Source organism: Moheibacter sp. (genome assembly GCF_049672845.1).
Lineage (GTDB): Bacteria > Bacteroidota > Bacteroidia > Flavobacteriales > Weeksellaceae > Moheibacter.
Genome location: NZ_JBATWT010000023.1, coordinates 287,681 through 345,196 on the forward strand (window position 1 = coordinate 287,681; position 57,516 = coordinate 345,196).

Annotated in this window: 64 protein-coding genes and 1 tRNA gene (2 of these 65 only partly in view); 20 read left to right on the forward strand and 45 right to left on the reverse strand. The window is 38.3% G+C overall.

Annotated elements, in window-relative coordinates:
- From WBF63_RS08940 to mutY, 7 genes are all read right to left on the reverse strand, one after another.
- Positions 1-382: the beginning of a phage tail sheath family protein gene (locus WBF63_RS08940; protein WP_424369370.1), read on the reverse strand. Its footprint begins 830 nt before the window's first position; 382 of the gene's 1,212 nt are visible here — the first part of the coding sequence; its start codon is at positions 380-382; its stop codon lies off the left edge, out of view.
- Between the two features lie 80 nt (positions 383-462).
- The gene (locus WBF63_RS08945; RefSeq protein WP_424369371.1) at positions 463-597 is read right to left on the reverse strand and encodes a GIY-YIG nuclease family protein; all 135 of its coding nucleotides are present in this window, start codon (positions 595-597) and stop codon (positions 463-465) included.
- 37 nt (positions 598-634) lie between these two features.
- A tRNA-Asn gene (locus WBF63_RS08950) sits at positions 635-708 on the reverse strand.
- A 68-nt stretch (positions 709-776) separates the two neighbouring features.
- Complete coding sequence (gene rseP, locus WBF63_RS08955) at positions 777-2,120, reverse strand: RIP metalloprotease RseP (protein ID WP_424369372.1); 1,344 nt, start codon at positions 2,118-2,120, stop codon at positions 777-779.
- 51 nt (positions 2,121-2,171) lie between these two features.
- Complete coding sequence (gene gldD / locus WBF63_RS08960; RefSeq protein WP_424369373.1) at positions 2,172-2,732, reverse strand: gliding motility lipoprotein GldD; 561 nt, start codon at positions 2,730-2,732, stop codon at positions 2,172-2,174.
- 12 nt (positions 2,733-2,744) lie between these two features.
- Positions 2,745-3,203 (reverse strand): single-stranded DNA-binding protein, encoded by a 459-nt coding sequence (locus tag WBF63_RS08965; protein ID WP_424369374.1) that lies wholly within the window; start codon positions 3,201-3,203, stop codon positions 2,745-2,747.
- Between the two features lie 96 nt (positions 3,204-3,299).
- Positions 3,300-4,325 (reverse strand): A/G-specific adenine glycosylase, encoded by a 1,026-nt coding sequence (gene mutY / locus WBF63_RS08970; RefSeq protein WP_424369375.1) that lies wholly within the window; start codon positions 4,323-4,325, stop codon positions 3,300-3,302.
- A gap of 137 nt (positions 4,326-4,462) precedes the next feature.
- Here mutY and WBF63_RS08975 point away from each other — a divergent pair, with 137 nt between their 5' ends.
- The 5 genes from WBF63_RS08975 (at position 4,463) to lepA (ending at position 10,050) form a co-directional block, all read left to right on the forward strand.
- The gene (locus tag WBF63_RS08975) at positions 4,463-4,753 is read left to right on the forward strand and encodes an HU family DNA-binding protein (RefSeq protein ID WP_424369376.1); all 291 of its coding nucleotides are present in this window, start codon (positions 4,463-4,465) and stop codon (positions 4,751-4,753) included.
- Positions 4,754-4,947: 194 nt separating this feature from the next.
- A complete protein-coding gene (locus WBF63_RS08980) occupies positions 4,948-6,513 on the forward strand; it encodes an Rne/Rng family ribonuclease (RefSeq protein ID WP_424369377.1) in 1,566 nt (521 codons plus the stop codon).
- Between the two features lie 75 nt (positions 6,514-6,588).
- Positions 6,589-7,248: a phosphatase PAP2 family protein gene (locus WBF63_RS08985; protein WP_424369378.1), complete on the forward strand. Its 660-nt coding sequence runs from the start codon at positions 6,589-6,591 to the stop codon at positions 7,246-7,248.
- 73 nt (positions 7,249-7,321) lie between these two features.
- Positions 7,322-8,089 (forward strand): nitrilase-related carbon-nitrogen hydrolase, encoded by a 768-nt coding sequence (locus tag WBF63_RS08990; protein WP_424369379.1) that lies wholly within the window; start codon positions 7,322-7,324, stop codon positions 8,087-8,089.
- 164 nt (positions 8,090-8,253) lie between these two features.
- Complete coding sequence (gene lepA, locus WBF63_RS08995) at positions 8,254-10,050, forward strand: translation elongation factor 4 (protein WP_424369380.1); 1,797 nt, start codon at positions 8,254-8,256, stop codon at positions 10,048-10,050.
- 48 nt (positions 10,051-10,098) lie between these two features.
- On the opposite strand, the gene WBF63_RS09000 is transcribed toward lepA, so the two are convergent.
- The 9 genes from WBF63_RS09000 to WBF63_RS09040 all read right to left on the reverse strand — a co-directional run bounded on the left by WBF63_RS09000 (position 10,099) and on the right by WBF63_RS09040 (position 18,442).
- The gene (locus tag WBF63_RS09000; protein WP_424369666.1) at positions 10,099-10,704 is read right to left on the reverse strand and encodes a C-type lectin domain-containing protein; all 606 of its coding nucleotides are present in this window, start codon (positions 10,702-10,704) and stop codon (positions 10,099-10,101) included.
- A 416-nt stretch (positions 10,705-11,120) separates the two neighbouring features.
- Positions 11,121-12,164, reverse strand: coding sequence for a thiamine-phosphate kinase (gene thiL, locus WBF63_RS09005; protein WP_424369381.1), 1,044 nt, complete (start codon positions 12,162-12,164; stop codon positions 11,121-11,123).
- On the reverse strand, positions 12,157-12,663 hold the full coding sequence (locus tag WBF63_RS09010; protein WP_424369382.1) for an acyl-CoA thioesterase: 507 nt from the start codon (positions 12,661-12,663) through the stop codon (positions 12,157-12,159). Before WBF63_RS09010 ends, thiL begins: the two co-directional genes overlap by 8 nt.
- A gap of 83 nt (positions 12,664-12,746) precedes the next feature.
- On the reverse strand, positions 12,747-13,277 hold the full coding sequence (locus tag WBF63_RS09015; RefSeq protein ID WP_424369383.1) for a DUF5004 domain-containing protein: 531 nt from the start codon (positions 13,275-13,277) through the stop codon (positions 12,747-12,749).
- A gap of 72 nt (positions 13,278-13,349) precedes the next feature.
- Positions 13,350-13,832 (reverse strand): regulatory protein RecX, encoded by a 483-nt coding sequence (locus WBF63_RS09020; RefSeq protein ID WP_424369667.1) that lies wholly within the window; start codon positions 13,830-13,832, stop codon positions 13,350-13,352.
- On the reverse strand, positions 13,813-14,334 hold the full coding sequence (locus WBF63_RS09025; RefSeq protein ID WP_424369384.1) for an ORF6N domain-containing protein: 522 nt from the start codon (positions 14,332-14,334) through the stop codon (positions 13,813-13,815). The genes WBF63_RS09020 and WBF63_RS09025 overlap by 20 nt, the downstream gene beginning before the upstream one ends.
- Before the next feature lie 96 nt (positions 14,335-14,430).
- On the reverse strand, positions 14,431-16,872 hold the full coding sequence (locus tag WBF63_RS09030) for a bifunctional UDP-N-acetylmuramoyl-tripeptide:D-alanyl-D-alanine ligase/alanine racemase (RefSeq protein ID WP_424369385.1): 2,442 nt from the start codon (positions 16,870-16,872) through the stop codon (positions 14,431-14,433).
- Positions 16,873-17,005: 133 nt separating this feature from the next.
- Positions 17,006-17,596, reverse strand: coding sequence for a thymidine kinase (locus tag WBF63_RS09035; protein ID WP_424369386.1), 591 nt, complete (start codon positions 17,594-17,596; stop codon positions 17,006-17,008).
- Between the two features lie 57 nt (positions 17,597-17,653).
- The gene (locus WBF63_RS09040; RefSeq protein WP_424369387.1) at positions 17,654-18,442 is read right to left on the reverse strand and encodes a S1/P1 nuclease; all 789 of its coding nucleotides are present in this window, start codon (positions 18,440-18,442) and stop codon (positions 17,654-17,656) included.
- Positions 18,443-18,561: 119 nt separating this feature from the next.
- Between WBF63_RS09040 and WBF63_RS09045 the strand changes: the two genes are divergently transcribed.
- Positions 18,562-18,798, forward strand: coding sequence for a hypothetical protein (locus WBF63_RS09045; RefSeq protein ID WP_424369388.1), 237 nt, complete (start codon positions 18,562-18,564; stop codon positions 18,796-18,798).
- A 4-nt stretch (positions 18,799-18,802) separates the two neighbouring features.
- On the opposite strand, the gene WBF63_RS09050 is transcribed toward WBF63_RS09045, so the two are convergent.
- Positions 18,803-20,482, reverse strand: a complete 1,680-nt coding sequence (locus WBF63_RS09050) for a DUF6909 family protein (protein ID WP_424369389.1) — start codon at positions 20,480-20,482, stop codon at positions 18,803-18,805.
- A 34-nt stretch (positions 20,483-20,516) separates the two neighbouring features.
- On the reverse strand, positions 20,517-21,110 hold the full coding sequence (locus tag WBF63_RS09055) for a DUF3109 family protein (protein ID WP_424369390.1): 594 nt from the start codon (positions 21,108-21,110) through the stop codon (positions 20,517-20,519).
- A 122-nt stretch (positions 21,111-21,232) separates the two neighbouring features.
- Here WBF63_RS09055 and WBF63_RS09060 point away from each other — a divergent pair, with 122 nt between their 5' ends.
- The 6 genes from WBF63_RS09060 (at position 21,233) to WBF63_RS09085 (ending at position 27,576) form a co-directional block, all read left to right on the forward strand.
- Positions 21,233-21,994 (forward strand): HNH endonuclease, encoded by a 762-nt coding sequence (locus WBF63_RS09060; RefSeq protein WP_424369391.1) that lies wholly within the window; start codon positions 21,233-21,235, stop codon positions 21,992-21,994.
- A 36-nt stretch (positions 21,995-22,030) separates the two neighbouring features.
- Entirely contained in the window at positions 22,031-23,776 is a 1,746-nt protein-coding gene (locus WBF63_RS09065; RefSeq protein WP_424369392.1) for a 1-deoxy-D-xylulose-5-phosphate synthase, read from the forward strand.
- A gap of 71 nt (positions 23,777-23,847) precedes the next feature.
- Complete coding sequence (locus tag WBF63_RS09070; RefSeq protein ID WP_424369393.1) at positions 23,848-24,174, forward strand: DUF59 domain-containing protein; 327 nt, start codon at positions 23,848-23,850, stop codon at positions 24,172-24,174.
- Positions 24,175-24,280: 106 nt separating this feature from the next.
- Positions 24,281-25,162: an SPFH domain-containing protein gene (locus WBF63_RS09075; protein ID WP_424369668.1), complete on the forward strand. Its 882-nt coding sequence runs from the start codon at positions 24,281-24,283 to the stop codon at positions 25,160-25,162.
- A gap of 17 nt (positions 25,163-25,179) precedes the next feature.
- Entirely contained in the window at positions 25,180-25,590 is a 411-nt protein-coding gene (locus WBF63_RS09080) for a Fur family transcriptional regulator (RefSeq protein WP_424369394.1), read from the forward strand.
- A 45-nt stretch (positions 25,591-25,635) separates the two neighbouring features.
- Complete coding sequence (locus WBF63_RS09085) at positions 25,636-27,576, forward strand: heavy metal translocating P-type ATPase (protein WP_424369395.1); 1,941 nt, start codon at positions 25,636-25,638, stop codon at positions 27,574-27,576.
- A 92-nt stretch (positions 27,577-27,668) separates the two neighbouring features.
- On the opposite strand, the gene WBF63_RS09090 is transcribed toward WBF63_RS09085, so the two are convergent.
- Complete coding sequence (locus WBF63_RS09090; protein WP_424369396.1) at positions 27,669-27,920, reverse strand: GxxExxY protein; 252 nt, start codon at positions 27,918-27,920, stop codon at positions 27,669-27,671.
- Positions 27,853-28,077, reverse strand: coding sequence for a GxxExxY protein (locus WBF63_RS09095; protein WP_424369397.1), 225 nt, complete (start codon positions 28,075-28,077; stop codon positions 27,853-27,855). The genes WBF63_RS09090 and WBF63_RS09095 overlap by 68 nt, the downstream gene beginning before the upstream one ends.
- A 152-nt stretch (positions 28,078-28,229) precedes the next feature.
- Between WBF63_RS09095 and argH the strand changes: the two genes are divergently transcribed.
- Complete coding sequence (gene argH, locus WBF63_RS09100) at positions 28,230-29,513, forward strand: argininosuccinate lyase (RefSeq protein WP_424369398.1); 1,284 nt, start codon at positions 28,230-28,232, stop codon at positions 29,511-29,513.
- Between the two features lie 62 nt (positions 29,514-29,575).
- Here the strand turns inward: argH and WBF63_RS09105 are convergent, their stop codons facing one another.
- Complete coding sequence (locus WBF63_RS09105) at positions 29,576-30,493, reverse strand: hypothetical protein (RefSeq protein WP_424369399.1); 918 nt, start codon at positions 30,491-30,493, stop codon at positions 29,576-29,578.
- Entirely contained in the window at positions 30,490-31,023 is a 534-nt protein-coding gene (locus WBF63_RS09110) for an RNA polymerase sigma factor (protein WP_424369400.1), read from the reverse strand. Before WBF63_RS09110 ends, WBF63_RS09105 begins: the two co-directional genes overlap by 4 nt.
- 245 nt (positions 31,024-31,268) lie before the next feature.
- Between WBF63_RS09110 and WBF63_RS09115 the strand changes: the two genes are divergently transcribed.
- Positions 31,269-33,539 (forward strand): aconitate hydratase, encoded by a 2,271-nt coding sequence (locus WBF63_RS09115; protein ID WP_424369401.1) that lies wholly within the window; start codon positions 31,269-31,271, stop codon positions 33,537-33,539.
- A gap of 181 nt (positions 33,540-33,720) precedes the next feature.
- Positions 33,721-34,605: a DUF6515 family protein gene (locus tag WBF63_RS09120; RefSeq protein WP_424369402.1), complete on the forward strand. Its 885-nt coding sequence runs from the start codon at positions 33,721-33,723 to the stop codon at positions 34,603-34,605.
- 48 nt (positions 34,606-34,653) lie between these two features.
- On the opposite strand, the gene WBF63_RS09125 is transcribed toward WBF63_RS09120, so the two are convergent.
- From WBF63_RS09125 to WBF63_RS09180, 12 genes are all read right to left on the reverse strand, one after another.
- Positions 34,654-35,841, reverse strand: coding sequence for a DUF2062 domain-containing protein (locus WBF63_RS09125; RefSeq protein ID WP_424369403.1), 1,188 nt, complete (start codon positions 35,839-35,841; stop codon positions 34,654-34,656).
- A gap of 8 nt (positions 35,842-35,849) precedes the next feature.
- The gene (locus tag WBF63_RS09130; RefSeq protein WP_424369404.1) at positions 35,850-36,311 is read right to left on the reverse strand and encodes a hypothetical protein; all 462 of its coding nucleotides are present in this window, start codon (positions 36,309-36,311) and stop codon (positions 35,850-35,852) included.
- Between the two features lie 2 nt (positions 36,312-36,313).
- A complete protein-coding gene (locus WBF63_RS09135) occupies positions 36,314-36,685 on the reverse strand; it encodes a 3-hydroxyacyl-ACP dehydratase (protein WP_424369405.1) in 372 nt (123 codons plus the stop codon).
- Between the two features lie 16 nt (positions 36,686-36,701).
- On the reverse strand, positions 36,702-37,307 hold the full coding sequence (locus tag WBF63_RS09140; protein ID WP_424369406.1) for a porin family protein: 606 nt from the start codon (positions 37,305-37,307) through the stop codon (positions 36,702-36,704).
- 9 nt (positions 37,308-37,316) lie between these two features.
- Positions 37,317-37,946: a hypothetical protein gene (locus WBF63_RS09145; protein WP_424369407.1), complete on the reverse strand. Its 630-nt coding sequence runs from the start codon at positions 37,944-37,946 to the stop codon at positions 37,317-37,319.
- 5 nt (positions 37,947-37,951) lie between these two features.
- The gene (locus tag WBF63_RS09150; protein WP_424369408.1) at positions 37,952-38,581 is read right to left on the reverse strand and encodes a LolA family protein; all 630 of its coding nucleotides are present in this window, start codon (positions 38,579-38,581) and stop codon (positions 37,952-37,954) included.
- Positions 38,562-39,332, reverse strand: a complete 771-nt coding sequence (locus WBF63_RS09155; protein ID WP_424369409.1) for a polysaccharide deacetylase family protein — start codon at positions 39,330-39,332, stop codon at positions 38,562-38,564. Before WBF63_RS09155 ends, WBF63_RS09150 begins: the two co-directional genes overlap by 20 nt.
- 11 nt (positions 39,333-39,343) lie before the next feature.
- A complete protein-coding gene (locus WBF63_RS09160) occupies positions 39,344-40,399 on the reverse strand; it encodes a beta-ketoacyl synthase chain length factor (RefSeq protein WP_424369410.1) in 1,056 nt (351 codons plus the stop codon).
- Positions 40,399-41,589: a beta-ketoacyl-[acyl-carrier-protein] synthase family protein gene (locus tag WBF63_RS09165; RefSeq protein ID WP_424369411.1), complete on the reverse strand. Its 1,191-nt coding sequence runs from the start codon at positions 41,587-41,589 to the stop codon at positions 40,399-40,401. Before WBF63_RS09165 ends, WBF63_RS09160 begins: the two co-directional genes overlap by 1 nt.
- On the reverse strand, positions 41,589-41,846 hold the full coding sequence (locus WBF63_RS09170; RefSeq protein WP_424369412.1) for a phosphopantetheine-binding protein: 258 nt from the start codon (positions 41,844-41,846) through the stop codon (positions 41,589-41,591). The genes WBF63_RS09165 and WBF63_RS09170 overlap by 1 nt, the downstream gene beginning before the upstream one ends.
- Complete coding sequence (locus WBF63_RS09175; protein ID WP_424369413.1) at positions 41,843-42,292, reverse strand: 3-oxoacyl-ACP synthase; 450 nt, start codon at positions 42,290-42,292, stop codon at positions 41,843-41,845. The genes WBF63_RS09170 and WBF63_RS09175 overlap by 4 nt, the downstream gene beginning before the upstream one ends.
- Positions 42,293-42,569: 277 nt before the next feature.
- A complete protein-coding gene (locus tag WBF63_RS09180) occupies positions 42,570-43,436 on the reverse strand; it encodes a sigma-70 family RNA polymerase sigma factor (protein ID WP_424369414.1) in 867 nt (288 codons plus the stop codon).
- A 133-nt stretch (positions 43,437-43,569) separates the two neighbouring features.
- Between WBF63_RS09180 and WBF63_RS09185 the strand changes: the two genes are divergently transcribed.
- Positions 43,570-43,923: an MmcQ/YjbR family DNA-binding protein gene (locus tag WBF63_RS09185; RefSeq protein WP_424369415.1), complete on the forward strand. Its 354-nt coding sequence runs from the start codon at positions 43,570-43,572 to the stop codon at positions 43,921-43,923.
- Here the strand turns inward: WBF63_RS09185 and WBF63_RS09190 are convergent.
- Positions 43,920-44,336 carry a hypothetical protein gene (locus tag WBF63_RS09190; RefSeq protein ID WP_424369416.1) on the reverse strand — a complete coding sequence of 139 codons (417 nt, stop codon included), beginning with the start codon at positions 44,334-44,336 and terminating at the stop codon, positions 43,920-43,922. The two genes, WBF63_RS09185 and WBF63_RS09190, sit on opposite strands and share 4 nt — an antisense overlap.
- A 150-nt stretch (positions 44,337-44,486) precedes the next feature.
- On the opposite strand from WBF63_RS09190, the gene WBF63_RS09195 reads away from it, so the two are divergent.
- From WBF63_RS09195 to WBF63_RS09205, 3 genes are all read left to right on the forward strand, one after another.
- Entirely contained in the window at positions 44,487-47,711 is a 3,225-nt protein-coding gene (locus tag WBF63_RS09195; RefSeq protein ID WP_424369417.1) for a class I tRNA ligase family protein, read from the forward strand.
- Between the two features lie 19 nt (positions 47,712-47,730).
- On the forward strand, positions 47,731-48,147 hold the full coding sequence (locus tag WBF63_RS09200) for a hypothetical protein (RefSeq protein WP_424369418.1): 417 nt from the start codon (positions 47,731-47,733) through the stop codon (positions 48,145-48,147).
- A 111-nt stretch (positions 48,148-48,258) separates the two neighbouring features.
- Positions 48,259-48,528, forward strand: coding sequence for a hypothetical protein (locus WBF63_RS09205; protein ID WP_424369419.1), 270 nt, complete (start codon positions 48,259-48,261; stop codon positions 48,526-48,528).
- A gap of 9 nt (positions 48,529-48,537) precedes the next feature.
- Here the strand turns inward: WBF63_RS09205 and WBF63_RS09210 are convergent, their stop codons facing one another.
- Positions 48,538-48,972, reverse strand: a complete 435-nt coding sequence (locus WBF63_RS09210) for a DUF4168 domain-containing protein (protein WP_424369420.1) — start codon at positions 48,970-48,972, stop codon at positions 48,538-48,540.
- 152 nt (positions 48,973-49,124) lie between these two features.
- Between WBF63_RS09210 and WBF63_RS09215 the strand changes: the two genes are divergently transcribed.
- The gene (locus WBF63_RS09215) at positions 49,125-49,517 is read left to right on the forward strand and encodes a hypothetical protein (protein WP_424369421.1); all 393 of its coding nucleotides are present in this window, start codon (positions 49,125-49,127) and stop codon (positions 49,515-49,517) included.
- 87 nt (positions 49,518-49,604) lie between these two features.
- On the opposite strand, the gene WBF63_RS09220 is transcribed toward WBF63_RS09215, so the two are convergent.
- The 9 genes from WBF63_RS09220 to nuoL all read right to left on the reverse strand — a co-directional run.
- Positions 49,605-49,904, reverse strand: a complete 300-nt coding sequence (locus WBF63_RS09220) for a hypothetical protein (protein ID WP_424369422.1) — start codon at positions 49,902-49,904, stop codon at positions 49,605-49,607.
- A gap of 71 nt (positions 49,905-49,975) precedes the next feature.
- Complete coding sequence (locus WBF63_RS09225) at positions 49,976-50,503, reverse strand: hypothetical protein (RefSeq protein WP_424369423.1); 528 nt, start codon at positions 50,501-50,503, stop codon at positions 49,976-49,978.
- Positions 50,500-50,955 carry a hypothetical protein gene (locus WBF63_RS09230; protein ID WP_424369424.1) on the reverse strand — a complete coding sequence of 152 codons (456 nt, stop codon included), beginning with the start codon at positions 50,953-50,955 and terminating at the stop codon, positions 50,500-50,502. The genes WBF63_RS09225 and WBF63_RS09230 overlap by 4 nt, the downstream gene beginning before the upstream one ends.
- A 3-nt stretch (positions 50,956-50,958) precedes the next feature.
- Positions 50,959-51,654, reverse strand: a complete 696-nt coding sequence (locus WBF63_RS09235; protein ID WP_424369425.1) for a hypothetical protein — start codon at positions 51,652-51,654, stop codon at positions 50,959-50,961.
- Positions 51,655-51,725: 71 nt separating this feature from the next.
- A complete protein-coding gene (locus WBF63_RS09240) occupies positions 51,726-52,520 on the reverse strand; it encodes a hypothetical protein (RefSeq protein ID WP_424369426.1) in 795 nt (264 codons plus the stop codon).
- The gene (locus WBF63_RS09245) at positions 52,520-53,038 is read right to left on the reverse strand and encodes a hypothetical protein (RefSeq protein ID WP_424369427.1); all 519 of its coding nucleotides are present in this window, start codon (positions 53,036-53,038) and stop codon (positions 52,520-52,522) included. The genes WBF63_RS09240 and WBF63_RS09245 overlap by 1 nt, the downstream gene beginning before the upstream one ends.
- A gap of 16 nt (positions 53,039-53,054) precedes the next feature.
- Positions 53,055-54,446 carry an NADH-quinone oxidoreductase subunit N gene (locus WBF63_RS09250; RefSeq protein WP_424369428.1) on the reverse strand — a complete coding sequence of 464 codons (1,392 nt, stop codon included), beginning with the start codon at positions 54,444-54,446 and terminating at the stop codon, positions 53,055-53,057.
- 9 nt (positions 54,447-54,455) lie between these two features.
- Entirely contained in the window at positions 54,456-55,868 is a 1,413-nt protein-coding gene (locus WBF63_RS09255; RefSeq protein WP_424369429.1) for a complex I subunit 4 family protein, read from the reverse strand.
- 12 nt (positions 55,869-55,880) lie between these two features.
- Positions 55,881-57,516, reverse strand: the 3' portion of a protein-coding gene (gene nuoL / locus WBF63_RS09260; RefSeq protein WP_424369430.1) for an NADH-quinone oxidoreductase subunit L. It continues 263 nt past the right edge of the window; only the last 1,636 of its 1,899 coding nucleotides appear in the window; its start codon lies beyond the right edge, outside the window; it ends in the stop codon at positions 55,881-55,883.

Genomic DNA, 57,516 nt, shown 5'->3' on the forward strand with positions numbered 1-57,516 from the left:
AGAGAACCAGACTGATTTCGTTGATTTTATCGAGTTCATCCAAAGCGGACTGAAATGCTGATTTATCGGGTTGGGAATTGAAGTCGCCAAGCGAAATTATATAGCAGGGATTTCCGCCGTTTTTAAAATAAAGTTTGAGCGAATGGTAGAGATAGAATACTGGATTTGATTTGATTCTTTTTTTGGAAATTCCGCCGAAAATTGATTCAAATTCGGCGATAGAATTTATTTTCAGAGGGTTGTTTATCAGTGTGTTACTTGATTTTTCAGTGATTTCTGTATAGCCTATAAATGCAGGTACGGCTGAGGCCTCTTCTGTCACAGGGGATGAGAATCGAGGTATTTCTTCCGTGTATATACCTGGAGAATTGAGTTTTGCCATTAGAGAGAGTTTTAGAGAGGTGTAAGTTACTTATAAATAATGGATTGAATGTTATTTGCTTATGATTTCAGGGTAATTTATTATGATTTTAAAGAAATTTTGTAAGAAGCAATTTCCATTTGATTATGCCACTCTATTCGCCTATCTAAATCAGAAGTTTCACCTATGTAATAAGTGTCCAATTCTGTTGAATATATGATATAAACCCAGTGCATATAAATAAAAAAAGACAGCTGATTTAGCTGTCTTTTGCTCCCCCTCTTGGGCTCGAACCAAGGACCCTCTGATTAACAGTCAGATGCTCTAACCAACTGAGCTAAGGAGGAGTGTTCCTTTAACGGACGGCAAATATAGAACGGAAATTTTATACTTGCAAGAAAAATTTTAATATTTTTTATGTGCCTTTTATCAGGTGAATTATATCGTTTCCAAATACCAATGCCATTAACGACATAAGGATTACAAAACCAGTGATTTGGGCTATTTCCATGGTCTTTTCGCTCATCTTTCTTCCGGTGATCATTTCGATAATCGTAAACATGGCATGTCCTCCGTCAAGTGCCGGAATCGGTAATAAGTTCAAAAACGCCAGCCAAATCGAAAACATAGCCGTGAAATTCCAGAAACGTGTCCAATCCCATTCAGGGTCAAAAACTTTGAATAGTCTTAGCGGTCCGCTGATTTGTTTGTAAGCCTCCGTTTTTGGACGGATTAATAATTTGAATTGTTTAATCTGATAAGCAAGATTGGTGAAAGTCTTATTCAGTCCGGCTGGAATCGCTTCCAAAACTCCATATTCGCGGGTAACCTGCAAACCTTTCAGAAAAGATTCATCGACTCCTTGTCTGCCAAATCCAAGTGAAGCAGAATCTGAAACCAAAACCGCAACTTCAATTTTTTCTCCGTTTCGGACGATGTCAAGACGGATTGAATCGTTTTTATGCGTATCCAATGTCTTTTTCAATTCTCCGAAATTATTAATTGCCATATTATTGATTCCGATGATTCGGTCATTTTTCTGAACACCGGCTTTTAATGCATTTCCGTTTGGAATCAAGGAATCCACAATAATTTCTTTGGGTGAAGGCATATAAAGCCCTTGTCCTTTGGCGCCGTTCAGAATGGCTTTGATACCACCGTCATTAATATTAATCGGAACTTCCTGGCCATTTCTTTCTACCATCACTTGTTCGGCCAGAAGAATATCCACGACCATCCAGTCTGCGCGTGGCTGATGTTTTCCGTCAACCGTCAGGATTTTATCTCCGTCCTGAAATCCGGCGTGTTTCATAGCTTCGCTGAATTCGAGTCCGTTTTCCTGCATTTTGTCGATGGAAATATAATTATCACCATTCACAGCCAACATCACTGTATAAATCAACCAGGCAAGGATGAAATTTACAAAGATTCCCGCCAGCATGATGATGAGTCGTTGCCAGGCCGGTTTGCTACGAAATTCCCAGGGCTGAGGTGGTTTTTTGAGTTGCTCTTTGTCCATGCTCTCGTCAATCATTCCGGCAATTTTCACATAACCACCCAATGGTAGCCACCCGATTCCATAAACCGTTTCACCGATTTTTTTCTTGAAGATTGCAAATCCGGGATCAAAAAACAGCATGAATTTTTCTACCCTTGTTTTAAAATATTTAGCTGCCCAGTAGTGGCCTAACTCATGAAGTGTCACCAAAATGGACAAACACAAAATCAGCTGGACAACTTGTATAAAAATCTCTTTCATTGTTTAGTCAAAATAAGTTGCGAAATTACGCTTTTTAAAGTTTACGCGAAATTATTTCCATTCCAATGTTTCAATCAGGTGGATGACATCCCTTTTTAGATATTGAATTGCCGGCTGGAGTGAGTCGTATTGTGGTGGTGTTGAGAAATAAATGGATCCGCTCAATAAATTCTGAAGACTATCAGTGGCATGAAACTGCAGATTAATGGCTGACTCTCCTCCCAATTCAAACAAAGTTCCATAAACTTTCTTCTCGTCAAAAATAAATTCCCGAGGCGCAATATAACTTGCCTTAGCGGTTTGTTCCTGAACAAATTTTTCGCTGTCCTTAATTTTTATTGCGAGGTCTTCCTGATCTTTGACCGGAAAATAAGTCAGGTAAATATTGGCTTTCATATCTGGATAATGAAGCACAAACCAGCAAGGATTATTTTCTTTGTCTCTTTTTTCAGCCTGTTGTGAGTAGTCAAAACTAAATCCGCAATGGGTATCAAGATTTTTGTAAACCGGCTCCGGATATTCAAGCCTTACATGACCTATGGGTTTTAGGTTATAATCCTCCTTGCATCCGACCAGCATCGTCAAAACCAACATTCCCAGTATAATTCTCATAGAAAACATGGATTAGAAAGGCAAATCATCTGTCTCATCCATATCGGCCGATGGCGAAGAAGATTCCTGCTTTGGAGGTTGATAAGCTGAATTTGTTTCGTTTTGGGGAGAGTTGTATTCACCTGATCCTGAGCTTTTTGGAGTGAGGAAGGTGAACTCACTCACGATTATTTCGGTTGTGTAACGATCCTGACCGTTTTGATCCTGCCATTTTCGGGATTTCAGTTTGCCTTCTATATAAAGTTTGTCGCCTTTTTTTACAAATTTTTCGAAGATTTCGGCTACTTTATTTCGGACTATTATATTGTGCCATTCGGTTTGTGAAACCTTTTCACCTGTTTCGCGTGAAGTATAACTTTCGCTCGTGGCGAGCGGAAATCTTCCTATTTTATTATTGTCATCAAACTGATGGATTTTCACATCATCACCTACATTCCCGATGAGAATTACTTTGTTTAACGTTCCGTTCATATTTCTTCTATTATCAAAAACGAATTAATTTTTCAATTGTAAATATACAAAACGCAAAGATAAATCATTGCGCCGCATTTTATCTTAACGAAATATTCAGATTTTTTTGTCCAGATATTTTTCCATCGGCCTTGGTAGCGGAAGTTGGTCAAGTTCAGCGAGCGAATAAATCTCTGCTTTCAGCTTTTCAGCGTGATTTTGGAGTTCTTCTTCTTTGGTTTTGGTTTTCCAAAAGGTGATATTGAGTTTCTGGTGCGTGAGAATGTGGATTTCTTCGTGTGTTTTTTCAAAATTAATTCCGGATGAAATCATTTTTGGAATCGACTCGTTTTCAGATAATTCTATAAGCGGGAAAGTGAAAAGATTTTTCCATACATCTTTTTCTTCCCGTTTCGTCATCAGGAAATTTTTTCCGTCAGAAATTTCCATAAAATGGAAATAGCGCTGGCTGACTTTGGTTTTCTTTGTTTTAACGGGCAATTGAGTAATGGTTTTTTGCGTCAGGGCTTCACAGGATTCATTTACCGGACATATTTCACACTTTGGGTTTACGGGAAGACAAACCGTTGCGCCCAGTTCCATCACGGCCTGATTGAAGTCACCGGGTTTTTTCGGGTCGATGATTTCGTTACCTAATTGGAAAAAATAATTTCGGGTTTTGGGTTGGGAAATATCGAGATGAATGTTGAAATACCTCGAAAAAACCCTGAAAACATTCCCGTCCACTGCCGAAACTGCTTCGTCGAATGCGATGGAAGCAATAGCTGCTGCGGTGTAAGGGCCGATTCCTTTCAATTTTAAAAGTTCTTTATAATTGTTGGGGAATTTTCCCCGATGATTTTCCACAATAAATTTTGCCGTTGCATGCAGATTTCGGGCACGGGAATAATAGCCAAGTCCTTGCCAAATACGTAAAACGTCCTGCTCTGAGGCAGCTGCCAAATCCTGTATGGTGGGATAAGTTTCTGTGAATTTCAGATAGTAATCAATTCCCTGAGCCACACGAGTTTGTTGGAGAATAATTTCTGAAAGCCAGATTTTATATGGGTCAGAATGAGTTCTCCAGGGAAGATTTCGTTTGTTTTTGTCAAACCAAATCAATATCAGGGAGTTAAAAGTCATAAATATGATTAGAATTCTTTTTTTGTTTTACTACAAATGTTATATTTGCACCCGTTTCAAACAAACTGTTTAAACTTAGTTGTTGATTTTTAAGCAGTTTAAGGGTTAGCAAATTTAGCAACAAAATATATTTAATCATGACGAAAGCAGAAATTGTGAGTAACATTTCTACTAAATTAGGTTTAGAGAAAAACGAAACTCAGAAAGTAGTTGAACATTTTATGGAGGAAGTGAAAAATTCTTTGGAGTCCGGGGAAAATGTTTATTTAAGAGGGTTTGGTTCATTTACCATCAAAAAAAGAGCTTCCAAAACTGGACGCAATATTTCAAAAGGAACTTCAATTGTAATTCCTGCACACAATGTACCGGCATTTAAACCGGCCAAAACGTTTGTAGAAAGCGTTAAATCAAAAGTTAAAGTAAAATAATTAGAATATGCCAAGCGGAAAAAAAAGAAAAAGACATAAGGTAGCAACGCACAAACGCAAGAAAAGACGTAGATTGAACAGACATAAAAAGAAAAAATAATCTGTTTGATTACCTTAAGAACAGCATTTTCCAAATCCGAAAGAATTTGGAAAGTGCTTTTGTCGTTTGTTTCATATTCATTTAAAATTAAATAATGAATAAAGAATTAGTTGTTTCCTCTGGACAAGATTTCGTGCAGATTGCCATGTTGGAAGACGGTCGGCTGATGGAACTCCATCATGAAAATGTCGATCTGAATTTTGCTGTAGGGGATATGTATCTTGGCAAAGTCAAGAAGCTTGCACCCAGCCTGAATGCCGCCTTTGTGGATATTGGATATTCCAAAGACGCATTTTTGCATTACCATGATTTAGGTCCAAATGTGCGATCACTCATTACCTATACCAATCTGGTAAGTAGCGGAAAATTTAAATCAGCCAACCTGAAATCCTTCCGAAAGGAAGAAATGATTAAAAAAGATGGAACGATTGACAAAGTGGTTTCTGCCGGCGACAGCATTGTGATTCAGATTACCAAGGAACCCATTCATACAAAAGGTCCACGGATTACTTCTGAAATCTCTATTGCGGGACGTTATCTCATTTTGAGTCCGTTTTCCGATAAAGTTTCGGTTTCTCAAAAGATTAAGTCCAAAACAGAAAGAGATCGTTTGGTCGCTTTGGTGGAGAGCATAAAGCCTGAAGGTTTTGGGATTATCATCCGTACGGTTGCCGAAGGTAAAAAAGTGGCCGAACTCCATGCCGACTTGAATTACCTGATCAATAAATGGCAGGTGGTTTTCAAAAATATTCAGAAAAAAGTGGTTCCTACCAAACTTCTGAATGAAATGGACAGAGCTTCAGCGATTTTGCGTGATACTTTCAACGAAGATTTCGTGAAAATTACAGTGGATGATGAAAGCCTGGCAGAAGATATGAAAGAATATCTCAATGTCATTGCGCCGGGTAAGTCGGATATTGTGAAAATAACTCCTCCGGGTGATATTCCATTGTTTGAAAAACTGGGAATTGAAAGACAAATTAAGTTTTCATTTGGGAAAAATGTAACCATTCCGCAGTCCAAAGGTGCTTATCTGGTAATTGAACACACAGAAGCACTTCATGTGATTGATGTGAATTCGGGAAATATTTCCAGAAGTTCAAGTAATCAGGAGGAAACGGCGCTTGCGGTCAATAAAATTGCGGCTACTGAAATCGCACGTCAGCTCAGGTTGCGTGATATGGGCGGAATCATTGTGGTTGACTTTATTGATATGACCAACAATGAAAACAAACGTGATCTTTATGAGCATCTCAAAGCCGAAATGCAGAAAGACAAGGCGAAACACAAAATCTTACCACCGAGTAAATTTGGTTTGATCCAAATTACGCGACAACGTGTGCGACCGGAACTGAATATAATTACCACAGAAGAAAATCCGAATGCTGACGAAAAAGTAGAAGCACCGATTATTCTGATTGGTAGAATTGAGCAGGTTTTGCGCAATATAATGGAAACGAAGGGCAAAAAGCTGAACGAAATTTCCCTGCATGTCCATCCGTTTGTGGCGGCTTACCTGACCAAGGGGATTCCGAGCATCAGACAGAAATGGTATGTGAAATATAAAAAATGGATTAAGATTGTCCCGAGAGATTCTTATAAATATTTGCAATTCAATTTCTTAAATAAGAATAACACTTTGCACAACGAGTCAAATTAAAGTCAAGAAAGGATAAATTTTCAGATTTAATTTCAAGATGAGTTATTTTTTCAGTTAATTTGCCACAAATTTAAAATGGAGCCGAAAAAAGATTTATTGAAGTGGCAGTGGCCGTTCTTTTTTATATTTTTTGTGATCAATTTCACAGGGCTGTTGGCTGTTTCCTATTATGGGAAAGATGAGCTTCATTTATTTTTCAATCAACATTACCACAATAGATTTTTTGACGTTTTTTTCAAATACTATACGGACGTAGCTACAACTTATGTTTTGATTGCAACCTTGATTTACATTATTTGGAAAAAGAACTGGCGTCATTTTGTGTTTTTGGGAAGTACAGCGCTTCTTTCGAGCATTGGAAGTTCGATTATCAAACGATCTGTTTTCGTCCATGGACATCGTCCCACGTACTATTTCGAATTAAAAAACATAAAACTTCGTCTCATTGAAGGCGTGGAATCCCAGATTCCTTATACTTTTCCTTCGGGGCATACCGTTCTTGCGGTTATTTTGTGTTTCTATCTTTGTACCCAAACGAGGAATCGTACCCTACAAGTAATTATCTGTATGATGATGGGACTTGTAGCCATCGGAAGAGTATATCTTTCAAAACATTTTGTCATTGACACGGTGGGTGGCAGTTTCCTTGGATTGTTTTTTGTTATTTTGGGCTATTACCTTATCTGGGATTGTCCCAACACAAAACTTGACCGGAAAATCATTCCTTCAAAATAATTTCTTCGAATTTTCCGCTGATTCATTCAGAAAAGAATTTCTTTTCCATTAATTCAATTCCTAAATTTGAAGCATGAAAGAAACGCTTAAAATCAGCCTGGCTGAATACGATATCGAATGGGAGAACCCCCAAATCAATCTTGAATTTCTAAACGAATTACTTGAAAACCATCATTCGGATTTAATCATTCTGCCCGAAATGTTTACAACCGGATTTTCCATGAACTCCAAAAATATTTCAGAACCGGCCTTTGGGAAAACTTATGAATGGATGAAATCTATCGCCGAAAGGGATAATTGTGCGATTTGCGGGAGTGTGGCAACCGAAGACAAAGGTAAATTTCTAAACAGATTTTATTTTGTAACGCCCGAAGGAACGACTTTTTACGATAAGAAACATCTGTTCGGATACGGAAAAGAGACCGAAGCATACACGCCCGGAAATGAAATTGTGAATGTAGAATTCCGCGGATGGAAATTCAGACTGATTGTTTGTTATGATCTGCGTTTTCCGGTTTGGTGTCGGAATACAGATGACTATGATGCGCTGATTTGCGTTGCGAGCTGGCCGATTGTGAGAATTGAACCATGGAAAGCCTTGCTGAGAGCCAGAGCGATTGAAAATATGGCTTATACGATCGGGGTAAACCGACTTGGAACCGATGATTATGATTTGGAATATGACGGAAATTCCAAAGTTTTTGATCCGATTGGAACCGAGAACAAACTGACTTCTAAAAAGAAATTCCTTTTAGAAACAGAAATTTCACTCGAAACGGTAAAAAAATACCGTCAACATTTCCGTTTTCTGAATGACAAAGATGAATTCAAATTAATTTAAAGACAACTTTAGTTCCGGCCAAATTGAAAGGCAAGGCCATAGAATTTACAATTTCCCTGCCCGTCTTCATTAACTACGATTGATGAATTAATTCTTTCTTTCTCACCCTGAAAATTATTGTAGTCTAAACGGATTAGCGTATTTTTGCCTTCTTAATTAAATCGATGAAAAACATTCGTAATTTTTGTATCATTGCGCATATTGACCACGGTAAAAGTACCCTGGCAGACAGATTGTTGCAGATAACCAACACCGTTACGGAACGGGAACTGCAAAATCAGGTTTTGGACGATATGGATTTGGAACGCGAAAAAGGGATTACCATTAAATCCCACGCCATCCAGATGGAATATGAAAAAGATGGCGAAACCTATATTTTAAACTTGATCGATACACCGGGCCACGTTGATTTTTCATACGAAGTTTCCCGATCCATCGCAGCTTGTGAAGGTGCTTTGCTGATTGTAGATGCCGCGCAAAGCATTCAGGCACAGACCATTTCAAATTTATATCTTGCATTGGAGAATGATTTGGAAATCATTCCGGTTTTGAATAAAATTGACCTTCCAAGTGCCAATCCCGAAGAAGTTACCGACGATATTGTGGATTTATTGGGTTGCGCTCCCGAAGAAGTTTTACGCGTGAGTGGTAAAACCGGGGAAGGTGTTGAGCATCTTTTGCATACAATTATAGAGAAAGTTCCACCACCAAAAGGAGATCCCGAAGCACCGCTGCAAGCGCTGATTTTTGACTCTGTTTATAATCCGTTTCGTGGAATTGAAGCTTTTTTTAAAGTTGTAAACGGCGAAATCAGAAAAGGTCAGGAAGTAAAATTCATGGCGACCGGTAAGAAATACGGTGCCGATGAAGTGGGAACTTTAAAATTAAAACAAGTAGAAAAGAAAGTCATCAAAACAGGTGATGTAGGCTATATTATTTCCGGAATTAAAGAAGCCGTTGAAGTAAAAGTCGGGGATACGATCACTTCAGTAGAAAATCCTGCTGCAGAAGCTATCGCCGGATTTGAAGAGGTGAAGCCAATGGTTTTCGCAGGGATTTATCCGGTTGATACAGAGGATTATGAAGAACTTCGTTTTTCGATTGAAAAATTAAGATTAAACGATGCTTCGCTTACGTTTGAGCCCGAATCTTCCGCTGCGCTTGGTTTTGGTTTCCGTTGTGGATTCCTTGGAATGCTACATTTGGAAATCATCCAGGAACGTTTGGAGCGTGAATTTAATATGAATGTGATTACGACGGTTCCCAATGTGTCTTACCATGCTTATACAGAAAAGCATCCCGATAAAATGATGTTGGTAAATAATCCTTCGGAATTGCCCGATCCATCCGGTTTGAACCGGGTGGAAGAGCCATATATCCGTGCTTCTATCATTACCAAATCAGATTTCGTGGGACAGGTGATGACCTTGTGTATTGAAAAGCGCGGAATTCTGAAAAACCAGACTTATCTGACTCAGCACAGAGTTGAATTAATTTTTGAACTGCCTTTGGCAGAAGTTGTTTTTGATTTTTATGACCGTTTGAAATCGATTTCCAAAGGATATGCGTCTTTTGATTATGCTCCTTTGGATATGCGTGCTTCGAAATTGGTTAAAGTTGATATTTTGATCAATGCTGAGCCGGTAGATGCGCTTTCGGCACTGATTCACGTTGATAATGCCTATGGAATCGGGAAGAAGATGTGTGAAAAGTTAAAAGAACTGATTCCAAGACAACAATTTGACATTCCGATTCAGGCGGCTATCGGTGCAAAAATCATTGCGCGTGAAACCATCAAAGCTTTGCGTAAAGACGTTACCGCAAAATGTTATGGAGGAGATATTTCGCGTAAGCGTAAACTTCTTGAAAAACAAAAAGCAGGTAAGAAGAAAATGCGACAGATCGGAAGAGTAGAGGTGCCGCAATCGGCTTTCCTCGCTGTATTGAAACTAAACGATTAGAAAATAAGAAACCCGCTCTTGAGCGGGTTTTGTTTTTATCAATTGGAATTATTGATGAAATTCGATAATTAAATGTCGCCAGGGCGCACTCCATCCAGTACCACCTGCGCTCTCACATGTGATGTCGTTCCATCTGCGATCTGAGCCGAGATTACTATGCTTTACATGAACACAGCCTTCGTTTCCACCTTGATTGTTAGGCTCCCCACCATCAAAATACTCTTCAGTTTGATTATCAATCCCCCAGTTTACTTTGGATTTTTCACCGGTAATCCAGGTAAATTCAGTAAGATTACCGGAAAAGTTAACTTTGTTATAGCCAATCCAGATTGAAGTATTCATATTATAGCTTGTTCCACTATTGTCAATGAGATTGGTTTTGATTGCTTCCCACTCTTCGGTAGAAGTAATCGTGGCAAGATATCCTTTCAATAGTTTGGCGAAATTAAATGCCTGTTCCCAACTAACGGAAGTATCCAGGGAATATCCGCAGTAAGTCTTTGCAATGGCTCCCGTATAGGAATCTGTAAAATCAATACAAGTACGTCCGGTTGAGGAAATCCCATCAAAACTAAAGATTTCAGGTGCTTCAGCAGGAGTTCCTGAAGGAACATATCCCAGGCTGGACGCAAAAATAGTTTGAGAAATGTTCAGAACTACTTCATTGGTAGTATTGTAAAATGGTTCCCATTTCGAATTATTCCAATAATAATTCCGGGCTGAAGCGTGGAATTGGAAGTTGTGTTGAAAACCAGTAAGCCTCTTCTAGGCTCGGCAATTGTGGTAACATCTCTGTCATCCAGTAATGCAATTCTTGGTGCGAGAAATCCCTTGGTACTCTCAGACATATCCAAAGCCGCAGAACTGTGTGGAGGCTACGTATTGATACCTACTTGTGAATACAAAGAATTGAAACTTCCAAGAAGCAATAAAAAAGTAATGATTCTTTTCATTTTTTCTAAGAATTGGTTTAATTAGTATTTAAGCAGGTTTAGGTGGTTATTTCGGCGACAAAAATAGATATAAAAATTAGAAGCATTGTTAACAATAAGTTTCGAGTTTGTAATATTCTAAAAATTTTTCCATCCCTGTGCGTCGAGAGGCATAGCCGATTCACTTCCTTTTAACATCAGATAATTCTCAGCATTCTGCTCGGTTGTATGCCCAATGACCGTGAAGTTTGGATTGCCCTTTATTTTATCATAATCACCTTGAGAAATCGTAAACAATAATTCATAATCTTCGCCGCCATTTAAAGCGCATGTAATTGGATTAATGCCAAATTCTTCTGCCGTTTTAATGACCATAGGGTCCAAGGGGATTTTTTCTTCATAAACTTTAAAACCATATCCGCTTTGTTTGGACAAATGGAGGATTTCCGACGAAAGTCCGTCCGAAACATCAATCATAGAAGTCGGTTTGATTTCCAATTCTTTCAATAATTCCACAATATTTTTACCGGCTTCCGGTTTCAATTGTCGTCCTACCAGATATTCATATTCGGCCAGATCGGGCTGAACATTCGGATTGACTTTAAAAACTTCATTTTCTCTTTCCAAAACCTGTAAACCCAAATAAGCTGCACCTAAATCTCCGCTTACCACTAACAAATCATTTTCATGGGCACCGTCGCGATAGGTTATATCTTCTTTTTTTGCAGAGCCAATGGCCGTCACGCTGATGATCAGTCCGCTTGTTGAAGAAGTTGTGTCACCACCTATTAAATCTACTTTATAATTTTTGCAGGCAATTTGAATTCCCGCATACAATTCCTCCAGAGCTTCCACAGGAAATCGACTTGAAACCGCAATCGAAACGAGCACCTGAGTCGGAGTGGCATTCATCGCATAAATATCACTTAGATTCACAATTACCGATTTATAGCCCAAATGTTTCAAAGGCACATAAGCCAGATTGAAATGAACACCTTCGATAAGCATATCAGTCGAAACCACTGTTTCCCTCTCACCAAAATTCAAAACGGCTGAATCATCACCGACGGCTTTTTGAGTGCTTTCATTCTGAATTTCAAAAGATTTTGTCAGGTGTTTAATCAGTCCGAATTCACCGATTTCTTCAAGTGGCGTTAGTTGTGGTTGTTTATCGTCAAGCATTTTTTAAAGTATTTGGGTCAATATTCTGCGGATGAACGGGCAGATTTTTCATATCTGAATAACTCAGAATTCTGCATTTTTCCTGATTTACATTTGTCATAATTTTTTCGTGCATTTCAGCCGGAGGCGGCATTTTTTTTCGTTCGGTCATTGAAAACCAAACCCCAAAAACGCGGGAATAAGCCAAATGTGTTCCTGTTTTTTTGTCGTATAAATTATGTTCGAATTCAAAGATTTCTCCGTTTTCCGAATTTCCGCTTACCGTAACGGAAATCATCACTTCCTGGCCTTCATGCGCTTCACGGAAAAATGAAAATTCTTCCCGCAAAACAGCCGGACCGATTTTATATTTCGCCAGATCTGAAAGTTTAATTCCGCATTCGCGTAAAAATGCGATTCGGGCAAAACTTGTGAAATTCATATAAGACGAATTAGCCAAATGCATATTGGCATCCAAATCTGACCATCGAACAATGGTTTCGGCAAAAAACGTTTTCATTCAAATTTGTTTTGGCAAAGATAAGAACAGAAAATAGAAAAGCCGCTCATCTGGAGGCGGCTTTGTATCGTTATTTTTGAAATTTAAGGTAATTTTTGGTAGGTCATGATGATGTCTTGTGTGATGGTATATCCGCCGGGTTGACCGTCAGAGGCCGTAAATCCTTCCGGAATGGTAAAGGCCAAAACGTCCCCATTTAAGGTGGCATTGATGTTTTGGGTATCAATCGTCAATACAACCGTATTTTGGGTCTGCGCCCATACAAAGGTGGTTTCTTCCATTTCAGGTATACATTCGGTGATATAAGTGTCGCCATTTACGATAACGTTCGCATAGGAATTCGAAGTGGAAATACCTGTAAAATCTGCATTAAATGCCATTAATTCATTTTGGTAACAATTGGTTTCAGCCATCAAGTCCGTACTCGCTGTTCCATCTCCATTAAAATCAAATGCTTCCTGCAGTGTAATAGAAGTCAATTTCCAATTTCCCGGTATTTCAACTTCTTCGCCCGGCGTTGTTCCATCATGGTAGCTGTCGTCTTCCCAAGGATCACAGGAATAAATCCCAAATGATACCGTAAAAACCAACAAACTCAATGCTATTTTTTTCATGTGTATTAATTATTTCGGATAAAATTAAGGCTTTTTAAAAAATATCAAAATTTTAATCGGATGATTAACAGTTTAACGGAAGAGGTCTGCAATTATTTCACTTTCAAAGCCTTTTTGCAAAAGATAATTCCTGATTTTGGCTTTTTTCTTAAAACTTTCCCGTTCAGATTTTAAATTGTTTTTTTTCTTTTCAAATAAATTCTGAAGGGTTTTCAGATAATCATCCTCATCGATTTCAAGAAGCGCAGATTCAATCAGTCTGGAAGAGATTTTCCGTTTTTTTAATTCTATCCTGATTTTAATTCTACCCCAGTTTTTCTGATTGAACTTCCCACGAACAAAACTTCGGACAAAACGTTCTTCGTTCAAAAAATTATGTTGAATCAGATAAATCAAAATTTCCTCATGTGCTTCGGGGATGAGTTCAAATTCCCGCATTTTGTTTTCTACTTCCCAATGACAACGATCCTGGTAAGCACAATATTTGGCCAGTTTATCACGGATTTCATTAACAGTGAAACTTTGGCTGCCGGTATTATTTTCCTTCTTTTTTATACCCAATTTTGGTTCTATCTTTTTGTTGACTTGATTGTTTTTCTTTTTCAATCAGAAAATTTATCGCCTGGTAAATATCCTTAAAATTTTTATCGTATCGGGATTCCAGTTCTTTTAATTTATCCGATAATTCTTTGTAATTCAATACAAATTCTTTCAATGAAATGAATGCTTCTACAATGGCGATATTTGTTTGAATAGCTTTTTTACTTCGTAAAACGCTGGCAAGCATCGTCACGCCATGTTCGGTGAAAGCAAAAGGTGTAGTGGAAATATTTCTTTTGCTTTGATCTGATGCGGTCGCAATTTGCGACCGCATAACTTCCCATTCTGTTTTTGTTAGACGAAACATGAACCTTTCAGGAAACCTTTCAATATTACGCTTCACGGCTTCATTTAACCTTTTTGTTTCTACTTCGTATAGCTCAGCTAAATCGAAATCCAGCATGACACTTAGCCCGCGAACTTCATAGATTTTGTTTTGAATTGTGGTGAGTTGCATAGATTTAAGTTTAGGAAAGTAAATTTAAAGAATTTGGTCAAAACCTTTACATAGTTTTCGGCGGTGTGGATATAACTTTAGCAAGGTTAAGAATTTTTACTCCCTATAATAAACCCTTTTAACCCTGGAAGATATCGAAGTCAAAACTTCGTAAGGAATCGTGCCCATTTGTTCGGCAACCTCTGAGATGCTCGGATTTTCCCCAAAAATAATGACTTCATCACCTTCTTTGCAAGGGCAATCCGTGACATCTAACATCAGCATATCCATACAAACCGTCCCGACGATGGGGACCAGTTTTCCGTGAATGGAAACTTTCCCTACGCCATTGCCCAAAGACCGACGAATGCCATCGGCATATCCGACCGGAAGCGTCGCAATCCGGGTTTTTCTTTCCGCTTTGAACCTTCGGCCGTAACTTACCGTTTCGCCTGTTTGAATTTCCGAAATCCGTGAAATCACAGTTTTGAAAGTCACCACATTTTTCAGCTGTTTCCGGGAATCTTCATCGTCTGAAATTCCGTACATCCCGATTCCAAGCCGAACAGCATCATATTGATTTTCAGGAAAATGAATAATCCCCGGCGAATTCAAAGCATGTTTGACCGGCTTTATGTTCAATTCTACTGAGATTTTGTCATAGATTTCGTCAAAGATTCTTAATTGTTCTTTGGCGAAGGTTTTTTCTTCCGGCACATCTGCCGTGGCCAAGTGCGTAAAAATAGATTTTACAACCACCGATTTTTCGGAACTTAATTTTTGAATCAATTCATCAATTTGTTCGGCACGAAAACCCAATCGGTTCATTCCGGAATCAATTTTCAGATGAATTGGATAAGCTTCTGTAATCGATTTTTCCTTTAAAGTTTGAAGAAATAAATCCAAAACCCGAAGACTGTAAATTTCAGGTTCAAGTTTGAAATCAATAATGGACGAATAACTGCTTTGCTCGGGGTTCATCACCATAATCGGCAAGGTAATTCCGGCTTTGCGAAGCTCAACTCCTTCATCGGCATAGGCAGCACCTAAATAATCAATTTTTTGATACTCAAGCGTTTGGGCGATTTCAAAACTTCCGGTTCCGTAGGAATTCGCTTTGATCATCGCCATGATTTTGGTTTCCGGACGAAGTTTACTTTTGAAAAAATTCACATTGTCAATCAAGGCTTTCAGATTGATTTCCAATACTGTATCATGTGATTTTTTCTCCAGAAATGCAGAGATTTTCTCTAGTTGGAAAGGTCTTGCGCCTTTGAGCAAAATAGCTTCGTTGTGCACATTTTGAACGCTCAGTTCTTTCAGAAATTCGTCGGTGTTTTCAAAAGTTCGGGCAGGCGTTTGGAAGAGGTTTTTGTATTTCGGAATGAATTCTCCAATCAAAACCAAATCATCGATCTGATGAGAATTCACCAAATCTGCTACTTTTTGATACAATTCACCTTTGTCCAGACTGCTTTGAAGCACATCGGTCAGCACCAGACTTTTGCGTGGAAAGGCTTGTTGTGCCAATACGTCCAAGGCTACTTTTACCGAATGTAAATCCGAATTGAAACTATCATTGATCACAACACTCTCACGAATCGCTTCCTTGATTTCCAAACGCATTTCTATGGGTAAAAGTTGGGAAGTCAAAGCTAAATAGTCCGATAAATCCAGTTCCAGCGCAAGAATTACTGTCAAAACCGTCAAAATGTTTTCGATCGAAGCTTCGTCTTGAAATGGAATTTGAAATGAATGATTTTGGGAATTGAATTGTACCTGAATTTTTGTTCCTTTTGAAACTTCTTGAGTGGAAATGATTTGAATCGTACTGCCGGATTTTTTACCGAAACTAAAGAATTTCTTATCGGGATAAACTTCTTTTAGAGTTTTTTCAACCAATTCATTATCAGAATTATAAATGATTATTTCTGCATTTTGAAATAATTTGATTTTCTCTCTTATGATTTTTTCTTTCGAACTGAAATTCTCCAAATGCGCCGAGCTTATATGGGTGAGCACACCGATTTTCGGTTGGATAATTTCTTCCAAAACCTCCATTTCGCCGGGTTTGGAAATTCCGGCTTCAAAAATTCCGAGTGAATTTTCAGACTTCATCTGCAAAACCGAAAGCGGAACACCAATCTGGGAATTATAGCTTTTCGGACTTCGCACGATTGAGAAGTCTTTCCACAAAAGTTGATTCAACCATTCTTTGACAATGGTTTTTCCGTTGCTTCCGGTAATTCCGATGACGGGTAAATTGAAGTTTTTACGATGAGATTTCGCCCATTCCTGTAATGCTTTCAGAGGCGAAGGAACCTTTAGATAAACCGCATCTTCAAAGATTTCTTCGGTTTGGGCAACCACAAAAATCCGAATGCCTTTTTTATAAGCTTCCGATGTATATTTATTGTCGCCAAATGCAAAAAACACAGCATGATTGGGCTGGTAAATCGTCCGGGAGTCGAAATAGATTTCTTCAATCTTTCCGGTGGGATTTCCGGTTATTTCAGCCGAAATAATTTCTGCTAATTCTTTTGTTTCGTAGGCTTTCAAATTATTAAATCGATTTAATTTCCTTTGTGAACTTTTGTGTCAAACTTTGCGAACTTTGTGGTAAATAGATTTTTTGAATTTAACCACTAGGTACACAAAGAAATTCACAATGGCACACAAAGACTGAATATGTTTAACTATTATTCTCCTTTTTCCGTTCTTCCCAAAAAGCCGTCCGACTCAGTGGTTCATATTCCTCTTTTTCACCCAGCTCCACTAATTTATCACTTTGGATTTTCCGATGGGAATAATGCGCCAAATTCCCTGTTTTCACACAAATTGCATGGACTTTTGTGACGTATTCGGCGGTAGCCATCAGATAAGGCATCGAACCAAAGGGCCGTCCTTTGAAATCCATATCGAGCCCGGCAATGATGACACGTTTTCCTGCATTTGCCAGCTGATTGGCGACTTCCACAATTCCTTCATCAAAAAATTGGGCTTCATCAATCCCTACGACTTCGCATTCATTGGCCAAAATCAGAATATTATAAGCCGATTCCACGGGTGTTGCAATCAATGAATTTTGATTGTGTGAAACCACTTCTTCTTCATCGTATCGCGTATCCACAGCGGGTTTGAAGATTTCAACTTTTTGTTTGGCAAATTTCGCACGGTTGATCCGACGAATCAGTTCTTCGGTTTTGCCGGAAAACATCGATCCGCAGATGACTTCAATCCATCCGCTTTGTCGGGTATGGTTTATGGTGTTTTCTAAAAACATGGGAAAACAAAGTTAATTGTTTTATTCAGAAGTTTTGTGAAGGATTTTAACCGAAAATTATTTAAAAACCTCATTCAAAACCTTTGCAAGACGCAATCCGCCTTTGAGCAATTGCTCTTCCAAAGTGGAAACGTACTGATAATTATATGGAAACCAAAGTTTGTCACCCGCTTTGGTGTTGGCATAAATATCTTCTGCTTTTTGATAAGAGTCATACAACCAATCGTTTAGGTTTCCTGCGGTTAAAGTTTTATTGAATTTCTTATTGTGAAAGTCCAGCACTTCGGCATATTCCGTATAGCTGTATTGTTGAAAATCAACGAGTTTACTATCCCAAAGCGAATGGATATTGGTTTTGCTTCGGAACCATTCGACCTCAATTTTATTTCCACCTAAATCTTCTTCACGTCCGATGTGCAACGGCTGATGTGCATCGCCAATCAGGTGAATCAGGAAGTAAAGATTTTCCTGTTTTTTCTCAAGCGATAAATTTTTATGATTTTTTAATTCTTCTATAATAATCAAAATGCGTTTGTAGAGATTTTCCTCGGACGAATTTTCCAAAGTTTGGTCAAATTCAGTTCGATTTAAACCACCGGGAAAGTTGAGATAATGCCAAGAATCGGCCATTTTCCAGTCGGGATTTGATTTGATGAAATCCGGCCAGTTCGCCCAATAAGCCAAAGGTTGTTTCCCGATGATTTTTTTGATTTCCCGTTTGGCTTTGCAGTTTAAATGAGCTTCGGCAATTTCAGCCACGACCCTATGTCCGGTTGTGCCCCACGCAAATGAATAAACAGAAGTGAGCAAAAGCCCCAAAACCAATAGGTTATTTAAAATTCTCATATTTCTAAAATCTGTTGCAATCTATGAATTGTGTTGAAAATATGGAATTAAAACAGCTTAAAATTAATTCGAAAGAACATTTGGCACAGAATTAGAAAATTAAACCCTAAAATGGAATTATGAAAAAATTAATCAGAATTTTCTATGTGTTTTTGGGTCTTTTGTTTATTACAGCTTGTGCACCCAAACGTCCTCCGCACCCCAAACCTCCGCACAAGGTTTTAAAGGCAGAAAAAAAGAAAAAACTGCCACCCGGACAAGTGAAAAAAATCCGCGGTTCAAAATCGGCGAAGCCTTATGCACCGGGACAGATGAAAAAGCAGAAGCACAAAAAGCCGCCAAGATCAGGCAGGTAATAGCTTAAGCGCCCAAAATCTTCTTCAAAATCATTTTGGTAATTAAGTAAGTCGGTTTGACCCCTGTTAACCCCAATCCTCCAGAAGCGAGTGTACTGCCGGTTTCCAACGGATTATCCGAAGCATAATAAGCGTACATAACTTTCACGTCTGGTGTAATGTGGTTCCGGATTTTGGAAGCAATCTGAATCGCTTTCTGATAATGTCCGCCTTCCATTTCCAATCCGATTGCCTTCCAGGAAGAATCTTTGAAATATTCCAAAACGTCTTTGTTTTGAAGGGAAGTACCCAATACCGTGATCATAGGCCCAGCAAAAACCCCCAATCGGTGACCTTTGAAATCTTCCGGCGTCAGTTCGTTTTCAAATACGTAATTGTCGGTCGGCCCTTCAATAATATGAGAATTCGGCACCATGATGTCGCCTTTTTTACCGCATAGAATTCCGGCTTTCCCCATGATGGAAACCGATTTGAAGTTCATCATGGTAGAAGAAGTTTTGGTTTTATAAGGTTTTAAAAGTTCGTCCATTACCTCAAAAGCTTGTTCTCCAAAGGCATAATCCATCACGATCAACACATCTTCCGGTGATTTCTCCAAAGAAGAAAAGGCAGTATTTTTTAAATTAACTTTCTTTAAATCAATGATTTGAACGTCAATATTTGTTCCTGAAGAATCCGGAATGAAAATCAATCCGTTTTTATGGGAATAATTTTGAGCTAATTCTCTGAGTGCTTTGTTTTTTGCTGAAGACAGATCTTTATAAACATCAAATTCATTATTGGATTTGAAATCTTTTTCCAAAGCATCAAAAGCGTAAAGCATATTGGAAACACTGTGCATATTGGCACTTATGATGTGCAAAGGACGATTCATCAAATCGTTGTCACTCAATACTTTTTTGATGGTATTGGCCCATTTTTCTCCTACGATGTGATGTCCGATTCTTTCCCTCAAAATAGGTGAAAACGTAATTTCACGTCGTTTAAATCCGGTAAAATCCTGTTGAGAAGTTTGACCCATCCAGTAAATAATCCGGAAAAATCGTTCTTTGTCAGATTCAGTACTGAAAAATTTATAAGCGATCACCGTTTCGTTATAGGTTCGTCCCAAAATCGTGGAAAGATGCATCAAAGCGACATCGCGGTCTTTGGTTGAAAGTTTTATGGAAGGATCGCTAAGCGCAATTTCTTCAATTTTTTGCCATACACGACTTATTTTCTGCGTTTGCTTGTTATAAGCTTTCGCACGGATTTTGTCAGACTCGTTGTATAAAAAAGTCAGATGGGTCAGCGTATCATAAATTTCGGAACGGCCTCGGGTTACTTCAATGTTCATCTGGTCATCGTCGACACGGTAACAAATTCTTCTTCTTTTCGGCGGAATAATTGGTTTGAATTTGGTGAAATCCACACCTTCATTGGAAGTAAAATGAATATAAGGTGTTTCGGTAATTCCGTCGGGAAGGCGATCCAGTACATAGAAAAGCCCGTTTAATTCGACTTTTTCAGGATCGGCCATGGAACCGTAAATTTCAGGATTTAATTGTAATAATAATTCCTGAATCATTTGCCCGGACTGCCCGGTCGGGCGATAAGTTCCGCGGTGGAACATATGTCGCATGGTAATGTAAAGTCGGTCAATCGCTGTAGTAGAGAGTCTTGCTCGTGTAATATTTTGAATCATATATTTAAAGTTAAGTTAATGAATTACAGAAAGTTTAAAACCATCTGCGTTTCTTTTTGCGCTCTTTGTATTCCTGATCGATTTTCAAAAGTTCATCGTACCATTCCTGTCCAAATTTCCGAATGAGCGCCTCTTTAAGGAAATGGACAACGTTGACTTTCAGCTCTTTGCCGAGCGCGCAGGCATCGGAACAGATATCCCAGGCATGGTAGTTAACGGCTGTGAATTTTTTGTATTCTTTCAGCCGAATGGGATACAAATGACAGGAAATCGGTTTTTTGTAGTCCACAACACCGTCTTCCCATGCTTTTTCAATACCACATTTGGTAATACCTTTTTCGTCAAAAATAACGTAGGCACATTCGTTCCCATCCACGAGTGGTGTAACCCATTCTCCATCGGAATCACGTACATATTTGCCAGATTTTTCAATTGCAGCGATTCCTTCAGGGCGTAAATAAGGTTTGATGTCTTCGTAAATATCATCGAGAACACTAAGTTCGTCATCGTTGAGTGGAGCACCCGCATCGCCTTCCACACAACAAATTCCCTTACATTTACTCAGGTTGCATACAAATTCTTCGGAAAGGATATCTTCAGAAATCAGAGTGTCGCCAATCTGAAACATAAAATTTCTTTTTTATTGACGCACAAATATAAGCCGTTTATTTTTGTTTTGTAAATTTGTAATTCCTTTTCAACTGAAACTAATCCAAAAACCTAAGGATTTAACAAGATTGAGTTGAAAATATGCAGAAAGAATTTCAAAGTTTTATTGGAGAAGAATGGAAAGATGTGGACTTAAAGTGTCCGTATGTAAAAGATTATCGGTTGGAAATATCCAACCTGGGACGTGTGAGGTCAGTTACACCAAAGGGTTTGAATCTTTTAAAAGGTAGCGACACAAATGGTTATCGTACAATCAGGCTGAAAATGTTCAAACCACGTCCTGATGAAGATCAAATAATTCTTGATGATTATTTAAAACAAATCAGGGCATTTAAAAAAGAAGTTAAAAGGCTCGAAAAAGAAGGCCCGGTTTCTGAATTTAATTCTTCGCAAAGGGAATTGGAAAAATTAATCAAGGAAAAAGATAAATTCCTCAAGAAAGAAACCAAAGCCAGAACCATTTATTATCAGGCGCTTATACATCGATTAGTAGCGGAATATTTCTTGCCGGAAACGGATACGGAAGGCAAACTTGTAGCACATCTGGACTTTAATAAATACAATAATAAGCCTTCCAATCTGAAATGGATGACGATGGAAGAAAATATCGCGCATCAACAAAACAGTCCCTATGTGATTTCGGATTATAAAAAACGAAAAGACCGTTTTTTCCCTTCGGAAAACAATTCAAAACTTACCGAAACCAAGGTGATGTACCTGAAGAAACTTTTGAACGAAGGCAAGCCGATGAAACAACTCGTGCGAATGTTCAAAGTCACCGAAACCCAAATCCTGCGAATCAAACGCGGCGAAAACTGGGGAAGGGTAAAAGCAGCAAAATAATGTTTCATCACTGCGGTTTTCTTACTTTTGCAGTAAATGAAATCTTTGCTCGACCATATCCATTCCCCAAAAGAACTTCGCCAACTGAAAAGAAGTGATTTGACTCAAGTTTCCGCTGAGTTGAGGGAATTTATTCTCGAAACTCTTTCTGTCAAGCCCGGGCATTTGGGCGCGGGACTCGGGGTGGTAGAGCTGACCGTTGCGTTACATTATTTTTATGATACGCCCCAAGATTTGCTCATCTGGGATGTGGGACATCAATGCTATCCACACAAAATTCTAACCGGACGAAAGGATGATTTCGATTCACTTCGTCAACTCAACGGTATCGCTGGATTTCCGGCAAGGGACGAAAGCGAATTTGACACATTCGGAACGGGACATTCCTCGACTTCCGTTTCGGCCATAACCGGAATGGCAATTGCCGATCAGTTGTTGGGAAAATCCAATAAACACATCGCTATAATCGGGGATGCGTCGATTGTTTCCGGAATGGCACTCGAGGGTCTGAACCATTTGGGAAGTACGGATTTGGATGTTTTGATTATTCTGAATGATAATTCCATCGGGATTGACCCATCGGTTGGTGCTTTGAAAGAACATTTCTTCCATTTGGAAAATGGTGGCCAACATTCGGTTTTTGAAGATTTTGGATTTCATTACAAAGGCGTAATTGACGGACATAATTTTGAAGAATTATTTTCGGCTTTTGAAGAATTGGGGACCATTAAAAAACCAAAAATTCTTCACATCAAAACCGTGAAAGGAAAAGGATACGCCAATGCGGAAGCCGATCAGGTTAAATGGCATTCGCCCGGATTGTTTAACAAGGAAACCGGCGAAATTTCTAAAACTTCCCAAAATAAAATTTCATACCAACAGGTTTTTGGCGAAACAATTTCCGAATTGATGCGTCAGAATGAAAAGATTATCGCGATCACACCGGCCATGCTGACCGGAAGTAATTTGGTGAAAGCCCGACTTGAATTCCCAAACCGTGTTTTGGATGTAGGAATTGCGGAACAACATTCGGTTACGCTCGCAGCTGGAATGGCCGCCCAAGGAGTCAAACCTTATCTGGCGATTTATTCGACGTTTTTACAACGCGCTTACGATCAGGTTATTCACGATGTTGCTTTGCAGAATTTACCCGTTGTTTTTTGTATTGATCGGGCAGGAATTGTTGGAACGGACGGTGCAACGCATCACGGATATTTCGATATTTCCTTTTTGCGAAGCATTCCCAATATGATCGTTTCCGCTCCGATGGATGAAACCGATTTCCAAAACCTGCTTTATACGGCTCAGTTTTCCGAAAGCCCTATGAGCATTCGTTTTCCGAAAGGAAATACGGAGGTAGAATCTTTGAATTCCAATTTCCAAAGAATCGAAATTGGAAAAGCAGAAGAAATAAAATCGGGAACGGATGTAGCGATTTTGACTTTTGGAACGATTGGAACCCGAATTCAAAAGATTTTAAATGAATTGAATTCTGATAAAATTGGTCATTATAAATTTATTTTCTGCAAACCGTTGGATGAGGGTTTATTGGATGAAATATTTACGAAATATAAAACCATAATCACTTTTGAAGACGGAATTTTAAACGGCGGATTTGGCGATGCGGTTTTGGAATATGCATCAGAAAAGGCATTCAAAGGAAAAATCATCCGAAAAGGCTATCCGGATGAATTCATTCCGCACGGTTCGGTAGAAGAACTGGAAAAACAAATTGGTTTGGATGAGGAGTCGATTTTGGAGGTATTGCTTAAATTGATTTGATCATTTGTAAATCGAATTTCAATTTTTTCCATTCACAAATTATTGAAGTAACTTTGTAAAAACACAAAAAAATGGCACTTACAGAACAACAATTGAATGAAATCGGTGAAAGACTGGTTGAAAAATTCAAATCCATATACGACCCGGAAATCCCGGTAGATATTTACGAATTAGGACTGATTTACGATGCTTTTGCTAATGCAAATGGAAAGGTAAAAGTACTGATGACCCTTACTTCTCCCAACTGTCCGGTGGCGGAAAGTTTACCCAATGAAGTAAAAGAAAAGGTGGAACAGATAGAGGGAGTGGAAGAAGCAGAAATTGAACTGACTTTTGATCCGCCTTGGGATCGTGATATGATGAGCGAAGAAGCGAAATTCGAATTGGGTATGTTGTAAAAAAAAAAACGTATTTTCCCGAAAATTAAAAACTATGAATCCATTTGAAATTTTATCAGCATTTTCGACTATTATATACATCATTGTCGGGATTTTCATCCTAAGTATGTTGGGGTTATTTTTCATTGTAAAACAACAGACTGCGGTTGTCGTAGAGCGTTTTGGGAAATTCCAAAGTGTGAGAGGAGCCGGATTTCAGCTAAAAATCCCGATTGTGGACAGAATTGCAGGAAGACTTTCCCTGAAAGTTCAACAATTAGATGTGGTAGTGGAAACCAAAACGAAAGATGACGTATTTGTCAAAATAAAAGTTTCTGTTCAGTACGTAGTGATTGCAAACAAGGTGTACGATGCCTTTTATAAACTTGACAATCCGTATGCACAAATTACTTCTTACGTCTTTGACGTAGTTCGTGCCGAAGTGCCCAAACTTCGTCTAGATGATGTCTTTGAGAAAAAAGACGACATTGCCATCGCCGTAAAAGCTGAACTACAAGACGCGATGAATGATTACGGATATGACATCATCAAAACTTTGGTTACCGACATCGATCCGGACGAACAAGTTAAACACGCAATGAACCGAATCAATGCTTCGGAACGCGAAAAAGTGGCTGCCCAATATGAAGGAGATGCCCAAAGAATCTTAATTGTTGAAAAAGCAAAAGCCGAAGCCGAAAGTAAAAGACTTCAGGGACAAGGTATTGCCGACCAGAGAAGAGAAATCGCACGCGGATTAGAAGAATCAGTAAATGTTCTGAATAAAGTCGGCATCAATTCCCAAGAAGCCTCTGCGCTGATCGTGGTTACCCAGCATTATGATACATTACAAGCCGTTGGAACACTCAATAAATCCAATTTGATTTTATTGCCCAATTCACCTCATGCTGCCGGAGACATGCTCAACAATATGATTGCGTCTTTTGCGGCAGCCAATCAAATCGGTGAAGAAATGAAAAAAGGCAACACGCCGCCACGTAAAGAATAACCGAAAACTAAAGTGAGATGATACCCGAATTGGAGCAAAGGCTCAAAAAAAGAGAGATTCATCCGACTGCTATGCGTTTGCTTGTATTGAAGAAACTTCAAAATTCCGAACACGCCATCAGCCTTAACGAATTGGAAGCTTTGTTTGATCAGGCCGATAAAACCACTTTGTACCGAACGCTTAAAACATTTGAAAAAAACAAACTCGTTCACAGCATTGATGATGGAACCGGTTCCATGAAATATGCGCTCTGCGACGAAAGTTGCGACTGCCTTCCCGAACAGGCGCATATGCATTTTCATTGCAACAAATGCGAACTGACTTTCTGCATGAAAGAATATAATTTACCCAAAATTCAACTTCCCAAAAAATTCAAAGCTGAAGAAACAAGTCTGGTCGTCAAAGGCTTATGCGAGAAATGCAGTTGAGCCAGATTCTTTGCAACCGGGTTGCAGTAAATCCAGACTAAATTTGTGGGAAAAGAACGAATTATGTCGCAGGATTGTTGTTCCACTACTACAAATTCGGAACATGAACATGACCACAATCACGGAGAAGTTTCTTTGCTGAAAACTTATTTCCCGGCTATTCTCAGCGGATCTATGCTCGCATTGGGTATTGCAATGGATTATTTTAACTGGGAAGTTTATCAAAACGAAATGCTCCGAATTCTCTGGTACATCGTAGCCTATATTCCCGTGGGCTTTCCGGTTTTATTGCAAGGATTTCGATTGATTCTAAAAGGCGAATTCTTTACTGAATTTTCTTTGATGTCCGTGGCAACTATCGGTGCTTTTATTTTAGGAGAATATCCCGAAGGCGTTGCGGTAATGCTTTTTTATGCCGTTGGCGAACTTTTCCAAAGCGCCGCGGTCAATAAAGCTCGGAACAACATCAAAGCCCTGCTCGATGTACGGCCGAATTCAGCCAATGTCTTCCGGGAAAACAAATGGCAAAGCATTGCTCCTGAACGTGTTGAAATCGGCGAAAGAATTCAGGTGAAATTGGGCGAAAAAGTTCCTTTGGACGGAATTCTAACTTCGGATTTTTCAAGTTTCAATACTTCGGCACTGACCGGAGAAAGCAAACCCGAAACCTTTCGAAAAGGCGAAACCGTTTTAGCCGGAATGCTCAACGAAGGAAAATTAATCGAAATTCAAACCACTAAAAAATTTAACGACAGTTCGCTGGCAAAAATCCTTGAAATGGTGCAGGAAGCGAGTTCAAGAAAAGCCAAAACCGAATTGTTCATCCGAAAATTCGCCAAAGTTTATACACCTGCCGTTTTCTTTCTTGCCGTTGCGGTAATGCTTTTGCCTTTCTTTTTTGTGGAAAATTATATGTTCAGGGAATGGTTTTATCGGGCTTTGATTTTTCTGGTTATTTCTTGTCCTTGTGCGCTGGTGATTTCGATTCCGCTCGGATATTTCGGTGGAATTGGTGCGGCTTCACGAAACGGAATTCTTTTCAAAGGTTCTAACTTTCTCGATTTGATGGCCAAAGTAAATACGGTGGTGCTCGACAAAACCGGAACTTTAACACGAGGCGTTTTCAAAGTTCAGAAAGTAAAAACCGAAGGTTTATCGGAAAATGAATTTTTGGAGTATGCCTCGGCATTGGAAAGAAATTCTACACATCCGGTTGCTAAAGCGGTGGCTGAATTTTATCCTTCGAATTGGGAAGCGACTGAAGTGGAAGAATTTTCGGGAATGGGTTTGAAAGGAATTCTAAACGGAAAGGAAGTGCTGGCAGGAAATCGAAAGCTGATGGCTAAATTCGGAATTGAATTTCCCAAAGAAATTGAAAGCATCATCGAAACAATCGTGCTGGTTTCCATCGATAAAATATACGCCGGATATATTCTGATTTCGGATGAAATGAAAGCCGATGCTGCACAAGCAATTTCGGAAATCAAAAAAGCAGGCGTTTCTCAAATAATGATGCTGAGCGGTGACCGTAATTCGATTGTCCAAAAAACCGCTTCAGAAGTTGGAATTGGCCAAGCTTTCGGAGAGCTTTTGCCGGAAGGCAAAGTTGAGAAAATCAAAGAATTAAAAGAAAACCCTCAAAACATCGTCGCTTTTGTAGGTGATGGAATTAATGATGCACCTGTTTTGGCTTTGAGTGATGTGGGAATTGCTATGGGCGGAATGGGCAGTGATTTGGCGATTGAAACGGCCGATGTGGTCATTCAAACCGATCAACCGTCCAAAATTGCTACGGCCATCAAAATCGGACGAAAAACCAAGCAGATTGTCATTCAGAATATTACGCTGGCTTTTGGTGTGAAACTGATTGTGATGATTTTGGGAGCAGGCGGGTTAGCAACGATGTGGGAAGCTGTTTTTGCGGACGTTGGCGTGGCCTTATTGGCGATTTTAAATGCTGTAAGGATTCAGAATAGGAAGTTTTAATAGACAAAATGAACCATTAAGAAATTAAGGGAATTAAGAAATACTTTTTGTGTAAGAACGCTTCATCTCCTTAATGCCTTAATGGTTTTGGATTATTCATCGGGAAGGATGCTAAAATATTCATTTACCATTGGTTTCATCGCTTTGGTGATGTTATCAGTAAAAAAATTGATAAGTAATCCTTGTGGTTTCTGTAGTAATTTCATATAAGTTAATAACTGTGCTTCGTGTACAGGGTGGAGCGTTTCAGTTGCTTTTAATTCAACAACTATGGCGTCATTTACTAACAAATCCAAACGTAAATCCACGTCCATTAAAAAGATGATCATAAGTAATCGGAACAATCAATTGTTGTTTAATATCAAAACCATTTTTTCTCAGCTCATAACAAAGACATTTTTCATAAATACTTTCCAACAAACCCGGTCCAAGTTCTTTGTGGACTTTAATTGCATAACCGATTATTTCATAAGATAAGTTTGTGATATATTTTTTGGTCATTTGTAATTATTTGTCAGATAAATTTATAAAACAAATCTTTAATTTGCAGGGAGTTATAGTGATTGTTATGATTTTATTTGAAAAACTAATGTTCTGAATTTCCAAATGGGTTTAAATCTCTTAATTTTGTGAAACTTTAAAAACAAAATCAAATGAAAATCTGGGACAAAGGATTCTCTGTCAACGACAAAATCGAAAAATTCACTGTGGGGAAAGACCGAATTTTAGACGGTTATCTCGCCAAATACGATGCGATTGCGTCCAAAGCACAGGCCAATATGCTGAGCAAAGTCGGAATTATTTCGGCCGATGACAATCTAAAACTACAAATCGCGCTGGACGATATTCTGAAAGAAATTGAAAATGGAAATTTCCTCATCGATGAGAATTTTGAAGATGTTCATTCCAAAATCGAAGCGGAATTAATTATAAAAACCGGAGATGCCGGAAAGATGATTCATACGGCACGCTCCCGAAATGACCAGGTTTTGGTGGCCATTCAATTGTTTTTGAAAGAATATTTGACCGAAACCAAAACAAAAGTGCTGGAGTTGATTGATATTTTGGTCAATAAAGCAGACGAACATAAAAACGACCTGATGCCCGGATATACGCATTTCCAAGCGGCTATGCCGAGCAGTTTCGGGATGTGGTTTTCGGCGTATGCAGAAAATTTATTGTCGGATTTGTTCTTCTTGGATGCGGCTTTCAAAGTTGCCGACCAAAATCCATTGGGTTCCGGTGCAGGATTTGGAACAAGTTTTCCAATCGACCGAAAAGCAACTACCAAAGAATTAGGTTTTTCCGAAATGGCGGTAAGTTCTGTCGGAGCGCAAATGTTGCGTGGGAAATCTGAGAAATCCACTGCCGTAGCGATTTCCATGATTTGCGGAACTCTTTCCAAAATGTCGTATGATTTGGTAATGTACAATAGTCAGGATATGGGATTTGTGAAATTGCCCAAGGAAATGACAACCGGTTCTTCCATTATGCCGCACAAAAAAAATCCCGATGTTTTTGAATTGACGCGTGCGCATTGCAATCGTTTGCAAGGATTGCCAAATGATATCATTTTGACTATCAATAATTTACCGAGCGGTTACCACCGTGATTTTCAGATTTTAAAGGAAATTTTATTTGAACCGATGGTTCAGTTCAACGATATTCTCGATATTTTGATTTTTGCTTTGCCGCAAATTCAGATTACTGAAGGATTTATGAATCAGGAAAAATACGATTCAATTTATACGGTGGAAAACATCAACCATTTGTTGCAAACCGGGACTTCTTTCCGGGATGCTTATAAAATTGTGGGAATTTCTGTGGACGAAGGAAATTATATTCCGCACAAGGAATTCCAGACTTCGCATTTGGGAAGTATTCATAATTTAGGATTGGAAGAAATTCGGGAGAAAATTAATAGATATAAAAAGTAAAATTTTGTTTATTCAGACCTCCAAGGTTTTGAAAACCTTGAAGGTCTTTTTTGTTTCAAATCCTATTTCAACCCAAAATCAGAAACAATTTGAGATTTATTTTCTTTGATATAATTTTGGATATTTTGGCTTTCTTTCGAGTTCTTTTTATTTTCTTTTCCTGAATAAATGACACTTACAGAGTCATTTGCATGTGTTAAAATAATTTGATTCGGGTAAGCGATTTTTTCATTTTGAAATAGAACAGAAGAATCGGTGCGTGAAATCAAATCATATTGAATCAAAGAATTTTTCAAAGGAATTGAAATTTTATTTTGTTGATTTTTATATTCATACACCCCTGAAGTCTCCGCCATATTCCCTAACCTTCTTGTATCTTCCTTTTCATATTTTTGGGATTTGGATTTGCTTTGCAAGGTATAATTGTCTTCCTTTTTCTTCTGCGATTCTCCTTGAAAAACCACCACTTCTCCTTCTTCTAATTTTTTGGAACTTTCCATAGCCGGAGCAGCAGACATTTCCGCCATGGGCGCAACATCATGAACCGCTTCTGACTTCATGGGTTCCGGAATTTTTAAAGAGATGGGTTCCGGGATATTTTCCATTTCGTTTTCTATTACATCGGGTGCCGATTTTTTTTCCTCACGAATTACAACCGATTGTTTGTTTTCTTCCAATTTATCCAAAATTTCAGAAGCATTTTCTTCATTGACTTCCATCGGTTCTTCAAATACGATTTGCGGAGCAGAAATTTCAGAATTAAAATTGTTTGGGTTGTTTAAAATCGCCCAAACGCTTATGGTCAATCCGACCAAAATCGAAGCCACAGTACCATATTTCCACCAATTGTTTTTCTTTTTTGCCAATTGTTTTTCGTCCAGTCGTTCCTCGATTCTATCCCAAATCAAATCCCGAGGACTTTCCTCCAAACCATGTTGGTTCTCACGAAATAATTCTTCTATGGGATCTTTTTCATTCATGACGATTTATTTTGGGTAATTCCATATTCGTTCAACAATACTTTCAATTTTTCCTTTGCCAGATTCAACTGTGATTTGGAAGTTCCTTCCGAAATGTTCAATTGTTTGGCAATTTCGCTGTGTTTATATCCTTCGATTACATAAAGATTAAACACTGTCCGGCAGCCGGTTGGCAGAAAATTCAATAATTTCAGCACATCTTGTTCATATAAATTTTCCAGCGCCGAAGCATCTCTTTGTGGTTGAATGTTGCTCGACTCCAGATAAATCGTGAAATCCTGTTTTTTACGAAGTTCCATCAAACATTCATTGATAAAAATTCTTTGCATCCAACCTTCAAAATTTCCTTTTCCTTCAAAAGAATTTATGTTCTCAAAAACTTTCAAAAATCCTTTGACCAACACATCTTCTGCCGATTCTATATTTTTCATATAACGTTTGCAAACCCCAAAGAAACGTGCGCTGTATTGCTCATACAGCAGTTTCTGCACCTTACGGTCACGGCGTTTACAGCCCTCTATGAATTCCACTTCTTTCACGGTTTTTCTTCTGATTATAAAGATGCGAATAAATTTAAAAAGGTTGGTTTGTGGAAAATTTAATTTAATTGACGATTCTTTATCAAATCCTTTGATTTCTTACATTATTCTTTATAATCATTCTAAATTATCAATTGATAATTAATTTGAATTGAGAATGTTCTGAAAAATCTTTAATTAAAGGGTAAATTTGTAATCCTTTTCAGAAGGGGATTTTTAACTAAAATTAAACGTTTATGGCATTTGATATTGACATGATCAAAGGAGTTTATTCTCAGATGAGAGAACGCGTAGATGCTGCAAGAAATGTAGTAGGACGCCCTTTGACTTATTCAGAAAAAATACTTTATGCACACTTGTTTGATGGTGTGGCAACTGAAGCCTATACACGAGGCGAATCTTACGTTGATTTCGCTCCCGATCGCGTAGCCATGCAGGATGCAACTGCACAAATGGCACTTCTGCAGTTCATGCAGGCCGGAAAAGTAAAAACAGCTGTTCCTTCGACGGTTCACTGTGACCACTTGATTCAGGCAAAAGTAGGCGCGAAAATCGACTTACAAGACGCAATCAATAAATCTTCGGAAGTATTTAATTTCCTTGAATCGGTTTCCAACAAATACGGAATCGGCTTTTGGAGGCCGGGAGCAGGGATCATTCACCAGGTAGTTTTGGAAAACTATGCATTTCCGGGTGGAATGATGATCGGAACGGACTCGCATACGCCTAATGCCGGTGGATTGGGAATGGTTGCGATTGGAGTAGGTGGAGCCGATGCGGTTGATGTGATGGCCGGAATGGCCTGGGAATTGAAAATGCCAAAATTAATTGGGGTTAAATTAACCGGAAAACTAAACGGATGGTCTTCTCCAAAAGACGTGATTCTGGAAGTAGCCGGATTATTGACCGTAAAAGGAGGAACCGGAGCCATTGTAGAATATTTCGGTGAAGGAGCCGAAAGCCTTTCTGCAACCGGAAAAGGAACAATCTGTAATATGGGTGCTGAAATCGGGGCAACGACTTCGATTTTCGCTTATGACGATGCTTCGGAACGTTACCTGAGAGCAACTGACCGAAGTGATGTTGCCGAGTTGGCTAACGGATTCAGAGATTATCTTCGTTCAGACAAAGAAGTTTATGAAAACCCTGAAAAATATTATGACGAACTAATTGTCATCGACCTTGATAAATTGGAACCAAGACTGAACGGACCTTTTACGCCGGATTTGATGACACCGGTATCCAAAATGAAAGAAGTTGCCGGAAACAATGACTGGCCTTTGACGGTAGAATGGGGTTTAATCGGTTCTTGTACCAACTCTTCTTACGAAGACCTTTCAAGAGCAGCTTCCATTGCCAAACAAGCAGTGGACAAAGGATTGGTGACCAAAGCAAGCTTTGGAATCAATCCGGGTTCAGAACAAGTTCGTTATACAGCGGAAAGAGATGGGATTTTGCAGCCTTTCAATGATTTGGATGCGGTAATTTTCACCAATGCTTGCGGACCTTGTATTGGTCAATGGGACAGAGAAGGAGCCGATAAAGAAGAGAAAAATACCATCGTTCACTCGTTTAACCGAAACTTCAAAAAACGTGCGGACGGGAACCCAAATACTTATGCATTTGTAACTTCACCGGAAATGGTGGCAGCGATTGCGATTGCAGGTCGTTTGGATTTCAATCCGATTACCGATACTTTGACCAATAAAAACGGAGAAGAGGTAAAACTGGATCCGCCAGTGGGAGATGAATTGCCTTCAAAAGGATTTGATGCGGAAGATCCGGGATATCAGGCGCCGGTAGAAGATGGTTCTACGGTGGAAGTAGTCGTGAAACCGGATTCAGAGCGCCTTCAATTATTGGAAAGTTTTCCGGCTTGGAACGGACAAAACATCATGGGTGCGAAATTATTGATAAAAGCTTACGGTAAATGTACCACCGACCATATTTCAATGGCAGGTCCTTGGTTGCGTTTCCGTGGTCATTTGGATAATATTTCAAACAATACGTTGACAGGTGCTGTCAATGAATTCAATCAGGAAACCAATAAGGTTAAAAATACTTTGACAGGCGAATACGGTGCGGTGCCAGATGTAGCCAGAGCTTATAAAGCAGCGGGTGTTCCGACCATCGTGGTGGGAGACGAAAACTACGGTGAAGGTTCTTCCCGTGAGCACGCAGCGATGCAGCCAAGACATTTGGGTGTGGCAGCGGTTTTGGTACGTTCTTTTGCACGTATTCATGAAACCAACCTGAAAAAACAGGGAATGCTTGCACTTACATTTGCTAATAAGGAAGATTACGATAAAATTCAGGAAGACGATACTATTAACTTTATCGATTTAACTGAGTTTGCGCCGAACAAACCTTTGACTTTGGAATTCGTTCATGCGGATGGAACCAAGGATTTGGTCAAAGCCAATCATACTTATAATGCAGCTCAGATTGAATGGTTCAAAGCAGGTTCTGCACTGAATTTAATCAAAAAGCAACAAGCTCAGAACTAAAATTCGTAAACCAGAATAATAAAATCCCGTTAAGACCACTTAACGGGATTTTTTTGAATTACTAGAAAGAACTTATCAATAGAGCGATTGAAACCATTTGAAAGGCTCTGACTTTGTTAATGATTTGTAAACGCAAAGATTTAGCACGGATTTTGGCATATACTAATCAAATCTTTAAATTATGAACTCAGTTAGATTCTTTTTAGGAGCATTGATGATTATGGCGGGAACTGCTGTAATGGATGCACAAGTTAGATCAACATCCGGAAATACCGTGAGAAGCGGGTCTGAAAAAGCGACCACAACCAATCCGTCTGTTCGTTCAGGCAATTCAACACAGGTTCGCCAGTCAACCGGAACAAATCAAACGGTACGTTCCAATCAGAATTCATCTGTGCGAAACAATCAGTCGGCAACAGAAAAGCAGCCGGTGAGAGCGACGCAGAATAATTCAGTTCGAAACACTTCAACTTCAAATACTGTTCGGAATAATTCAACGGTGAGAAATGAATCGGTTCGTTCCAATTCAACTCCGACTCGTGCAAATAATGGCAGCCAATCGGTTAGAAACACTGAGAATAGAACCATCCGAGTGGAAAATCAGCCGCAAGCAAGAACTTATAACCGAAATTCAGTGAAATTTGAAAGTGGAGCTGCGCGAAGAGTGATTTATCACAATAATAAGAATGCGAATTTTCACAAAGTGAATTACAATAACCATTATTATTACATCGACAACGGATATTATTATCAGTGGCACAACAACCACTATATGAGAGTGATGGCTCCGGTTGGGTTTTACGTTCACACATTGCCGATGGGTTATACCAATATTTACATTGGCGGAAACCATTACTACCACTATAACGGAACTTTTTATAACTGGTACAATAACAACTATTATGTAGTTCAACCTCCGATTGGAGCGATCGTTTACGCATTGCCTGCGGATTATGAAAAAGTGTACATCAACGGCGAAAGATATTACGAATACTTTGGCGTATTGTACCAAAAAATCCGCTACTACGGTGACAGAGCTTATCAAGTAGTAGGATACATCAACTAATCAAATCATTTTCCTCATAAATGAGCCCGGCCAAATGGTCGGGTTTTTTTATGAGGAACCGGTTTTCCTGGATCTCCTCATCCGGATTCCCAAAAGCAAATAACTCATTAAACCAAACAGAAAGGAACAAATCAAAGCCAAGGAAAAACTTCCTACGATGTATTCGGCAAGGTGTTGACTGACAAATTCTTTATAAGAATCAAAAGCATCCCATTTGAAAGGCGGAAGAGGTGGTTTTCCCAAAATATAACTACCCATTTTAAGCGAAGCATAAATGATAAACGGAATGAGCGGTGGAATGCTGACGTTTGAAAAAGCAAAAGATATTAGTTTATTCAACCGAAATACAAACGCCAAAAACAAAACAATCAGTGTCTGAAAACCCCAAAATGGCGAGAGTCCTATAAAAACGCCCAAAGCAACCGAAAGCGCCTTTTTGGTTTTCGAATCCTCACTATGTAAAAGGTCTTCCAGAAAAAATCGCCTGAATCCTTTTTCTTTAAAAGAACGAAAATAATCCCGTGGTTTGATGTAAAGCAAAGTCAACAAAACCAACCAGGTATTCAAAAGACTGATTCTTGTGAAGTCTTTAAAAGGCCGGAAATGCGAAACCCGTTCTGATTCATCATACAAAACCTGAATCGGAACATTTTTAACCGGAATTCCAGCCCAGGCTACTTTTACAATGACTTCAATTTCAAATTCAAACTTTTGTGTAAAAAACTTCAAATCTTTCATTCGCCGGATCGGATACAACCGAAACCCGGATTGGGTATCGTTGAGTTGGATTCCCGTTTCGAACTGGTACCAGAAATTAGAAAAACGATTTCCAAAACTACTTTTGCCGGGAATTCCTTCCTGCTCCATATTTCGGTCGCCAATGAGCAAAGCTTCACCGTTTTTTTGTATTTCTTCCAGAAATACCGGAATATCTTCCGGGAAATGTTGGCCGTCGGAATCAATCGTTACCGCATAATCAAATCCTAATTTCAGTGCTTCTTTAAATCCGGTTCGCAAAGCCATTCCTTTACCTTGATTTTTGGGCTGATGAATGATTTTTATTTGCGGATATTCCTTTAAAATTTCAACGGTCGAATCGGTGGAACCATCGTTTACCACAATGATCTCATTTGTAAATACCAGTGTTTTGTCCAGTACGCGTCGCAGAGTTTTTTCATTATTATAAGTCGGAATGATGATACATCCGTTTAGGTCTGAAAGCGCGTTGGAATACATTTACCCATTTAATTTTTTGAGAATTCGGCGAAATAACCTTTTATCATTTCAACCAGACTTTTGTCTTTAATTTCTGGAAGTGCCGATTGGATGAATTTCTTATCGGATTCAATTTCCGTATTGTATTTAAACATTTTTGGAAGGTTTTCCTGAATGCTCAAACGAATCAAACGAATTTCCACATTGTCCGGGTCTTGTTGAATTGCCTTTTCAACCAGATCAATTCCGGCTTTTACTTTGTCTTTTCTTTGCAATAAAGGTTCGTACCGCGCAAGTAAAGTTTGTCCGGCGCCTTTGTAGGCAAGCATTACCGCTTTGTCCGAATTCGAAACATTTTTTACGTGTTCATAAAAAGAACTTGCTTTTGCTTCTGATTGGGTAGCTTCGCGATAAGATTTCCGCAATTCACTTGACTGGGCAAAAATTGTCAGGGAAAAACTAAGGGTGAAAAAAATAAATAATAATTTCATAACTAAATTTCTTTAAAATTCCCTCCGAATTTCAAAGCAGGGTTTTCATCCAAGAAAACCGTGGCTTTGATAGAAATCTCTCCTTCCCCGAGTGGTTCAAAAGACAAATCAAACTTAACTTCATCATTTTCTTCGGGATTGATGATGGCCATAAACTTCACATTTCGTGCCGTTTTCAATAACAAATTCTTCTCTAAATGATTTTCGCTCAGTTCTTTAATGATTTGCATGGTGCAAACACCCGGCGTAACCGGATGATTGGGGAAATGACCATCAAAAATAGAATGTTCCTTATCGATTTTTACCAAAACCGAAATTCCGGTTTCTGTAGAATTTGAATCAAGAATGGTGTAAAAGTCGTTCAGGAGTTTCATATATTTCAGATAATAATTATTTATTCAAATGGAATTTGTAGGCAATCCCAAATTGGAAAACCTGATTCAATCTGGAATCAGTGTCGGAATCCCAATTGATGAAATTCATCACATCTTGTAATCCTTGTTTGTATCGGGCTTCCAGCGTAAGTCCAAAAGGTAAATCATAGCCAAGACCACCGACGATCGCCATGTCAAAAGGTTGGGCATCTGTATCACCTATGTAATTTCCGTCCTCGTCATAGATTTCGCTGTCCACCCAATCCGAAAAAGTGTCGTTTATTTTAAAATTGAATTCAGGTCCCACCAATAAGTGAAATCCTTCTACCAGATATAATTTGTTGATGACACCCAGAGTAAAGTACGTCAAGTTTAAATCTTCTTTTGACGTATAAATATTTTTTGAACCCTGCATTGAAAATCCCAATTCCGGCTGCAATGCATATCGTTCGGAAAACTTGATGGCAAAAGCAACTCCGCCATAGGCACCCATGTAGGCATCACCATCCAGATTACTTACGTTTGCCATATTTAATCCCGCTTTCGGACCAAGCCAAAGTTCAACTTGAGCCTGAGAAATTCCACAAAACATTAATAAACTGAGAATAAAAAGTCTTTTCATTTAATTCGTCTATTGGTTATTCAGCAAATGTAAGTAAATTTTTATTGGTAAATCACCGTGTGAAATCTCAATATCAGACAAGTGTTTGTCGTTGTTTATCAGTGTGATAGATGCTTTTTCTTTATTTTTTGCGAGTGTTATTTTCTGCAAGTTACCAGCCTGATTTAATTCGTAAAAAAGGCTTTTATTTCCGGAGAATTTTTCAACTTCCAACATCCTCAATTCATTTTGTGCGAATTCATTTTTGATCAAAACTTCTTCTGAAAACAACATCGAAAAGTCCTTTTCCAGCATATTCAGAATGATTTTCCGATTCAATTGTTCTACCGCATAATTCAATTTCAATTCGCGATTCAGAATCTCAAAATCCATCATTTTTCCACCGAATTCGTTGAGAAACGCAAACCGATAATGATTCCTTTTCAACTTTTTAGCCACCATGATTCCACCAAAATGATTCTCAAATGCTTCAATCGAAATTTTAAAAGAAGCTTCCTGAAAATCTTTCAGATAAGCTGGCGTAAAAGTCTCAACCGTTTTTTCTTTTGGTTCAAATGATTTTGTAAAAGACGCACAGGAAACCTGGATCAGCATAAAACCAATCAGAATAAATTTCAGAAAAGATGATAAGCGATTCATGGAGATTATTTAAATGCAAACTTATCCTCGCTCACTGCTGCATTTTTTTTCTGATTGCTGAACTCGATCAAAGTATAATCCAGCGAAGGTTCGGTGGTTTTGATTTTCTTCAACAGATAGGTTTTTCCGTCAAAAGTCAGATCGATTTGTTGGATGTATTTTTTGTAGGTTTTATCGGTCGGAATCATTTTGGCCAGAAAATCGGTACCCGATTTCGAATAGTTGATTTTGAATTTTGTTTCATCCAAAACAGCTGAACCATTCACGGTTCCCAGCATGATTTTACTTAAATCTTTCAATAATTTGCTCGAAGAAACTTCGGTTTCCTTTTTCTTTCCGTTGTCGTTCACAAACATTTTATCGTTATTGAAAATGACATAATAATGGAAAGGAGAAGTGTATTCCCAGCGGATTTTCGATTTGGATTTATAGTATAATTTCCCCGAAGATTTCACGTCATTTTCCATAAAATCCAAATGTTTGATTTGGATAAATGTGCTTTCCAAAGAAGTCAGATTAGCGGTTGCGGAATTGATATTGGCCTTTAAGGTTTTGATTTCGGCAGGACTTAATTGCGCTTGAGCCATTCCGCCCAAAACCCAAAAACAAACAAAACTAAAAATAAGGTTCTTCATTGATCAATTCGTTTACAGTTGCAAAACTAAGGTTTTTGCGCTCAATTTCAGGCAATAACTGTTCCAACATCGGGACGATGTTTTCATGCGAATCGTGCAACAAAATGATATCGCCGGATTTGAGGTTTTTCAGTATTTTTTCCTTGATTTTCAACGGATTAATTGACATCGTGTCAAAAGTTCTTTGACTCCATCCAATGGTCGTTTTCCCGGATTTCTTCAATGCTCCTGCCAGATGCGGCGTCGTAACACCGTAAGGCGGCCGGAAGAATTTGGGCTTTTTGCCAATGATTTTTACGATTTCCAAATCGGTTTCGTTTAATTCTTTCAACCAAGCATTTTTTGAGTTAAAATCGATGGTTTGGGAATGGGTGAAGCTATGATTTCCGATTGTATGTCCTTCATCTACAATTCTTTCCGCGAGATGTGGATATTGTTTGATGTTTTTTCCGATGAGAAAAAAACTCGCTTTTACATTGTGTTTTTTCAGGATGTCCAAAACTTTTGGTGTAAAATTGGGATGAGGTCCATCGTCAAAAGTCAAGGCGATTTTTTGCGTTGAATGATTGCCGGAATGAATGGCTTTCACGAAAAAATTCCATTGAATTTTAGAACAAGCCAATACGATAAATCCCAAAAGAGCGAAAACGGGAAGAATTGCCCAATACCATTCCATCCCAAAATACAACAGCAATCCTGAAAAAAAAACTGCGTCGAAAATCAGCATATAGAAAATCAGACTTTTCGCCATTTTTTGGAATTTTAGTTTTCCAATAAAATACAACTATGATTTTTTCCTCTTCGTTGGTTGTAAATCAAAATTTTCCGATAAGAATTTCGGTCTAAATTATTCATTTTTAGTGACAAAGGAATTTTTTGGTATTCGAAAACTTTCAAAGCAATTTCAACTGCAATGGCATTGACCGTGTCAAATTCGCCCAAAACATTTTTGAAACTGATTTGTGGATTCTCTTTGAACAATGAACCAGAAAGATTTTCATAAATACCGTCATAATGTGAATCGCCATTGTTTCCCAGAATTATAGCATCTATTTCGGAAATCGAAACGCTGTTTTCAGCTAAAAATTCACGAATAAATTCTTCCGGATTTTCAACTTCAAATTTTGTGTGAACCGCCAAAATGCTTCCCAAAGAATTCTCCATTTTTTCTGTCGAAGCCACAAAAAAACCGGCTCCTTCCGTATTGGTTTCTCCAATCGAATTCGATTTAAAATCGCCAGGGATTTTAGGATTTTCCATATTGACATTTCCGGCCAAATCCCAAAATTTTAAGGTTTGTTCACTGATTTCCTCTAGCCCACCAATTAAAATCCGATGATTGGGATTTTCATTCAAATATAACATCCCATCCAAAAGCGCTGATTCAAAGGAATTTGAATTATTGGTATAGGTCATATTATAACCTTTACAACCCAATGCCAATGCTATTGTCGCAGCTGCCATATTGTGTGTCGATTGGATAAAAGGCGTCGGATTGAGCATCCCACCATCGTTGTTCCACATGGCTTCCACAAATTTTTCAGAATCGCGCAGACAACCTTCTCCGGTTCCGGTTATCACCGCATCGATTTTTGGATTGCCGGCTTTCTGAATCGCTTTTTGAGCTGCATAAACCGCCATTCGCATGCTTTTTCCCATTCGCCGCAACTGCATTGGTGGAATGAATTCCTTGTAATCCGGATCGATGACATGGATGCCATTTTCGGAATATTCGGTGATTTCATCAAAGAAATAATCATCCCGAAAACTTGGTTGAATGGAAATGGAACAGCTGCTATGGATGTAGATTTTTTTCATCAAACTTTTTGAAAGATTAAACTACTACAATTCCCGCCAAATCCCAATGAATTTGATAATACGGTATGGATTTCTTTGGATTTGATTTCGGTTTGAGGTTTCAAATCAAATTCTTTCATCGGAGTTTTCCAATTCAAATTGGCAAAAACCTTTTGGTTTTTCAGTGCTAAAAGAGAGAAAACGGCTTCCACAGCTCCTGCTGCTGCCAAAGTATGTCCGGTAAAAGCTTTGGTCGAACTGAAATCGGGAATTCTTTCAAAAATCCGGCTCAGGGATTTTCCTTCCGAGAAATCATTGTTTGGCGTCGCTGTCCCATGTGCATTTACATAATCGATTGCTTCCGGTTTCAAATCCGCAATTTCCAAGGCGGTTTTCATCGCTAAATAAGCGCCTTCGCCATCGTCCGAAGAAGCGGTTTGGTGGAAGGCATCGTTAGCGTTTCCATATCCCGCGAGAAATCCTAAAACTTTTTTATTACCGACCGACTTTTCCGACTCCAAAACGATGTAAGCGGCAGCTTCTCCCAGATTCAAACCTTTTCTATTATCGTCAAAAGGCTGGCAATGTTCATCCGAATAAATCATCAAGGAAGAAAATCCGTTGATGGTAAAAGCCGAAAGTGAATCTGTTCCACCTACCACGGCTCTGTCCAAAATTCCGGCATTGATCATCCTCGCTCCGAGCATAATCGCATTGGCCGCAGACGAACAAGCCGTGCTGATGGTCGTTACATAATCTTTGATTCCTAATTCTTGGGCAATTTGTTCAGCATGAACTCCGCAATTTTGAGTTGGGATGAATTTCCGATGGGCTTCCGATTCCATAAAATCGAAATAGTATTTTTCGGTTGCATCCATTCCACCCACAGTCGTGGCCGAAATGAAACCTGTTCTCAATCCGTCGTCTACGTTTAATCCGGCCGAAAGAACTGCTTCTTTTGCCGCTACCAATCCCAACAAAGTGCTTCGGGTAAAGGCTTCTTCCGGATTTAAATTCAATTCGGAATAGAATTCATCATTGGATTTAAGGATTTCACCTACCCATTTTTCCTGATGAATCAGCGGATCAGAAACCGAATATTTCCGGATTCCATGTTGATTTTGTAGCAGAGCATTTTCATTTTCAGCCAGATTATTTCCGATGGCCGAAATTATACCCATTCCGGTAATGGCAATCGGTGGTTTGTTCATTATTTCGGGCGGTTTGCTTCGATGTAATCTGCCATGGTTTGAATCGTTTCAAACACTTTTCTTCCTTCTTTCGGGTCGGCTAGTTTGATGCCGTATTGTTTGTCCAGTAGAACAATCAACTCCAAAGCATCGATGGAGTCCAATCCCAATCCGTCGCCAAAAAGCGGCGTATCGTCTTGTAAATCTTCAATGGTGATATCTTCCAGGTTTAGCTGGGCAATGATTTTTTCTTTTAGTTCTTGTTTTAAATCGCTCATTTCTTCAAATATAAATTTTGTACGTTTTCTATGGTATGTTTGGTATCTCCTTCATTTTTAATTAGATAGATGAAAACGTCCAGTTGGTTTTCATCTGCTTCCACCCATCCCGCCAGTACTTTTTCTGCTTTATTTTCCTCCAACGTTTGTTCGGCATAAGGAACTAGGGTTTCGGGTGAAAATTTGTCAAATATAAGGAAAAGATTCTCACTAAATAATTGGTGGCGGATGCTGATTTCGCCCAAAGCGATATTGGGCAAAGTATAGACAAAAACCGCAGGACTGGCAGCAGCTTCTGCGCCGTAAATCGCTTGTGCGTGTTTTTCGTCAGACGCCATACTGGAACTACGATTGGAAAGAAGCAAGGCTGTGTTGGTTTCCCATAAATTTTCCTTTTTTGAGATAAATTCTGTAGCCAGAAATGCCGATTTGCTTAGCAAATCCATTTTGAAAAATTTCGGGTAATTGGCTTCGGATTTTCGGTAGATAGTTTTCAAAAAATCCGATAGGGATTCATCGGGATTTCGCTCCAATAGTATTTCACCGTCAGAAATGATTTTCTGATTTGTTATTCGACAGTAAGAATTTATATTATATTGATTGTTCATATAGGACTTCAAATATAGAAAATTGGCACTTAAAATTCACTTTGATTTTAACTGAAAAAAATAAAAAAACCCGTTCAGAGAACGGGCAGAGTTATACGCTAGTTAGATTGATCAATTATCTTCCGATGTAAGATTTCAAAATCTTGCTTCTTGAAGTATGTTTCAATCTTCTTATTGCTTTTTCTTTAATCTGACGAACTCTCTCTCTTGTCAAATCGAATGTTTCACCAATTTCTTCCAATGTCATTGGGTGAGCGCCATTTAATCCGAAATACAAACGAATCAAATCCGCTTCTCTCGGGGTTAGTGTTTGCAGTGCACGTTCGATTTCAATGCGCAATGACTCGGTCATCAGCTCACCGTCGGGACTTGGAGATTCACCTGTATTCAGAACGTCATAAAGGTTTGAATCCTCACCTTCCACCAATGGCGCATCCATGGAAACGTGACGACCGGAGTTTTTCATTGACTCTTTTACGTCGCTTTCCGACATATCAAGCAATTCCGAGATCTCTTCTGCAGATGGTGCGCGTTCATGTTCCTGCTCCAAAGTCGCATAAGCTTTGTTGATTTTATTGATGGAACCGATTTTGTTTAAAGGCAGACGTACGATACGTGACTGTTCGGCCAATGCTTGTAAGATGGATTGTCTGATCCACCAAACTGCATAAGAAATAAATTTAAATCCACGTGTTTCGTCAAAACGCTGTGCGGCTTTGATTAAGCCTAAATTTCCTTCGTTAATCAAATCCGGCAAACTCAATCCTTGGTTCTGATATTGTTTTGCAACCGAAACTACGAAACGTAAATTCGCTTTGGTTAGTTTTTCCAAAGCCAAACGGTCACCCGCTTTGATTTTTTGCGCTAACTCAACTTCTTCGTCAGCAGTAATTAAATCTACCTTACCAATTTCCTGTAAATATTTATCCAGGGAAGCAGTTTCCCTATTGGTTACCTGCTTTGTAATCTTTAGCTGTCGCATTATATTCCTGTTCTTTTTGTTTGTAATTGTGATGTGCTTTACTGTATACGTAAAATCTATGTGAAATGTTACAGTAAAACAGATAATTATTTCTAAATTGAAATCTTATTTAGTTTTAAACGTTTTTAGGCCGATGAATATTGAAGATTTTAGAAATTTCTGCATGAAAAAACCGGGTGTTAAAGAAGAATTTCCCTTTGGACCGGAAACACTTGTTTTTAAAGTGGGTGGGAAAATTTTTGCGCTCACCGGATTGGATAATTCAGATTTTTCAGTTAACCTGAAATGTGATCCTGACTATGCAGAGGAACTTCGTGAAAAACATACAGAAGTCCAGCCGGGGTACCACATGAATAAAAAACATTGGAATACGGTTAATTTTGAAGGAAGTTTGTCGGAAGAATTTTTAAGTGAATTAATTAATCATTCTTACGAATTAGTATTAAAGTCACTTCCAAAATTGAAACGAGCTCAAATTGAGTCTTAATCGGAATTCATTTTAAATTTTAAAACGATATTGTTTTTGACCACATGTACAGTGTCGCTGTTGGCATTCTTCCAAATCAAATAAGGTTTTTTTACATCTTTGAGCGTGCTCCCAGAGGTAGATTCCTTTACCAAAGGAACATAGATTGAAGAATCAACTTTTAATTTGTCCAAATCTGTTTGTATGAATTCAATGTCCGTAGCTAAAAAATAAGGTTCATTAATTCGAAGTGAACCGTCTCTTTCCAAATCCCATTCTATATAGTGGGGATTGATCGGAGTGCTTTTATCCACCAATACTTTTGAACTATTCAGTACAAAACGAACCATAAAAACAAGCGCCACAAATATGATGATGACCATTATCCAATAATAATATCTCCAACGCGACTTATGCTTTTTCTTTTTGCTCAAAATGAATTCTTTTAGGTCGGGCAATTTCAACAAAAATAAGAAAAACAAATCTTATGAACGAAGTACATCTAGCAAAATGAATTTCCAGTTTCAATTCCATCTGAACTTCCTTTAAAAATGGTTAAATTTGCAGCTTAAAATTTGAATCTGATGCAGTATCATCACAGAGAAATCGAAAAAAGATGGCAAGAATATTGGGCCAAGAATAAAACTTTCCGCGCAGAAAATAATTCATCCAAACCTAAATATTATGTGTTGGATATGTTTCCCTATCCTTCCGGAGCCGGATTACATGTCGGTCACCCGCTGGGTTATATCGCTTCCGATATTTTTTCGCGCTACAAACGTTTGAAAGGTTTCAATGTGCTGCACCCAATGGGCTATGATTCTTTCGGATTACCAGCAGAACAATACGCGATTCAAACCGGGCAACATCCATCAAAAACAACTTTTATTAATATAAATGGTTGTTTAGATGAAAATTATGAAATTTATGATGATTTTATCAATTCAGATGGGACAATTCATGAATCTGCATTAATTGACAAAAGTTCACCTACTTCGATTCATGACAAGGATTATCAAGAAAATATTATAAAGGGATACAGAAGGCAATTGGACCGAATCGGATTTTCATTTGATTGGGATCGAGAAGTCCGAACTTCCGACCCGGAATATTACAAATGGACCCAATGGATTTTCATTCAATTGTTTAATTCCTATTATGACAACGACCAAAACAAAGCTGTTCCGGTTGAAGAATTAATTCAGAAATTCGAAAAAGAAGGAAATCAGAAAGTCAATGTGGTTTCCGATGAAGATACACCGAAATTCACAGCGGAACAATGGAATAGTTTCTCCGAAAAACAACAAGAAGAAATTCTTTTAAAATACAGATTGACCTATTTGGCCGAAGCCGAAGTAAACTGGTGTGCTGCGCTGGGAACGGTCTTGGCAAATGATGAAGTCGTAAATGGCGTTTCTGAACGCGGCGGATATCCCGTTGTCCGGAAAAAAATGACGCAATGGATGATGCGCATCACAGCGTATGCTGAAAGATTGCTAAATGATTTGGAGAAAATTGATTGGCCGCAGCCGATTAAAGATGCACAAACCTATTGGATTGGGAAAAGCAAAGGTGCTTCAGTAAAATTCCAAGTGAAAGACCATGATTTAAAAATCGAAGTTTTCACCACAAGACCCGATACGATTTTCGGGGTTTCTTATGTGACCCTTGCGCCGGAACATCCCTTTGTTTCAAAAATCATGACGCGGGATCGCAAAGACGCGGTTCAGAATTATGTGGAACAAACTTCCAAACGTTCGGAGCGTGAACGAATGGCCGATGTCAATAAAATTACCGGGGAATTTACCGGTGCCTATGCCATTCATCCGCTGACCGGAAAGGAAATCCCGATTTGGATTGGAGATTATGTCCTTTCCGGATATGGAACGGGAGCTGTGATGGCGGTTCCGGCGGGTGATGAGCGCGATTATAAATTTGCCAAACATTTCGGATTGCCCATTCCGGAAATCTTTAAAGACAAGGACATTTCGGAAGGTGCTTTTGTGGAAAAAGAAGGATTTGAACTTCAGAATTCAGAGGTTCTGAATGGTCTGAATTATCAGGAAGCGACCGACAAAATCATTGCTTTATTGGAAGAGAAAGGAATTGGGAAAGGAAAAGTAAATTATCGTTTGCGGGATGCGGTTTTTTCCCGTCAGCGTTATTGGGGTGAACCGGTTCCGGCTTATTACAAAGACGGTGTGCCTTATATGATTGAAGCTGAACATCTGCCTTTGGTTTTGCCGGAGGTGGACGAATATTTGCCAACCGAAACCGGCGAACCGCCTTTGGGACGAGCTAAAAACTGGGCTTGGGATACTTCTAAAAATGAAATTACAAGCATTGATAAAATTGACGGACAAACTGTTTTTCCGCTTGAATTGAACACTATGCCGGGTTGGGCGGGAAGTTCCTGGTATTTCCTTCGTTATATGGATGCGAAAAATGAAGAAGAATTTGCCTCAAAAGAAGCGATGGATTATTGGCAAAACGTGGATTTGTATTTGGGTGGAAGCGAACATGCGACCGGACATTTGTTGTATGCACGTTTCTGGCAGAAATTTTTGTTTGACAGAGGTTTCGTTCCAACCGATGAATTCGCTAAAAAACTCATCAACCAAGGAATGATTTTGGGGATGAGTGCTAAAATCATAAAAGCTAGTATTTCATTAGGCACAAAAAATAAACTCACATTTAATAGGGTTTTGAATCAAAAATTATTTAATTGTGATGGAAAATTTAATTTATCATTAAATTATTTCAATAAGAACTTTGAAGAAGTTTCAGAAAACATTTACGTTGAAAAGGAATATGATAAAGAAGTTATTATTAATAAGTTAATTGAAATAAACAAAATTGATCCACATATTGTTGGCGATTTGATTGAAAGAATTAATGAAGAAGAATTTGGTATTTATTATTCAATTTTTAAACCTTATGTTGATATTAATCTCATTAAATCAGGAACTGATGCAGAATTAAATCTTAAGGATTATTTCGATTATTATTCAAAGTATGATAAGGGTTTTATTTACGAAATTTATATAGATGAAACTGGTAAAGTTTTTCATACAGGTGAATTAACAAATGATATAAAATTCATTGTTTCAAGAGAAGTAGATAAAATGTCCAAATCTAAATACAACGTCGTGAATCCCGACGATATCTGTGAACAATACGGCGCGGATACGCTTCGTCTCTACGAAATGTTTTTAGGTCCGATTGAGCAGGCAAAGCCCTGGAATACCCAAGGTTTGAGCGGAGTTTATTCTTTCCTGAAAAAGTTCTGGAAGCTTTATCACAACGGAGAAGGGGGAGCCTTCTTTGTTTCGGAGGAAGAGCCGACCAAAGCCGAAATGAAAGCTTTGCATCAAACCATCAAGAAAGTAGATGAAGACGTGAACAATTTTTCGTTCAATACTTCGGTTTCCAATTTTATGATTGCGGTGAATGAATTGTCCAAATTGAACTCCAACAAACTTGCGGTTTTGGAGCCTTTGGCGATTTTGATTTCGCCTTATGCGCCGCACATTGCCGAAGAATTATGGCAAAAATTGGGTCATAAGGAAAGTATTTCTTATGCGGAATTTCCTGAATTCGATGCGAAATGGTTAGAGGAAGACGCCAAGGAATATCCGGTTTCATTCAACGGAAAAATGCGTTTCAAACTGGAATTGCCAATGGATTTGAGCAAAGAAGAAATTCAGGAAGCGGTGATGGCAGATGAGCGCACAATCAAACAACTGGACGGAAGAACGCCTAAGAATGTGATCATCGTTCCGGGGAAAATCATCAATATTGTAGGATAATTAAATAAAATATAGAAAAATGAGCAATACTAATATTTCAACCAAATCACTGGGAATGGGATTTCTGTGGTTTTCACTTTTGGCGGTAGTCGTTATTCTTGCCTTGATGTTCGGATTGCCGAAATACAACGTTTGGCAACAGGAAATGGCCGGAAAAGCGGAAATGGCCAAAGCGGAACAAAACCGTAAAATTTTAGTGGAAGAAGCCAAAGCCCGTTTGGAAGCGGAAAAGTTAAATGCACAAGCCGAAATTGAACGCGCACGCGGTATGGCTGAAGCAATGCGAGTAGAAAACGGAACTTTGAATGAAACCTATAACCAATATTTGTTCATCCGAACTTTGGAGAAAATCGCTGACAAAGGAAGTTTGCCTCAAATCATTTATGTGCCTTCAGAAGGGATGGTTCCGGTGATGGATTTGAACAAAGAGAAATAATAAACTCTCTGAAAATCAGTGTAGAAAGGAGTTTTAGTTAAAATATTTTCAAAATAATTTGATAAGGTGGACTGAATTTTGTTAAATTTAGTTTAGCAAAAACTAGATTTAATGGAAACAGTTGAATTAATCGAAAAAGAAGAGGTGATCAATTATCATTTCGTTTCAGTTGAAAAGGACAAAAGTCTGATTACAAAAGAAAAACTGGAAAGAGCGGTTAGGTTGGGCAATGAGTTCAAAGGCAAGACTTATATTACCTTTATGACGGATTCCGGGCCTAAAAAAATAGAAACTACGGTTTGGACACTTACCGATCATTATATTCAAATAAAAGGAAGCGTAGCCATTCCGCAGAAATCTTTGATTGATGTTTCTTGGTAAATTTATCGTTTACCTTAGATGTGTAAGGATTTGTTCTAATTTGATTTGGAGCAATTGATCTTGCTTTACTCTTTCGGCAATTGCCTGGTATTCGCGTTTGCTTAGATCGTATTTATTGAAAGCTTTTTCCACGTCTGCTTCGAGTTGTTTTTGGATTTTTTGAAGTTTGGGTTGAAGGTTTTCAAAGTCCTTGAACTTTTTTTCTGGAATATCGGGGATGAATTCGGTGTCTTTGCTGTCATTGATAGCATGATAAGTCTCCAAATCCAGACCTTCTTTTTCGATTGCGTCTGTCATTTCCTTTTGAGCTTTTTTGTTGATTGCCATCATTTCATTATAAGCTCGTGCGAAATTTTGTAAATCATAATCCGTTACTTCCTGCGCATTTAGTCCCATAAAGGCAAAGATTCCTAAAAGAATTCCTATTTTTCTTAGTGTGTTCATTTTCGATTAATTTAATTCAAACCTACGATTTTCAAATATATTGCCAAATTAATTTCCATCAAAATCAATTAAACCTCACTGTATCAAATAATTATATAATTGGCATAATTCTTTCATAATTATATCCCGTTAAATCAAAAAAAATCAATTGTATGAAACGTAGAGGAAAAATCTTAGGATGGTTATTGACCTTGGTGTTTGTGACTTCATTTATGGCGATATCTTGTAGTGATGACGATAGTCCGGCTGACAGTGATATTTTTATCGGAAGATACAATGGTACGGTTTCCTATTCAAATGGAGAAAGTACAACACAAGATGAGAATGGCTGGGTGGAAGTAGTGAAAGTTGGGAATAATTATAATTTTCTTTTTTCGAATGGAATTCCAGAAATAACGGGTGTTGAATTTGAGTCGGATGGTGAAACATTGATTAACATCGGCGCGACCGAATTTCAATACATTCGAGTGACGGCCGGCACTTTGCAGATTCTATACACAGAAAATGTGAATGATGTCTGGACGGCGAATTGTACGAGGAATTAATTCCTTGTTAGATAATGCAAAATCACCCTTTGAATTTTCAAAGGGTGATTTTTTATGTTTTTGGTTAAGCGATTATAGTTTATCTCCTCATTTTGACAAATTTGAAATTTTATTGTGTTTTTTCACCACTTCTGAGGAAATTAGTAAAAACTGATTGGATATCCATTCATCTACTTTACTTAAAAATGAGTTATATTTTATCCTTTGTATAGTAGAGTGCGCCACGTGGTTCAACCCAGAAGTTATGAGCCCCTGCCTTGCTCCAGCCCAGAAGCTGCCGCCTGCTATGGTAGAGGATATACCTCCTGATAGTCCACCCGAAGCAATTGTGATAGCTTTAAATATATCTCTGCTACCTAATGAATTCATATTCAGTGCTCTCATCATCGAATCTCCTATCTTATAATATTCTTCATTCAAATAGTAAATCAACATGTTTGATATAGCGCCAAACTACCTTAAAAAAATAATATATTTTTTATTCCAATCTTCTTTAAATATTTTTTAAATTTTTTATCGCTCAACGGATAATCACCTAATGTAGAAATATTGTTATCTAATGAATTATACAAAATTGAATTTCTGTAATATTCTATTTTATTATTTTTCCCATCAACTTTTATATAATTCGGAAATTCATTATACTCAATTTTTTTCTGAGGATAATACTCATGTTGTGGGTAAACGTATGCCATATATATAATTTGTTTAGACAAAGTATCAATGACCCCAGAGTATAGTTTCGTTGTCAGATCTCCTGAAATCAAATTAAAAGTATCATATTTTATTAGTAAGGCATATTCACTATTTCTGATTTGTTCGTAATCAATAATTTCTCCCTTAAAATAATACTCAGATTTTTGAATGTATGCTTCTCTATTATTGTCCCTTTTTATTGCATGTGAAAATACAATAGGAATCGCTATAAGAAATATCATTAGCCCAATTCCAAAACCGAAAATTAATTTCATATATATATTTTTCATTTTAACCAACTTTCTATGATTTCAACTGAACTTTTAGGACCTACGGGTTGTAAAAAATTTATTCTTCCTATACCTTTTCCAAATTGTAACGCTACAGGAGTACTGATTCCACCTGCCAAAGATCCGGCACCACCTAATGAAATTACTACCCAACTTTTTGAGGTAGCCACTCCAAATGCTAAACCAATAGAAGCACTTAAACCTGGGGTTAGTACTCCTGTGGAGTCTAAACTTGCAGAACCACTTAAATATTCATAATCACCTGAAAAAGTACCGCTTCCTCCACTGCCATTAGGCCTATAACCATTATCCGGTTTAGAAAAAACACTATGCGCCACATGATTTAATCCACTGGTTATAAGACCTTGCCTAAATCCGGCAGAAAATTTACCACCGGCAATGGCAGAGGATAATCCCCCTGACAACCCGCCCACGGCTATGGCTATAGCCATCCATTACTCATTAACATTTTTTCTCTCACTATTTTCTTCATTCTGTTCATGAGGCGAACCGCCTTTTAACAAAACAGGTATTTTATTTGATGAAATTGTACCAGTAAACATCTTGATGTTATTCTTCTGAAATTCTGCTGTTTTTTCTTCAGGAACCTTTTTTATCCAAGAACTATCTAATATCATAAACAAATCAGCAGTATATCCATCCAACTCAAACATATCATAAGTAAAAACATAATCTTTAAAAACTTTACCCTCACTCTCAAAATTTTCCACGAACATTGTCGGCAGGGAAATCTTCATTTCCATCAGCTTTTCCTCATGAGGATTAAGAACAATCATGTTTTCTACAAATTTATTACTACTCCCTACCAATGTATCCACCTTAAGAATCTCACTTAAGTCCAAAAGTACACCCAAGTCAAAATTCACAATTGTATTATTTTTTTCAAAAATTCTAAGCAAGGGGCTGTTTGAATGGTCTTCAAAATAATAGTCTCTGTTTTTGTAATACATTTCGTAATTACTATAAGGAAAAGGTAAGTCATCATTAATTGAAAGAGCGTAAGCCTGATTGCTCTTATTGATTAACTTGAATTTCAGTATTTGGGGTTGAAACTCAAGATCTGCGTTCCAACTATAAAACAATGATGTATTCAGAATCTCAAAAACTACTGTGTTTTTTAATTCCGGCATGCTCAAATTCTCACTTGGAAAATTTTTATTCTGACAACAGTGCATTACTATACACACCATTGAATAAATTATTAATTTGAAACTCTTTTGTGCCATTCTGCTGCCTTTATTTCTGCGGTATAGATTAAATCACTCATTTTATATTCTATTCTTTCAGTATGTAAATAATACATAGTAATATGTATATAGTTAATATATTTCAGTCCAGCCCCAATGCCCAAAGCGAGATTGCGGTAAGATGAATATGCCTCATCATAAATTGAAATAGTACTATGCGTAAAGGTAACCCCATTAACATTCTTAAGCTTAAACGTATCAGGAAGTTTTCCCATTTTCATTATCTTAGCTTTTGATTGAGCAGGGCTAAACTCTCCCCCACTATATCGCTCTTTACTATTCCAAGGGTCAAAAAACGTAACTTCAGTACCCCATATAGCATGAATTCCATCCCCTATAATACCTTTAATTACATCTAATGAAAAAATAAATTCGGATGTAGCTTTCAAACTAGTATCTGCTACCGGATCATCTGGATTGTGGCCTGATTTAATGATAGATTCATCTACTTCACTTAAAAAAGAGTTATATTTTATCCTTTGAATAGTAGAGTGCGCCACGTGGTTTAAACCTGAGGTTATAAGACCTTGTCTTGCACCAGCTGCAAAATTACCGCCGGCAATCCATGAAGATAACCCACCGGAAAGCCCGCCGGCTGCTATGGTTGCCGCATTGTACCAGTCACTTTGTCCAAATTTATTGGTTTGTCCTCCGGATATGCCTAAGTTTTGAACCCCACTACTCACCAAAGAACTTACAGCACCGGCATAAAACCCACTTCCAAAATCTCCACCATCTAAGCTACTCATCAGTATTTTTTTCTGTCAACATCTGTTTCATTCTGTTCATGAGATAGAGCAACAATAAGATCGGATTTAAAGGAAATAGTATCATTTCTAATTACTAAAACTGTATTTTTATCAATTATTGGATAAAAAATACAAGCGGTTGAATTTCTTTCCGGCACGAATATATTGCCAGAATATTTTTCACCCTTTTTTATAATTATAATTTGATAATTCGATAAGGTAGGAGGTGTTGATTCAAATAATAATTCCTCAGAAAGTATAGTAGATTTATAAGTTTGCTCCATTGTAAAATAATCCATAAAACCTAAAATAAAATAGCCTTTGTAAATAGTTGGAGAACCTTCATAGCATAAATAATTGCTTTTAGGTTTTAGAAGTTTAATAGAATCTTCTAAATTATTTAGGATTGAGAAGTGAATTTGATTATTCTCTATTTGATCGACACTAATTTTAATTTTTCCATTTTGCGTACAACTTTGAATAATTAAAAAGAAAAAAATAAAATGATATTCTCTCATTGGTAAAGTTTAAACTCTAGCCCAATAAACAGTTGAGCGCCATCTTCAACAAATCGGGGTAAACTCCGAGTGCTACGGTCAGTAAAGCGCCTAAAACCAATAAAAATTGGCTTGTGAAAGATAATTTGATTTTTTTCTTGGATGATTTTCTGAAATACATCGCAATAATGACTTTGATGTAGTAGTAAACACTTACCACTGCCAAAACCAAGGCAATGAGAACAAGAACCAAATTGGATGGATCTTTCATGGCAGAACTCAGAATGAAAAATTTGGCCAAGAAACCCGATGTGAAAGGAATTCCTGCCAGAGAAAACAAAGCAACGGCGCTTGTGGCAGCCAAGACAGGAGATCTTTTCGCCAATCCATTGAAGCCTTTGTATTCCAAATTTTTCAATTGAGTCATTGCATAAAACAAAATAATGCTTGCCAATCCATAACTTACGGTATAATAAAGCAATGCATATTTGGATTCTTCACTGATTTCAAACAAGGCAAACATCATAAATCCGGCTTGAACCACGGAGGAATAAGCCAACATACGTTTGACGGATTTCTGTTGCAATGCCGAGAAATTACCCAGAATGAGAGTTAGAATTATGATAAAGCTGAGTAAGTATTTATAGTTTTGAGCCACGATTTCCGAAGTGATTTTGAAGGCGGACATCAAGGTCAAAAAGCTCATAAACGCTGCTCCTTTTACGATGGTAATCATATAAGATGAAAAGACGGTCGGCGTCCCGTCATAAACGTCAGGCGCCCAAAAATGCATCGGAGCCACCGAAACTTTGAAACACATCGATAGAATTAAAACCACCCATCCCAAATAATAAATGGATTGGAAATCAAATGCGTAAGTGGTAATGTTTTTCAATAAAAAAGACCCCGATGCACCGTAAATCAGCGCAATTCCCATTAGCATAACTCCAGTTGAGAAGGCTCCCATCAGAAAATATTTGATGGCCGCTTCTGTACTTTTCATTTTATGTTTGGCAGATCCGGCAAGTGCGTAAAGCGGAATCGAAAGAATTTCAATTCCCAAGAACATTAAAATCAAATTATTGAAACTCGCTAAAACTGCAATTCCCACAAATGAAATAAAAATCAAAGCAAAATAATCCGATACATGACTTCCGGGTTTGCTGAAATTGCGTCGGTTGATCAGCGTATAATAAACCCCAATCAAACAGAGAATTACAAAGAATGAAATTCGATAAGGATCGGTTTCAATCATATTAGGGTATTTCCCCTGAAAGATTTCTGTGCCTTGAATCTGCAGTATGGAAGCAATAATCATGGCTATAAAAAGCAAAACAGCCAGAATGCTTTGATGGCGTTTGTTCTTCAGAACAAGGTCGCTAAACATGAAAATAATTCCTGATATGGCCGATGTTAATATAATATTCATTGCTCCTGTTTAGTTTTGAAAAAGATTAAATAAAACGGACGGATAAATTCCCAGTACCAAAATGATCAGTGAAATAAATCCGAAGATCAGATATAATGTTTTTGGAAATTTTTGTTTCTTCTTGGGAAGATTGCTTCGCTCTCCAAATAAAATCGCAGTGGACAATCTCAATGTATAGGCCGCCGATAAAATCACACCCATACAAGCCATGATACAAAGAATCGGATTGTAAGAGTAAAGCGCGTTCAACATCATAAATTCTCCAATGAAACTACTTGTCAACGGAAGTCCGAGATTGGCCAATCCAAAAAGCGTAAAGAATATCGCAATCCAAGGATCAATATGCGCGAGTCCACTAATGGATTTTATATCTGTCAATTTGTATTTTCTCTGCATATAATCCAAACTCAACCAAAGTCCCATCACTACAATTCCATGACTGAACATTTGGAAATAAGCGCCTTCTCTTCCGATTTCTGATTGGGTATATAAACTCATGAAAATCAAAGCCAAGTGAGCTACGGATGAATAAGCTACTATCTTTTTTACATTATTCGTAGTAAGTGCAATCAAGGAAGCGTAAATCAATCCGAAAGCAACCAAGTACAATAAATTATCTGTGTTTGGAGAGATCGTTGGGAACATATTCAGTAACCAATTTACAACGGCAAAAAGTCCCATCTTCGCCATCAAGGCACTCAGAATGACCGTTACCGGAGTGGGCGAAGTTTTATAAACCGCCGGTTGCCATGAATGCAATGGAAACAAAGGAATCTTTATCGCAAAAGCAATCAGGAATAACCATGGCAATACCTCCATGTTTCCAATCGATGAGGTTTGTTTTACAACATCCGCCAAAAGGAAACTTTCGGGGCGCAACTGAAATCCTATGTAAATAATTCCGGCAAGCATGATGAATGAGCCTAAAATCGTATAGATGAAAAAAGTGGTATTGGCCGAGATTCTTGTGTTTTTTGCACCCCAGATTCCAATTAGGAAGTACATTGGGATGAGAACAATTTCCCAGAAAAAGTAGAATAAAAGTAAATCCTGAGCTAGGAAGACACCGTTTAAACCACCGAAAACCAATAACAATAATCCATAGAACGTATTGGAATAATTCTTTTTAATCGTATAGAAATAAACGAAGAGAACAGAAAAAACCAAGGTGGTCAATAGAACCATGCCGGCACCAAGTCCCGTAAGGCTTAGTGCAATCTGCGCCTGAACATCTCCCAGTTTAAACCAAGGAGCAATCACCGTCAGATCTACCGGTGTATTGGTAAACAATAAAAACAAAGTGTACAGAAACAGATAAATGCTGACAGCTGTACCCACAAACCCCAAGGGTCTATTGTGTTTGATAAAGGTTAAGCCAAGTCCAAATAAGAGTGGCAATAAAATCAGTAACGATAATAACATTCCTTTCGCTTTTTAAAACATTCCAAAAAAGAAAATCCCCAATCCGGCAACAATTCCTATCACCATCAAGAGCACATACATTCCTATATTTCCGGTTTGAACCGTTCGTATATTTTTTGATATTAAGTAGGATAAATCGCCGGTTCCGCTGACAACTTTGCCGATTCCGGATTTTTCCACATATTTTTTGAAAACATTCCCCAGTCCAATGATTGGACTGATGATAGCGGCCTGATAAATTTCGTCCACATACCATTTGTTTTCAAAAACTTTCATTACGCCTGTGGCTTCCTTGTCCACTTTTCCGTTGTACATTTTGCTCGCCAAATAAATAGCTACTGCTACGCAGGAAAGCAAAGCCGCAATCAATAACCATTCAGTCGAATGCGAAATATGATGCGCTTCACCAGGCGCTACAACGCCCGAAAGGAATTGGTTGAGCTTGTGCGCATTTTTCATAAATAACTCAGGAATTCCTACAAATCCACCAATGATCGAAAGAATTGCCAAAACGATTAAAGGAATCGTCATGGTTTTCGGACTTTCGTGCGGATGTGCTGTGTGTCCTTCTGCCGCAACCTCCTTATTTCTTAATTCTCCGCTGAATGTCATAAAATAAAGTCGGAACATATAGAAAGATGTCAGAACGGAAACGATAAATCCGATGGCATAAATGATTTTATTGCCCATAAACATGCTCAAAAGCATTTCGTCTTTGGAGAAAAACCCACTCAAAGGCGGAATTCCTGCAATGGCAATACAGCCAATCAGCATCGTGATATGAGTCGTCGGCATGTACTTTTTCAGTCCGCCCATTTTGGTCATGTCTTGCTCGTGGTGCATTCCGTGGATTACTGAACCTGCGCCAAGGAACAATAAAGCTTTGAAAAAAGCGTGTGTCATCACGTGGAAAACAGCGGCTACATAAGCGCCCATTCCGATTGCCGCGAACATCAGTCCCAACTGAGAAACGGTCGAATAAGCCAATACTTTTTTGATGTCGTTTTGACGCATAGCAATGGTCGCCGTAATCAATGAAGTAATAATTCCGATCCAGGCGATTACTTCTTTGGTGTACGGAGCCAGTTCGAATAATTCATTACAACGTGTGATCATGAAAATACCGGCCGTAACCATCGTGGCAGCGTGAATCAAAGCCGAAACCGGAGTTGGTCCCGCCATTGCATCGGGAAGCCAGGTAAACAAAGGAACCTGCGCCGATTTCCCGGTGGCCGCAAGGAATAACAACAAAGTAATTCCACCAATCGCAAAACTTGAAATATGAGTTGTATTTAGTAATCCGAAAACTTCGGTGTATTGAAGTGTGCCGAATTCTCTGTAAATCCAGAACATTGCCAACAAAAAGCCTACGTCTCCGATTCGGTTCATAATGAAAGCTTTCTTTGCCGCGCCTACATAATCTCGGTTTTTAAACCAGAATCCGATGAGCAGGAATGAACATAATCCTACGCCTTCCCATCCGATGAACATCATAAAGAAATTGCTTCCCATTACGAGAATCAACATGAAAAAGATAAATAGGTTCAAGTAGGCAAAAAACTTCCCAAAACCTTCATCTTCTTTCATATAACCTGCACTGTACACATGAATCAGAAATCCGATTCCGGTAATGATGAGCAGGAATATA

Coding starts and splice junctions, on each gene's coding strand:
- WBF63_RS09060 (WP_424369391.1), top strand. CDS start 21,233: ATGCAGAAAGAATTTCAAAGTTTTATTGGAGAAGAATGGAAAGATGTG.
- WBF63_RS09170 (WP_424369412.1), bottom strand. CDS start 41,846: ATGAGCGATTTAAAACAAGAACTAAAAGAAAAAATCATTGCCCAGCTA.
- WBF63_RS09245 (WP_424369427.1), bottom strand. CDS start 53,038: ATGAGAGAATATCATTTTATTTTTTTCTTTTTAATTATTCAAAGTTGT.
- WBF63_RS09215 (WP_424369421.1), top strand. CDS start 49,125: ATGAAACGTAGAGGAAAAATCTTAGGATGGTTATTGACCTTGGTGTTT.
- WBF63_RS09200 (WP_424369418.1), top strand. CDS start 47,731: ATGAGCAATACTAATATTTCAACCAAATCACTGGGAATGGGATTTCTG.
- WBF63_RS09145 (WP_424369407.1), bottom strand. CDS start 37,946: ATGAATCGCTTATCATCTTTTCTGAAATTTATTCTGATTGGTTTTATG.
- WBF63_RS09165 (WP_424369411.1), bottom strand. CDS start 41,589: ATGAACAAACCACCGATTGCCATTACCGGAATGGGTATAATTTCGGCC.
- WBF63_RS09255 (WP_424369429.1), bottom strand. CDS start 55,868: ATGTTATTATCGTTACTGATTTTATTGCCACTCTTATTTGGACTTGGC.
- lepA (WP_424369380.1), top strand. CDS start 8,254: ATGAAAAACATTCGTAATTTTTGTATCATTGCGCATATTGACCACGGT.
- WBF63_RS08990 (WP_424369379.1), top strand. CDS start 7,322: ATGAAAGAAACGCTTAAAATCAGCCTGGCTGAATACGATATCGAATGG.
- WBF63_RS09250 (WP_424369428.1), bottom strand. CDS start 54,446: ATGAATATTATATTAACATCGGCCATATCAGGAATTATTTTCATGTTT.
- WBF63_RS09125 (WP_424369403.1), bottom strand. CDS start 35,841: ATGTATTCCAACGCGCTTTCAGACCTAAACGGATGTATCATCATTCCG.
- WBF63_RS09130 (WP_424369404.1), bottom strand. CDS start 36,311: ATGAAATTATTATTTATTTTTTTCACCCTTAGTTTTTCCCTGACAATT.
- argH (WP_424369398.1), top strand. CDS start 28,230: ATGAAAATCTGGGACAAAGGATTCTCTGTCAACGACAAAATCGAAAAA.
- WBF63_RS09105 (WP_424369399.1), bottom strand. CDS start 30,493: ATGAATGAAAAAGATCCCATAGAAGAATTATTTCGTGAGAACCAACAT.
- WBF63_RS09010 (WP_424369382.1), bottom strand. CDS start 12,663: ATGAAAACGTTTTTTGCCGAAACCATTGTTCGATGGTCAGATTTGGAT.
- WBF63_RS09150 (WP_424369408.1), bottom strand. CDS start 38,581: ATGAAGAACCTTATTTTTAGTTTTGTTTGTTTTTGGGTTTTGGGCGGA.
- WBF63_RS09185 (WP_424369415.1), top strand. CDS start 43,570: ATGAATATTGAAGATTTTAGAAATTTCTGCATGAAAAAACCGGGTGTT.
- WBF63_RS09075 (WP_424369668.1), top strand. CDS start 24,281: ATGTTGGGGTTATTTTTCATTGTAAAACAACAGACTGCGGTTGTCGTA.
- WBF63_RS09230 (WP_424369424.1), bottom strand. CDS start 50,955: ATGGCTATAGCCATAGCCGTGGGCGGGTTGTCAGGGGGATTATCCTCT.
- WBF63_RS09160 (WP_424369410.1), bottom strand. CDS start 40,399: ATGAAAAAAATCTACATCCATAGCAGCTGTTCCATTTCCATTCAACCA.
- WBF63_RS09155 (WP_424369409.1), bottom strand. CDS start 39,332: ATGGCGAAAAGTCTGATTTTCTATATGCTGATTTTCGACGCAGTTTTT.
- WBF63_RS08945 (WP_424369371.1), bottom strand. CDS start 597: ATGCACTGGGTTTATATCATATATTCAACAGAATTGGACACTTATTAC.
- WBF63_RS08980 (WP_424369377.1), top strand. CDS start 4,948: ATGAATAAAGAATTAGTTGTTTCCTCTGGACAAGATTTCGTGCAGATT.
- WBF63_RS09210 (WP_424369420.1), bottom strand. CDS start 48,972: ATGAACACACTAAGAAAAATAGGAATTCTTTTAGGAATCTTTGCCTTT.
- WBF63_RS08975 (WP_424369376.1), top strand. CDS start 4,463: ATGACGAAAGCAGAAATTGTGAGTAACATTTCTACTAAATTAGGTTTA.
- WBF63_RS09135 (WP_424369405.1), bottom strand. CDS start 36,685: ATGAAACTCCTGAACGACTTTTACACCATTCTTGATTCAAATTCTACA.
- thiL (WP_424369381.1), bottom strand. CDS start 12,164: ATGCTTGACGATAAACAACCACAACTAACGCCACTTGAAGAAATCGGT.
- WBF63_RS09235 (WP_424369425.1), bottom strand. CDS start 51,654: ATGCCGGAATTAAAAAACACAGTAGTTTTTGAGATTCTGAATACATCA.
- WBF63_RS09195 (WP_424369417.1), top strand. CDS start 44,487: ATGCAGTATCATCACAGAGAAATCGAAAAAAGATGGCAAGAATATTGG.
- WBF63_RS09240 (WP_424369426.1), bottom strand. CDS start 52,520: ATGAGTAGCTTAGATGGTGGAGATTTTGGAAGTGGGTTTTATGCCGGT.
- WBF63_RS09205 (WP_424369419.1), top strand. CDS start 48,259: ATGGAAACAGTTGAATTAATCGAAAAAGAAGAGGTGATCAATTATCAT.
- WBF63_RS09045 (WP_424369388.1), top strand. CDS start 18,562: ATGAAAAAATTAATCAGAATTTTCTATGTGTTTTTGGGTCTTTTGTTT.
- WBF63_RS09080 (WP_424369394.1), top strand. CDS start 25,180: ATGATACCCGAATTGGAGCAAAGGCTCAAAAAAAGAGAGATTCATCCG.
- WBF63_RS09175 (WP_424369413.1), bottom strand. CDS start 42,292: ATGGATTTGCTAAGCAAATCGGCATTTCTGGCTACAGAATTTATCTCA.
- rseP (WP_424369372.1), bottom strand. CDS start 2,120: ATGAAAGAGATTTTTATACAAGTTGTCCAGCTGATTTTGTGTTTGTCC.
- WBF63_RS08985 (WP_424369378.1), top strand. CDS start 6,589: ATGGAGCCGAAAAAAGATTTATTGAAGTGGCAGTGGCCGTTCTTTTTT.
- WBF63_RS09180 (WP_424369414.1), bottom strand. CDS start 43,436: ATGCGACAGCTAAAGATTACAAAGCAGGTAACCAATAGGGAAACTGCT.
- WBF63_RS09225 (WP_424369423.1), bottom strand. CDS start 50,503: ATGAAAAATATATATATGAAATTAATTTTCGGTTTTGGAATTGGGCTA.
- WBF63_RS09015 (WP_424369383.1), bottom strand. CDS start 13,277: ATGAAAAAAATAGCATTGAGTTTGTTGGTTTTTACGGTATCATTTGGG.
- mutY (WP_424369375.1), bottom strand. CDS start 4,325: ATGACTTTTAACTCCCTGATATTGATTTGGTTTGACAAAAACAAACGA.
- WBF63_RS09070 (WP_424369393.1), top strand. CDS start 23,848: ATGGCACTTACAGAACAACAATTGAATGAAATCGGTGAAAGACTGGTT.
- WBF63_RS09055 (WP_424369390.1), bottom strand. CDS start 21,110: ATGTTTCAGATTGGCGACACTCTGATTTCTGAAGATATCCTTTCCGAA.
- WBF63_RS09095 (WP_424369397.1), bottom strand. CDS start 28,077: ATGACCAAAAAATATATCACAAACTTATCTTATGAAATAATCGGTTAT.
- WBF63_RS09220 (WP_424369422.1), bottom strand. CDS start 49,904: ATGATGAGAGCACTGAATATGAATTCATTAGGTAGCAGAGATATATTT.
- WBF63_RS09065 (WP_424369392.1), top strand. CDS start 22,031: ATGAAATCTTTGCTCGACCATATCCATTCCCCAAAAGAACTTCGCCAA.
- WBF63_RS09025 (WP_424369384.1), bottom strand. CDS start 14,334: ATGCAACTCACCACAATTCAAAACAAAATCTATGAAGTTCGCGGGCTA.
- gldD (WP_424369373.1), bottom strand. CDS start 2,732: ATGAGAATTATACTGGGAATGTTGGTTTTGACGATGCTGGTCGGATGC.
- WBF63_RS09120 (WP_424369402.1), top strand. CDS start 33,721: ATGAACTCAGTTAGATTCTTTTTAGGAGCATTGATGATTATGGCGGGA.
- WBF63_RS09115 (WP_424369401.1), top strand. CDS start 31,269: ATGGCATTTGATATTGACATGATCAAAGGAGTTTATTCTCAGATGAGA.
- WBF63_RS09035 (WP_424369386.1), bottom strand. CDS start 17,596: ATGTTTTTAGAAAACACCATAAACCATACCCGACAAAGCGGATGGATT.
- WBF63_RS09050 (WP_424369389.1), bottom strand. CDS start 20,482: ATGATTCAAAATATTACACGAGCAAGACTCTCTACTACAGCGATTGAC.
- WBF63_RS09140 (WP_424369406.1), bottom strand. CDS start 37,307: ATGAAAAGACTTTTTATTCTCAGTTTATTAATGTTTTGTGGAATTTCT.
- WBF63_RS09040 (WP_424369387.1), bottom strand. CDS start 18,442: ATGAGAATTTTAAATAACCTATTGGTTTTGGGGCTTTTGCTCACTTCT.
- WBF63_RS08965 (WP_424369374.1), bottom strand. CDS start 3,203: ATGAACGGAACGTTAAACAAAGTAATTCTCATCGGGAATGTAGGTGAT.